This window comes from Streptomyces sp. NPDC050121, assembly GCF_044460385.1.
Classification (GTDB): Bacteria; Actinomycetota; Actinomycetes; order Streptomycetales; family Streptomycetaceae; genus Streptomyces; species Streptomyces soliscabiei.
Genome location: NZ_JBITJV010000028.1, coordinates 1 through 55,882, shown reverse-complemented (window position 1 = coordinate 55,882; position 55,882 = coordinate 1). Strand labels below are relative to the sequence as shown.

Genomic DNA, 55,882 nt, shown 5'->3' with positions numbered 1-55,882 from the left:
TGGCGAAGGGTACGGGCAAAACCCGGATCTCGTCGATCGTCCTGGACAGCGGCGGGCACAACTTCAACACGTGGCGGCGGGAGATCCCGCCGGTGCTGCAGTGGATCAGCGGGCGGCTGGGCGACCGGTGACGGCGCCCGTGACAGCGCCCTTCGGCGGCTCCGACCAGAAATGATCTTGCTTCCCGTCGAATTCGACGGCAGCGCTGTTTGCCGATGCCCTGTGAAGACTTCGGTATGGCCGTGTTTTTGCGGGGCGGGGCGCCAACATTCGCCTACGCGCGGTAAGTTTCTGGCCATGCCACGTGGACGTCACCGCCATTCCCCACCTTTGCACAGGCTGCTGCCTCCCTCGGCGATCGCAAGCGTCTCCCTTCTCTGCGCCCTAGGCCCCTGGGTGTTCACGGAGCCGACGGTGCTCCGGGGTCTGGCCGCGGCCGCCGCGGCGACGGCGATCGTCGGCGCGGTCGTGATGCGCCGCTGGGACATGCAGGCGGGCAAGCAGGTCGCCGACCTCACGCGCGCGCGTGCCGGTGACGAATGGCGCTACGAGGAACGCGTCGCCGAACTGGAGAGCGACCTCGACGAATCGCGTGAGCTGCGCGTCAAGCTGGAGCAGCGGCTGCGGTCCAAGCGCGCCGAACTGGCCGGCCTGCGCAACGAGCACGCCGCGCTGCTGCGCCGCTACGCCACCGCGGAGACCGAGCGCGCCAGCGCCCTGGAGGGCCGCCGTCTGCTCGAGATAGAAGCGGCTCCCTCGCCCGCACTGCCTGCCGCGCGCACGGCGCAGGACGCCGAGCCGACCGGTACGCCCGCCGCGCGGGACATCGAGGCCACCGAGCGCGAGGACGCCGTCGAGACGGAGACCGAGGCGCAGGAGGCCGAGAAGGCCGAGAAGGCCGAGAAGGCCGAGAAGGCCGAGAAGGCCGAGGAGACCCCGGAGGTGGTCGAGTCCGTCGAGTCGGCGGACTCCGGGGAGTCGGCAGAGGAGGAGCCGAAGGCCCCGGCGGTCTTCTCCCCCGAGGGATCGAAGCTGTTCCTGCGGGCGCAGGTGGCGCTGGCCCGGTTCGACACCGACTCCGCCAAGCCCGCGAAGAGCGAGGACCACGCCGAGGAGGAGCCCGCGCGGACAAACTCCGTGGAGGTCACCGCCGGCGGTGGCGAGGCGGAGGCCGCGCAGGAGGACGAGGCGCAGGGGAAGCCCGAGGCGGCCGACGAGCACGCGCGCGCGGTCGCCCCCCACACGGCTGACGAGGCCATCCCGGCTCCGCGGAACGAGGTCGCGGAGAGCGACGAGGCGAAGCAGGACGCCTCGGAAGAGACCTCTGCCGAGGCAGACGAGGCCCATGAGGCGACTGAGGCGACTGAGGAGAACGAGGCGCATGAGGCTAACGACGCGGCCGGTGCGGTCGGCGTGACTCGCGCGCAGGGCGTGAACGAGGCGCAGCCCGCGCGGCCCGAGCCGTCGCCGGCCCCCGCCCCGGCCGCCCCCGCGCCCGCCGCCGAGGTCGGCTCCGCGCTCGTCCGCCGTCCCGCCGCTCCCGTGCAGCGCCCCTCCGGCCACTTCGCCGTGCCGACCGCCGTGGCCGTCGTACCGGCCACGCAGCCCGTACGGCGTCCGACGGCCGAGGGCGGGTTCGACTTCTTCGGCACGAAGAGCGCGTCGTCGTCCGACACGCTGGAGTCGGTGCAGAACGAGGACCTCGCCGACGTCGTCGGCCAGGAGGCCCTCGCGTTGCACAAGGCCGAGTCCGAGGCGGAGTTCAAGCCGGTCGACGAGGCGTCGCGCGGCGTGGGCCAGGTGATCGACCTGACCGCCCACGACGAGACCGAGGTGATCGACCTCCAGGGGCTGCGCAGCGCCGTCTCCTGACGACCCGCTGTCGGGCAGTCCTAAGCCATCCACCGGTCGGGCCGGGCGTCCAGGCGCCCGGTCCGTGATCGTTCGGCCTGGCCGCGGAGCAGCTCCGCGGCCTCCTGTGCGTCTCGCAGGCGGGCTGTGACGGTCTTGCCGGCTCCCGTGTCCACATGGACGTCCGCGAGGCGCCACAGGCGCTGCCAGGGCCCTTGTGTCAGCCGCACGCTCTGTACCTTGGCGTGCGGCACGAGCGTCAGGCTGCGGCGCAGCAGTCCGTGCCGGGCGGCGAACACGCTGTCCGTGACGGCGATCCCGTAGCCCCGCCACCACACCGGCACACACCGCCCGGCCCGCCGCGGCGAGCGCGACAGCGACTCCTCGGCCGGGACGCTCACCCCGGGCAGCACGCGCGCGACGACGGCCTCCGCGGCCTCGCGCGGGGCGACCGGCACGAGCACGGAGTTGGCCGAGCCCGCCACATGCAGCTCGACGCGCACCCAGCCGAGCCGCCGCCACAGCAGCGGCCGGACGATCCGCACGCTCTGCACGCGCCCGGGCGGGACGGTCTCGTGCGTACGGTCCAGCAGCCCGTGGTCGATCCGCAGCCCGTCCGGGGACTCGCCCACGGTCCAGTCGTACTCGCCGACGAACCGTCCCACGCTGCTCGCGCCCGCCGCGCCGAGCAGCGGCACGCCGGTCGCGAGGACCGTCCACACGCTGTGGGTGGCCAGCCACAGGACCGGCGGTACGACGAGCGCGGCGGCCAGCGCGCCCCAGGTCGCGCCGGTCAGCAGCAGGGAGATCGCCAGCTTGCGCGCCGGAACGCGCAACAGCTCGCGCGCGGGCGCCTCGCCCACTTCGTGCGCCGACTCGGGGGCGAAACCGGCCGCCCGCGCGAGCAGCTCCGCCCGCAGCACGCGGGCCTCTTCCTCGCCCAGGAAGGCGAGTTCGTCCTTCTTCTCGGCGCCGACCACATCGAGCCGGAGCTTCGCGACGCCCGCGATCCGCGCCAGCAGCGGCCGGCTGACGTCGATCGCCTGGATGCGTTCCAGCCGGATGTGCGCGGTGCGCCGGAACAGCAGGCCGGTCCGTATGCGCAGTTCGCTGTCCGTCACCGCGAAGTGGGTGAACCACCAGGTCAGAAAGCCGTAGAGGGAGGCCGCCGGGACGAGGACGGCGAGCGCGATCAGCAGGGTCGTGGTGGTGAGCCGGGTCAGCTGCTCCTGCGCCTGGTTCGGATCGTGCACCGCCCATCCGACGAGGACCGCGATCGGCGCCCACGCCCGCCGGAACGGCGTGACGGGGTGCAGCCTGCGCTCGGTGACGGGCCGCTGTGGACGGGCGCCGGGTGCGGGCCCGCCCGATATGCCGTACGCGTTCGCCTCGTCGGGCGTGTGCGGGACGTCGTCCTCGACGCCCGGCGTCGTCACAGTCCCGCCGATCGGGCCTCGCCGAGCTCGGTGAGCCGGTCGCGCAGCCGCTCCGCCTCGGCCGGGTCCAGGCCCGGGATGGTCGCGTCGGTCGCGGCGGCCGCGGTGTGCAGCTGGACGCTGGCCAGCCCGAAGTGCCGCTCGACGGGACCCGAGGTGACCTCCACGAGCTGCATGCGTCCGTAGGGCACGACGGTCTCCTCACGCCACAGCACACCCCGGCTGATCAGCAGGTCGTCGGCCCGCTCGGCATACCGCCAGGAGCGCCAGTTGCGGCCGAGCAGCACCCACCCCCAGCCGATGCCGGCCAGCGGCAGCACCGCGAACGCCGCCCACGCGGGGCCGGCGAACAGGCCGAGCGGCAGCCCGATGCCGACGGCCGCCAGCCCCAGCCACACCACCAGCAACAGTCGCCGCATCCGCAGCAGCCCCGACGGCAGTCCGGTCCACACGGGTCCGGCCGATCCGCTGTCCGTCCACTCCAGGCCCCCAGGGCTCCCCGTTTCCATGCAGCCAGCGTACGTAGGGGAGACTGTGATGCATGACTCCTACGACGGAGACCACGGTCGGGATCGGCGGTGCCGCGGAGAGCACCGACATGGTGCTCAACATCGGTCCCCAGCACCCCTCCACGCACGGTGTGCTGCGGCTGCGGCTCGTGCTGGACGGCGAGCGCATCCGGCACGCGGAGCCGGTGATCGGTTACATGCACCGTGGTGCGGAGAAGCTGTTCGAGGCCCGCGACTACCGCCAGATCGTCATGCTGGCCAACCGTCACGACTGGCTGTCGGCGTTCTCCAACGAGCTGGGTGTGGTCCTCGCGGTGGAGCGGATGCTCGGCATGGAGGTGCCCCCGCGCGCGGTGTGGACCCGCACGCTGCTCGCCGAGCTGAACCGGGTGCTGAACCACCTGATGTTCCTGGGGTCGTATCCGCTGGAACTGGGCGGCATCACACCGGTCTTCTACGCCTTCCGCGAGCGCGAGGTGCTCCAGAACGTCATGGAGGAGGTCTCCGGCGGGCGCATGCACTACATGTTCAACCGCGTCGGGGGCCTCAAGGAGGACATCCCGGCCGGCTGGTCCACGCGCGCGCGTGGCGCCGTCGCCGCGGTGCGTTCCCGTATGGACGTCTTCGACGACCTCGTGCTCGGCAACGAGATCTTCCGGGGGCGCACGCGGGACGTGGGCGTCCTCGCGCCGGAGCACGTGCACGCGTACGGCGTGAGCGGGCCCATCGCGCGGGCCTCGGGCGTCGACTTCGACCTGCGCCGCGACGAGCCCTATCTCGCGTACGGGGAGCTGCAGGACACCCTGAAGGTGGTGCACCGGACCGAGGGCGACTGCCTCGCGCGCTTCGAGTGCCTCCTGGAGCAGACGCACAACGCGCTCGACCTCGCGGACGCCTGCCTCGACCGGCTCGCCGACCTGCCGCCCGGCCCGATCAACCAGCGGCTCCCGAAGGTCCTCAAGGCACCCGAGGGGCACACGTACGCGTGGACCGAGAACCCCCTCGGCATCAACGGCTACTACCTCGTCAGCAAGGGCGAGAAGACCCCGTACCGGCTGAAGCTGCGCTCGGCTTCGTACAACAACATCCAGGCGCTCACCGAACTGCTGCCGGGCACGCTGGTCGCGGACATGGTGGCGATCCTGGGGTCGATGTTCTTCGTGGTCGGAGACATCGACAAGTAGGGATCACACCGCGGTGGCGAGCGGGTCCGGAATTCCAACCGGCTGGAGGAGCCACCCGAAGTCGCCCAGGCCGCCCGCCGCGGTGAGCTCGGCGGCCTCTCCGGCGCTCGTGAGGGCGCGCACGTAGGCCGCGGGGTCGGTGGAGGCGAGCGCGAGCGGGGGGCGTGCGCCGGTCACGCCCAGGGCGTGCAGCGCCGCGCGCTGGGTGAGCAGGCGGGCGCGGGCGCCCCTTTCGCCCGCCTGCGCGCACGCGTCCAGCGCGACGTGGGCCGTGATGTCGCAGGACCCGTCCGGCACGGGCGCCGTCTCACGGCCCTCCCGGAAGCCGGTGAGCGTCCCGAACGGGGGGCGTGCGTCCGCCGAGTGCGCGTAGTCCACCGCCACCGCGAGCCCCCGTACGACGCAGCCGACGGCGGACGCCCACGCGGTGTCCCGCGGCAGCCCGATCTCCGCGCGGAGCCCTTCCTCGCGCGCCGACGGCCACGGCCACCAGCGGTCGAGCCAAGCCGCCTCCGCGCCGGACACCGGCTCCCCGAGCCGTTCGACCCCGTCGCCCCGGACGAGCACCAGCCGTGCCACCCCCGCGGCGTCGACCTCCGCGACCTCCACGGGCACGTTGTCCAGCCATTCGTTGGCGAACAACAGCCCGGTGACCTGCCGTGGAGGCTCGGGCAGCCACTCGATCCGGTGAGCCAGGCCCTCGGGGCGGCCGGCGACCTCGACGGCGTACGCGCGCGTGCGCGCCGCCACGTCGGCGGGGAGCGCGGCGAGCACCGCGGTGACCAGTTCGCCCCGGCCGGCGGCCACGTCGACGAAGTCGAGCGAGGCGGGACGGCCCAGCGCCTCGTCGACCAGGCACAGCAGCCGGGCCACGGCCCCGGCGAACAGCGGCGAGGCGTGCACGGACGTGCGGAAGTGCCCGGCCGGACCCTCGGGCCGCCGGTAGAAGCCGCCCGTCGTGTCCGTGCCGTACAGCGCGGCCTGCGTCGCCGCCCGCCAGCCGCGCCACGCGCCCGGATCGGTCACCTCGTCCACCATCCGGTCAGAGTAGGCGTACAGGTGATCACGGCATCCACCTTGCGGAGTACGCGCGCCCGGACCGGATCGGCCCTCCGGTTGACCCCTGCACGCATGGGCCTTCCCTACGCTGGGTTACGTGCAGCGCCTCTATGACTTCCTCCGCAGACACCCGACCTGGGTCGACGGCTTCTGGGCCCTCGTCGTGTTCGGGATCTCCGCGGCTGCCGGAACCGCGGGACAAGACCGCGGCGGCACCGACTCCATGGCGCTGCTGGTGCCGGTCGTGTTTCTGTTGTGCCTGGTCATCGCGTTGCGTCGACGCATGCCCGAGCAGATGCTCGTGCTTGCCGCGGTGCTCGGACTGGCTCAGCTGGTGCTGAACGTCGGCGTCACGGCGGCCGACTCCGCCCTGCTGGTGATCGTCTACACGGTTGCCGCGATCGGCGCCCGCTGGGCCTCCCGCCTCTCCCTGGTGATGGCGCTGAGCGCGGCCACCCTGGCGCAGGTGCGCTGGCCCCACGAGAACGCCAGCGTGCCGGGCCAGGTCGCGGTCATCGTCTTCCAGACGGTGCCGTTCGCCCTCGCCTGGGTGCTGGGCGACTCCATTCGCACCCGTCGCGCGTACTTCGCGCAACTGGAGGAGCGCGCCACCCGTCTGGAGAAGGAGCGCGCGGCCCAGGCGAAGGTCGCGGTAGCCGCCGAGCGCGCCCGCATCGCGCGCGAGCTGCACGACGTCGTCGCCCACAACGTGTCGGTGATGGTGGTGCAGGCCGACGGCGCCGCCTATGTCCTCGACGCGGCGCCCGACCAGGCGAAGAAGGCCCTGGAGACGATCTCCTCCACCGGCCGCCAGGCCCTCGCCGAGATGCGCCGCCTGCTGGGCGTGCTGCGCACCGGCGAGCACCAGGAGGGCGGCGAGTACGTGCCGCAGCCGGACGTCGAGCAGATCGAGGATCTCGTCGAGCAGTGCCGCGGTTCGGGTCTGCCGGTGGACTTCAAGGTCGAGGGCACCGCGCGGCCGCTGCCCAGCGGCGTAGAGCTGACGGCGTACCGCATCGTGCAGGAGGCGCTGACGAACACGCGCAAGCACGGCGGACCGAACGCGGGCGCGAGCGTGCGCCTGGTCTACTTCGACGACGGCCTCGGCCTGCTCGTCGAGGACGACGGCAAGGGCGCCCCGCACGAGCTGTACGAGGAGGGCGGCACCGACGGTGCGGGCCATGGCCTGATCGGCATGCGCGAGCGAGTCGGCATGGTGGGCGGCACCCTGGACGCGGGCCCGAGGCCCGGCGGAGGATTCCGCATCAGCGCTCTGCTCCCGCTCAAACCCGCGCATTGACGCCGATGCACGCCCCCTGTTGACACCTGTCACGCCCCCACCCTCGCGCCCATCCAGCGAAGACCCACGGAAGAGGACCTCATGACCATCCGCGTGATGCTCGTCGACGACCAGGTGCTGCTGCGCACCGGGTTCCGGATGGTGCTCGCCGCCCAGCCGGACATGGAGGTCGTGGCGGAGGCGGGCGACGGGGTCGAGGCCTTGCAGGCGGTGCGGTCCACTGAGGTGGACGTCGTGCTGATGGACGTCCGTATGCCGAAGCTGGACGGCGTGGAGGCCACCCGGCGCATCTGCGCGGAGCCCGACCCGCCGAAGGTGCTGATCCTGACCACCTTCGACCTGGACGAGTACGCGTTCTCGGGGCTGAAGGCCGGTGCCTCGGGGTTCATGCTGAAGGACGTGCCGCCGGGCGAGCTCCTCGCCGCCATCCGCTCCGTGCACAGCGGTGACGCGGTGGTCGCCCCGTCCACCACCCGTCGGCTCCTCGACCGGTTCGCGCCGATGCTGCCCAGTGCCGGCAAGGAACCCCGGCACAAGGGGCTGGAGCGGCTCACGGAGCGGGAGCGCGAGGTGATGGTGCTGGTCGCCCAGGGGCTGTCCAACGGGGAGATCGCGGCCCGGCTGGTGCTGTCCGAGGCGACCGTCAAGACCCATGTGGGCCGCATCCTCACCAAGCTGGGACTGCGCGACCGGGTCCAGGTGGTGGTCCTGGCGTATGAGACGGGGCTCGTCCGCGCGGGCGGCCACTGAGCCCACCCGGCTGAAGGCCTCGGCTGTCACAGCTCCCTCAGCTGACACGGCCCCCGGCTGCCACGAGCTGCCACGAGCCCACCTGGACAGGACTAGCGGAGTATCCCCTCCAGGAAGTCGCTGCCCAGCCGGGCCACCACGGTCACGTCGAGCTGGTGCAGCACGTACCGGCCGCGCCGGCGCGTGGTGAGCAGGCCCGCCTTCTTCAGGACACCGAGGTGCCGGGATATCTCGGGGGCCGTCACACCGTGGACCTGGGCCAGCTCGGTCGTGGTGTAGGCGCTGCGGGCCAGTTGGCGGCAGATCCGCATCCGGACCGGGTGGGACAGCGCGGTCAGCCGCAGCGTCAGCTGCTCCACCGACGGCGGTGACGCCAGCTCCGGCGAACCGACCGGGTAGTGGATCACCGGCTGCCAGCCGTACCGGTGCAGCACCGCCAGGTGCGGCCAGCCGAGACTCGTCGGCACCAGCAACAGGCCCCCGTCGCCTGTGGTGCAGCGGCCGTCGACCAGTTTGTCGACGACGATCCGGGCTGCCTGCTCATCCAGCGTCACGGCCGGGGATATCGCGGTGAGTGCTTCCGCCAGGCCCTTGCGGCGCAGCAGCTCCGTCTTGTGGCGGGCGTCCGCGGCGAGAGTGTGGCTCACGCGGGCCCAGACATCGGCGAAGAACGCCTCTTCGCAGTCCTCCAGGAACTCCCTCAGCCAGGCACGCACGCGTGGCGGGTCATCGAGCACCCGCCGGGTGAACCGCACCTGGCGCGGTCCGCGCGAGGCGGCCAGTTCGAAGGTGCGGCTCTGCAGTGCGGGGTCGGAGAGGACGCTGGGGCTCGGCAGGTCGTACCCGGGCGCGCAGGTGAACTCCAGGGCGAGGTCCACGAACTCGTCGTCCGTCAGCTTGTCCAGGAGGTCGAGTTCCTCGGCGAGCGTGGCTCCGGGGAGCGTGCCGCGGCCCGGGATGCCCGCGTAGGGCAGGAAGAGGTCCGAGAACGTCGTCCGCCACAGGAAGTCGGCCTCGCACATCCGGTCGGCCAGCCGCGGGTCGAGCCGGGCGGTGACGCCGGTGACCCAGCCCTGCAGACCGGGGTGGTGCCCCGGCTCGGACAGTGCATGCAGCGCCTGACCGAGCTCGGCCAGGGGCGAAGGAACGACGGCGATCCTCTCCGACCGCAGCCCCGCGATGTCGATGTTCACGCCCATGCCCTCATGGTGCACCCCACCACTGACAACGGGGTTCCCGATTGACGGCCGCCGTCAATCGACGCGACGCGGGGCGCGGGCCGGGCGCAGCCTGAGGACACCGGGGCCGCCGCGGAGCCTTCCGGATTCCCCTTCCACATCCCGACACGTCCTGAAGACCGGACATGTCCTGAAGACCCGACACGTCCTGAAGACCTGAAGAGGCATCGGCCATGAGCATCACGCAGCAGTACGCCCTCGACGCCTACCGCGCCCGGCAGCACGGGGAGCCTCCCGTCCCGGCGCCCGGCGCCCACGACTGGCAGGTGATGCGCGAACTGCGCGACCACCAGCAGTTCCGCGCGGTCCTCGCGGGCCGTCCCGCGCGCGGAAGGCTGCGGCGGGCCCTGGCCCGCCGACTGCGCCCGCGCCCTACCTGCTGACCCCCGCCTGACCTCCTACCTGCTGCCCCCTACCTGCTGACCCCCTGCTTGCCGGTCTCCTCGGCCACGCGTGCCACCCGGTCCATGAAGTCCGCGACCGCCGCCTTCACGTCGTCCGACGTCCACGTGAGGCCGGCGGCGCGGACGGGGACCTCGGTGAGGGACAGCCCCGGACCGCCGCGCTCCCAGGCGGTGGCGAAGAGCATCGTCTTCGTCTCCTCGGCCTGGAGCGCCGCCGCCTCGGCGAGCACGTCCGCCTCGTACGGCAGCCAGACCTGGAACTCGTGGGTGTGCGGCACCTCGGGGTGCACGCGGGCCCACGGCACACCGGCCTCGGCGAACCCCTCTCGCAGTGCGGCGGCCACCACGCGCGCGTGGGCCACGTATTCCGGCAGCCGGGGCAGCTCCCGCTCCAGGCCGATGAGGGCGGACAGGACGGTGGGGAACTGCTGGAAGATCATTCCGCCGTAGCGGTGCCGCCAGGTCTTCGCCTCCTCCACCAGCGACTTCGGGCCGGCGAGCGCGGCGCCGCCGAAGCCGTCGAGGGACTTGTAGAACGACACATAGACGCTGTCCGCCAGGTCCGCTATCTCGTGCAGAGGGCGGCCGAAGTGGTGGGTCGTCTCCCACAGGCGCGCGCCGTCGAAGTGCACCACCGCGTCGCGTTCGCGCGCCGCCTCGACGACCTCCGTCAGCTCCTCCCAGGACGGCAGTACGAAACCGGCGTCCCTGAGGGGCAGTTCCAGCATCAGCGCCCCGAAGGGCTCCTCGAAGGCGCGGACCTCCTCGGCCGTGGGCAGGCGGGGCTCGCGGGTCACCTGGACCGTGCGCAGCTCGCTGACGGTGGTGAACGCGCCCCGCTCCCATACCTCGGGATGACTCAGCGCGTGCAGCGCGACCGTGGGGTTGCCGGTGCGGCCCGCCCAGCAGCGCAGGGCGATCTGCTGAGCCATGGTGCCGGTCGGGAAGAACGCCGCGGCCTCCGTCCCCAGCAGCCCGGCGACCCGCCTCTCAAGGGCCTCCACGACTCCGTCGCCGTAGATGTCCGCGGGTTCGTCCAGGTCGTAGACGTGTTCGGCCTCCTGCAGCAGGGCCAGCCGATCCCGCAGCGGGCTCCGGAAGCCGCCGCGCGACAGGACGCGTTCCGCCTCCCGGAAGGCGACCGCCCGCCGCTCCCGCAGGCGCTGCCGCGCCGTCTTCTCGTCGTCGTGCTCTGCCGTGTTCGCCATGCCCCGGATGATGCCGTGTGGCGGTTCGCATCGGCACGCGCATTTACGGCCCCCGGCCCCGCACCGGAAAGCAGCCGGCCCCGCAGTGGGGAAGAAGCCGGGGACGCAGCGGGAAAGAGCCGGGGACACAGCGGAGAAACAGTGGGCAAGCGGGTCGGAAGCCGGTGGGAGGCGGGTCGGAGGCCGGTGGGAGGCGGGTGGGAAAGCCCACAGCCTGTGGACAACCGGACGCCCCTCGAACCGATCGCGTTAACATGACGAGAAATCGTCCGGTACCCGGAGCGGACTGGAACGGAAGGCCGTCGTCGCGTGAGTACAGCCCAACAGCCAGACCCCAGGGACCGCCCCGCGCGGCTCGCCGTGGGCGTGGTCGGTGCCGGCCGGGTGGGTCCTGCCCTGGCCGCCTCCCTCCAGCTCGCCGGGCACCGCCCGGTCGCCGTCTCCGGCGTCTCCGACGCCTCCAGGCGGCGCGCCGCGCTCCTGTTGCCCGACGTGCCCCTCGTCCCGCCCGCCGAGGTCCTCCAGCGCTCCGACCTGGTGCTGCTGACCGTCCCCGACGACACCCTGCCCGGCCTCGTGGAGGGCCTCGCCGAGACCGGCGCCGTACGGCCGGGCCAGCTGCTCGTGCACACCTCCGGGCGGTACGGCGCGAAGGTCCTCGACCCCGCCCTGCGCGCGGGCGCGCTGCCGCTCGCGCTGCACCCGGCGATGACGTTCACCGGCACACCCGTGGACGTCCAGCGCCTGGCCGGCTGCTCCTTCGGCGTCACCGCGCCCGACGAGCTGCGGCTGGCCGCGGAGGCCCTCGTGATCGAGATGGGCGGCGAGCCGGAGTGGATCGCCGAGGAACGCCGGCCGCTCTACCACGCGGCCCTCGCCCTGGGCGCCAACCACCTGGTCACCCTGGTCGCCCAGTCCATGGAGCTGCTGCGCGCGGCCGGCGTCGACGCCCCCGACCGGATGCTCGGCCCGCTCCTCGGCGCCGCCCTCGACAACGCGCTGCGCTCCGGCGACGGGGCGCTCACCGGCCCCGTCGCGCGCGGGGACGCGGGCACGGTCGCCGCGCACGTCGCGGAGCTGCGCGAGCACGCCCCGCAGACCGTCGCCGGCTACCTCGCGATGGCCCGCGCGACCGCGGACCGCGCACTCGCCCACGGCCTCCTCAAGCCCGAACTCGCCCAGGACCTCCTCGGCGTGCTCGCCGAGGGCGCCCACGGCACGCCCGGCAGCCCCGGAACTCCCGGCCCGCACGGCACCGAAGGAGACGCCGGATGACCACCACCCTGCTCCGCACCGCCGGCGAACTGCACGCACGCACGCGTGGCGGCCGCCGGGCCGTCGTGATGACCATGGGCGCCCTGCACGAGGGCCACGCCACCCTCGTGCGCACCGCCCGCGAGCTCGCCGGGCCGGACGGCGAGGTCGTCGTGACGGTCTTCGTCAACCCGCTGCAGTTCGGCGCGGGCGAAGACCTCGACCGCTACCCGCGCACCCTGGACGCCGACATCAAGATCGCCGAGCAGGCCGGAGCGGACGTCGTGTTCGCCCCCGCCGTGGACGAGGTCTACCCGGGCGGTGAGCCTCAGGTCCGCATCACCGCGGGCCCCATGGGGGAGCGCCTGGAGGGCAGTTCGCGCCCCGGGCACTTCGACGGCATGCTCACCGTCGTCGCCAAGCTGCTGCACCTCACCCGGCCCGACGTGGCCCTGTTCGGGCAGAAGGACGCCCAGCAGCTCGCCCTGATCCGCCGCATGGTGCGGGACCTGAACTTCGGTGTGGAGATCGTCGCCGTGCCCACCGTGCGCGAGGACGACGGGCTGGCCCTGTCCAGCCGCAACCGCTATCTGTCCGCCAAGGAGCGGCGCACCGCGCTCGCGCTCTCCCAGGCCCTGTTCGCGGGCGGTGACCGGCACGCCGCGCAGGAGGCGCTGCGGGCACGCGCGCGTGAGGTGCCCGCCACGCAGGCGCGTGCCGAGGCGCTCAGCGCCATAGGGGAGTCCCGCGCGGCCGCCAACGCGCACGCCGTCGCCAAGGCCACACCCGGCAACCCCGCGGCCGTCCGCGCGGCCGCCCGCATGGTCCTCGACGACGCCGCCCGGCTCGACCCGCCGCTGCAACTGGACTACCTCGCGCTCGTCGACCCGTCCGACTTCACCGAGATCGAGGACGACTTCACCGGCGAGGCAGTCCTCGCCGTCGCCGCCCGGGTCGGCACGACCCGGCTGATCGACAACCTCCCCCTCACCTTCGGAGCCGCCTCGTGACCAGCACAGGCATACGATTGCACGCGCCCGCACCCGGGTGGAGCATCGCCGCGGACGTCGTCGTCGTCGGCTCCGGCGTCGCCGGCCTGACCGCGGCCCTGCGCTGCGAGGCCGCAGGCCTGAAGACGGTCGTCGTCACCAAGGCCCGCCTCGACGACGGCTCCACCCGCTGGGCGCAGGGCGGCATAGCCGCGGCCCTCGGCGAGGGCGACACACCCGAACAGCACCTGGACGACACGTTGGTGGCGGGCGCGGGCCTGTGCGACGAGGACGCGGTACGGATCCTCGTCACCGAGGGCCCCGACGCCGTGCGCCGGCTGATCGAGACCGGCGCCCACTTCGACGAGTCCGAGGAAGGCGGCCTGGAGCTCACCCGCGAGGGCGGCCACCACCGCCGCCGTATCGCGCACGCGGGCGGCGACGCGACCGGCGCGGAGATCTCCCGCGCGCTCGTCGAAGCGGTACGCGCGCGTGGCTTGCGCACGATCGAGAACGCGCTCGTGCTGGACCTGCTCACGGACGCCGACGGCCGCACCGCGGGCGTCACCCTGCACGTCATGGGCGAGGGGCAGCACGACGGCGTGGGCGCCGTGCACGCCCCAGCGGTCGTCCTGGCGACCGGCGGCATGGGGCAGGTGTTCTCCGCCACCACCAACCCGTCGGTGTCCACCGGCGACGGCGTGGCGCTGGCCCTGCGCGCGGGCGCGGAGGTCTCCGACCTGGAGTTCGTCCAGTTCCACCCGACCGTGCTGTTCCTCGGCGCCGACGCGGAGGGCCAGCAGCCCCTCGTCTCGGAGGCCGTGCGCGGTGAGGGCGCCCACCTGGTGGACGCCGACGGCGTGCGCTTCATGGTCGGACAGCACGAACTCGCCGAACTCGCGCCCCGGGACATCGTCGCCAAGGGCATCATGCGCCGTATGCAGGAGCAGGACGCCGAGCACATGTTCCTCGACGCCCGGCACTTCGGCGCCGACATGTGGGAGCACCGCTTCCCGACGATCCTCGCCGCCTGCCGGGCGCACGGCATCGACCCGGTCACCGAGCCCGTCCCGGTCGCCCCGGCCGCCCACTACGCCTCCGGAGGCGTGCGCACCGACTCCCACGGCCGCACGACCGTGCCGGGCCTCTACGCGTGCGGGGAGGTCGCCTGCACCGGCGTGCACGGCGCGAACCGGCTCGCGTCGAACTCGCTCCTCGAGGGCCTCGTCTACGCCGAGCGCATCGTCGCCGACATCGCCGCGAGCCAGGCGGACGACGGCCTCGACGCGCGCGTGCCGGCGCCCGTCGAGCGCCCGGAGAAGCCCGCGCACCCGCTGCTGGCCCCCGAGGCCCGGTTCGCCATCCAGCGGATCATGACCGACGGCGCGGGCGTCCTGCGCTCCGCAGAGTCCCTGGAGAAGGCCGCCGACCACCTTCACAGGCTGCACAGCGAGGCCCGCGACGCCCTCGACGAGAACGGCAAGACGGCCGAGCCCGGCGTCGACACCTGGGAGGCCACCAACCTCCTGTGCGTCGCGCGCGTCCTCGTCGCCGCCGCCCGGCAGCGCGAGGAGACGCGCGGCTGCCACTGGCGTGAGGACCACGCCGATCGCGACGACGCGAACTGGCGCCGTCACATCGTCGTCCGGCTGAATCCGGACCGCACGCTCGCCGTACACACCACCGATACCGCAGACTTCCCCCCGACCCGGCAGCACCAGCCGGAGCACCGTCCCCAGGAGCAGTGACAGAAGTGAGCACCCCCGACCTTCCCCTCGCCCAGAGCGGCGGCTGCGGCGACGGCTGTGCCTGTGGCGCCGACGCCGGGTTCGCCGACGAGGAATACCTGGAGTGCGGGCTCGACCCCGCGCTCGCCCAGCTCCTGGCCGACGCCGGACTCGACCCCGTCGAGGTCGAGGACATCGCCAACGTCGCCATCCAGGAGGACCTGGACCACGGTGTCGACGTGACGACGGTCGCGACCATCCCCGAGGACGCGGTCGCCACCGCCGACTTCACCGCGCGCGAGACGGGCGTGGTCGCGGGCCTCAGGATCGCCGAGGCGGTCGTCTCGGTCGTCTGCTCGGACGAGTTCGAGGTCGAGCGGCACGTCGAGGACGGCGACCGGGTGGAGGCCGGCCAGAAGCTGCTGTCGGTCACCACGCGCACGCGTGACCTCCTCACCGCCGAGCGCAGCGCGCTCAACCTGCTGTGCCGCCTGTCCGGCATCGCGACCGCCACGCGCGCGTGGGCGGACGTCCTGGAGGGCACCAAGGCACGCGTGCGTGACACCCGGAAGACGACGCCGGGCCTGCGCGCCCTGGAGAAGTTCGCCGTCCGCTGCGGCGGAGGCGTCAACCACCGCATGTCGCTGTCGGACGCGGCCCTGGTCAAGGACAACCACGTGGTCGCCGCCGGCGGCGTGGCCCGCGCCTTCGAGGCCGTACGGGAGGCCTTCCCGGACGTGCCGATCGAGGTCGAGGTCGACACCCTGCACCAGTTGCGCGAGGTCGTCGAGGCCGGAGCGGATCTGATCCTGCTGGACAACTTCACGCCCGGCGAGTGCGCCGAGGCCGTCGGCATCGTCGGCGGACGCGCGCTGCTGGAGGCGTCGGGCCGGCTCACCCTGGAGAACGCCAAGGCGTACGCCGACACCGGCGTCGACTTCCTCGCCGTGGGCGCCCTGACGCACTCCTCGCCGATCCTGGACATCGGTCTGGATCTGCGAGCGGCGGAGTAGGAACGGGGAACGGCCATGCTGCTGACGATCGATGTGGGCAACACGCACACCGTGCTCGGCCTGTTCGACGGTGAGGACATCGTCGAGCACTGGCGGATCTCCACCGACGCCCGCCGCACCGCGGACGAGCTCGCCGTACTCCTGCAGGGCCTGATGGGCATGCACCCGCTCCTCGGGGACGATCTGGGCGACGGCATCGACGGGATCGCGATCTGCGCCACCGTGCCCTCCGTGCTGCACGAGCTGCGCGAGGTGACGCGGCGCTACTACGGCGACGTCCCCGCGGTGCTCGTCGAACCCGGCGTGAAGACGGGCGTGCCGATCCTTTTCGACAACCCCAAGGAGGTCGGCGCCGACCGCATCATCAACGCGGTCGCGGCCAACGAGCTCTACGGCGGCCCGGCGATCGTCGTCGACTTCGGAACGGCGACGACGTTCGACGCGGTCTCCGCGCGCGGGGAATACGTCGGCGGCGTCATCGCCCCGGGCATCGAGATCTCCGTCGAGGCCCTGGGCGTCAAGGCCGCACAGCTGCGCAAGATCGAGCTGGCCAGACCCCGGAGCGTGATCGGCAAGAACACGGTCGAGGCGATGCAGTCCGGCATCCTCTACGGGTTCGCCGGCCAGGTGGACGGAGTGGTGACCCGGATGGCCCGCGAGCTGGCGGACGACCCGGACGACGTGACGGTGATCGCCACGGGCGGGCTGGCGCCGACGGTGCTCGGCGAGTCCTCGGTGATCGACGAACACGAGCCGTGGCTGACGCTGATCGGGCTGCGGCTGGTGTACGAGCGCAACGTCTCGCGTATGTAAGCCACCACCAGGGCGGATTCCGTCGGATTGGGGCGCGCCACACCCGCCGTTTATGTCGAATTTGTCTGATTAGCGCGTATCGTCGCGACATGCCCACGCCCTACGGATCCCGCGGCGGCATGGCGTTTGGCGCGGAGGAGCTGCGTGTGCTCCGCCGCGCCCTCGCCCTCGCCCTCCACCCCGGCCCCGTCTCCGCCGAGGACGTCCAGGACTGCCATCGCCTCGCCGAGTCCCTCGACGAGGCGATGCGCGAGGCCGCCCGGCTGCGGGCCTTCCTGGTGGCCGACCTCGCCCGGTACCGCGCCGCCCTCCCCGGCACGGCAGCCGGCTACCTCACGCTCCTGGAGGAGGTCCTGGCCGCCGGCTACCGGCCCGACGTCGACGACCTCGCCGCGCTTCGCGCCCTGCGCGGCAATCCCGCGGCCGCCGTCCTGCTGGACCGCTGCCAGACGCTCGCCGAACAGGACGTACGCGTCCGCCTGGCCCGCCGTACGGCCCGCAGGCTCTCAGTGCCCGCTCCCGCCGTCCCGGCGTCCCGTACGCGCCTCCTGGCCCTTCCTGGGGGCCGCTCCGCCGAAGGCTGCGCCCGCCTCTCCGCGATGGCCGAGGACGCGGGCGAGCGTCCGGGAGAGGAGCCCAGGAAGAAACCCGCCGAGAAGCCGGCGCCACCCGCGCCTGCGCCCGGCCCCGGCCCCGGCCCCCGTCCCGCCGGGCCGCCCGCCCCGGAGCCCGCCCGCCGGCCCATCCCGACGCCGGGCGAGGTCTTCCCGCGCCGCAAGCCGACCCCGCCGCCCGCCACCCCTGACCAGCAGCGGCTGGCCGCAGGCTGAGACGAGTGCCGTCGCCGGGCGACCCCGCCCGGATGTCCCGTTCCTCCCTGGCTACCCTGGATCCATGGACTACGTCTCCGCGCTCGTGCCCCCCGTCGTCATGGCCGTGTTCTTCATCGGTGTGATCAGGGTGATCGTGAAGACCCAGGGCGGGGCCAACAAGGCCAAGGAGGACGCGGTCGTCGACGCCGCCCTCGCGCGCGCGGAGGGCACCCGCCAGGCCTCCGCGAGCCCCGACGCCTGACCGGGTCACGACGCTTCCGCGGCCATCCAGGGCGTGCGGCTCCTTTCGGGGCCCGCACGCCCTTTTTGTTCCTGTTTGTTGATGAAAGTGCACGTCCGACACGCGATCGGCGAGATCTCCCACTATTGTTCTGAGCTGTGCCTCGCCCATTGGGAGAACTCGAAGACGCGGTCATGACGCGGGTGTGGAAGTGGAACCGCCCGGTGACCGTTCGAGAAGTCCTGGAAGACCTTCAGCAGGAACGGTCCATCGCGTACACCACGGTGATGACCGTTTTGGACAATCTCCATCAGAAGGGCTGGGTGCGCCGTGAAGCGGAAGGCCGGGCCTATCGATATGAGGCGGTCTCCACCCGGGCCGCCTACGCCGCCGCCCTGATGAACGACGCCTGGGCGCAGAGCGACAACCCCGCAGCCGCTCTCGTCGCCTTCTTCGGGATGATGAGCGACGAACAGCGACACGCGCTGCGCGACGCCGTACGCATGGTCCAAGGTCCCGAAACCGCCGAACCCGCCACTGGGGACAGTGCCGGGAGCGCAGGGAGTACGGCGACTACGGCAAGTACCGCGACTACGGGGGAGAACCCCGCCTCGGCAACGGAGGCCGACGGGCGATAGCGTCCGGCGCATGTCCGCAGAGAGTCCCTCCGCCGAGAACCCCGAAGTCACCGCTAAAGCCATCACCGTCCGGCGGGCCCGGACCGGCGATGTCCCAGCCGTCCGCCGTCTCCTTGACGCCTACGTCCGCGGCGGCATCCTGCTCGACAAAGCGACGGTGACGCTTTACGAGGACATCCAGGAGTTCTGGGTGGCCGAACGCGACGACAACGCCGAGGTGGTCGGCTGCGGCGCCCTGCATGTCATGTGGGAAGACCTGGCGGAAGTCCGCACTCTCGCGGTGAAGCCCGGGCTCAAGGGCGCCGGCGTCGGTCACCAGTTGTTGGAGAAGTTGCTCCACACCGCACGCTGGCTCGGGGTTCGCCGCGTTTTCTGCCTGACCTTCGAAGTGGACTTCTTCGGCAAGCACGGCTTCGTGGAGATCGGCGAGACGCCGGTCGACACCGATGTCTACGCGGAGCTGTTGCGTTCCTATGACGAGGGCGTCGCGGAGTTCCTCGGACTCGAACGAGTGAAACCGAACACCTTGGGCAACAGCCGGATGCTTCTGCATCTGTGATCGTGGCCGTCCATTCCGCCCGACCCGCCTAGCCGGGGTTCCCTATGTCCGAAACGCGCACGTTTCCGGTCCGGGGTGGGCTGCCGGTCTCTGTCAGGGGTTTGTGTTTTCCCAGGAAAAGCGGTTTGCTTTCCGACGTACTGCAGTACTGCATATAACAGGGCGCGGCTAAACGGCGGACGCCGCGGACCCCCGTCCCTCACGTTTTCGATGAAAGGAAATCCGGTGGCACAGAAGGTTCAGGTCCTTCTTGTCGACGACCTCGACGGCGGCGAGGCGGACGAGACCGTGACGTTCGCGCTGGACGGCAAGACGTACGAGATCGATCTCACGACTACCAATGCGGACAAGCTGCGTGGACTTCTGGAGCCCTACGTGAAGGGTGGCCGTCGTACCGGTGGCCGTGCTTCGGGTGGGCGTGGAAAGGCGCGCGCCACTTCCGGCGGCAGCCAGGACACCGCTCAGATCCGTGCGTGGGCGAAGGAGAACGGTTACGAGGTCAATGACCGTGGCCGTGTTCCCGCGTCCATTCGCGAGGCCTACGAGAAGGCCAACGGCTGAGCGCTCGCGCGCCGCAGCCGGACACGGTGACAATGCGTCGCCAGCGTGTCCACCAGCCGTACGAGATCGGGGGCGCCCCCAACGTCCCCCATGGCCGACATCGTCGGCAGCGAGGCCTCGACCTCGCGCCCTGCCACGGGGGGCCGCAGCCACACGGCGGCCCCCTGCACCGGCCCGGGGCTGTCCAGGCCCGTGAGAGGCCCGGTGACCCGGCCCGGATCGCGGCTCACGTCCCGGCCGCCCGCATGCCGGCCCGGGTTCTGGTCGGGCGGCAACGGCGCCTCGATGCGGCCGCCCGCGCCGATCGCCGTCAGATCCAGGGGCAGCGCGCCCCACTCCAGCCATCGCAGGATCCCCGGCACCTCCTCCGCGCCGCCCGCTGCCACGAGCAGCCGCAGCCGGTCGCCCCGCGCGGCCACCGGCGAGCCCGGCGCCAGGCGCCGCAGCGCCGCGAGGCCCGCCTCGGCCGGTACGTCCAGGACGTCGAAGCGCTCGCCCACCAAAAGTCGTACCGGTTCCCCGGGCACGGTCGCCCAGCCCAATTCGTTCTCGTACCAGCCGCGGATCCGGTCCGCCTGATCGTCCGGACCGTCCGGACCGTCCGGATCATCCGAATCGAGCGGCCGTCGGGGGAGGGGAACCGTGAGGATCGCAGAGGCGGCCGAGCCGGCAGCCGGGGGGATTGAGCCAACCATGCCAAGCGCAACCGCCCAAAAGGCTCCCAAGTTACGCTGGGTGTTCCCATGGCTGCGCCGTGTGTCGACTGTCGGGGCGGGTGGGGGCGTCGGGAGGCGCAAGGTTGTTCGCCCGTAGCGGAGGGAACCGGTGCCCACGGCATGGAGTGTCAGTCCCAGCGGGTAAGACATCCCTAGTGGGAGGGGGCGACACGCAGAAAAGGCCGTCTCACGTTCGCCATCGGCGTACTGGCGAGTGGGGTAACTGCCTGGCCTGCGGGAACATCGTCTCGCACCATCGGGTTGGAGCAGATGTCGGCGTTCGGGGTCAGGAGGCCATCGACGGTGTCGGCAGTTGGAATGAGCGGTCCCCGCTTGCGGGACTAAGCTGCGGAAGGACAGGGAGGGGAAGTTCCCCCCACTGCCTGACCGCTCTGAGGAGCGATTAACGATGTTCGAGAGGTTCACCGACCGCGCGCGGCGGGTTGTCGTCCTGGCTCAGGAAGAAGCCCGGATGCTCAACCACAACTACATCGGCACCGAGCACATCCTCCTGGGCCTGATCCACGAGGGTGAGGGTGTCGCCGCCAAGGCCCTTGAGAGCCTCGGGATTTCGCTCGAGGCGGTCCGCCAGCAGGTGGAGGAGATCATCGGCCAGGGCCAGCAGGCCCCGTCCGGGCACATCCCCTTCACCCCCCGTGCCAAGAAGGTCCTGGAGCTGTCGCTCCGCGAGGCCCTTCAGCTGGGCCACAACTACATCGGCACGGAGCACATCCTGCTCGGCCTGATCCGCGAGGGCGAGGGCGTCGCCGCCCAGGTCCTCGTCAAGCTGGGCGCAGATCTCAACCGGGTGCGGCAGCAGGTCATCCAGCTGCTCTCCGGCTACCAGGGCAAGGAGACCGCCACCGCCGGCGGGCCTGCCGAGGGCACGCCCTCGACGTCCCTGGTCCTCGACCAGTTCGGCCGGAACCTCACCCAGGCCGCTCGTGAGTCCAAGCTCGACCCGGTCATCGGGCGCGAGAAGGAGATCGAGCGGGTCATGCAGGTGCTGTCCCGCCGCACCAAGAACAACCCGGTCCTGATCGGTGAGCCCGGCGTCGGCAAGACCGCCGTCGTCGAGGGCCTCGCCCAGGCCATCGTCAAGGGCGAGGTGCCCGAGACCCTCAAGGACAAGCACCTCTACACCCTGGACCTCGGCGCGCTGGTCGCCGGCTCCCGCTACCGCGGTGACTTCGAGGAGCGCCTGAAGAAGGTCCTCAAGGAGATCCGCACCCGCGGCGACATCATCCTGTTCATCGACGAGCTGCACACGCTGGTCGGTGCGGGTGCCGCCGAGGGCGCCATCGACGCCGCTTCGATCCTGAAGCCGATGCTGGCCCGCGGTGAGCTGCAGACCATCGGCGCCACCACGCTGGACGAGTACCGCAAGCACCTGGAGAAGGACGCGGCCCTCGAGCGCCGCTTCCAGCCCATCCAGGTCGCCGAGCCGTCCCTGCCGCACACGATCGAGATCCTCAAGGGTCTGCGTGACCGGTACGAGGCCCACCACCGCGTCTCCATCACCGACGAGGCGCTGGTCCAGGCCGCCACCCTGGCCGACCGCTACATCTCGGACCGCTTCCTGCCGGACAAGGCGATCGACCTGATCGACGAGGCCGGTTCCCGGATGCGCATCCGCCGGATGACCGCGCCGCCGGACCTGCGCGAGTTCGACGAGAAGATCGCGGGTGTGCGCCGCGACAAGGAGTCCGCGATCGACTCGCAGGACTTCGAGAAGGCCGCCTCCCTCCGCGACAAGGAGAAGCAGCTCCTGGCCGCCAAGGCCAAGCGGGAGAAGGAGTGGAAGGCCGGCGACATGGACGTCGTCGCCGAGGTGGACGGCGAGCTGATCGCCGAGGTCCTCGCGACCGCCACCGGCATCCCGGTCTTCAAGCTGACCGAGGAGGAGTCCTCGCGTCTGCTGCGCATGGAGGACGAGCTCCACAAGCGGGTCATCGGTCAGGTCGACGCCGTCAAGGCGCTGTCGAAGGCGATCCGTCGTACGCGTGCCGGCCTCAAGGACCCGAAGCGTCCGGGTGGTTCGTTCATCTTCGCCGGCCCGTCCGGTGTCGGTAAGACCGAACTCTCCAAGGCGCTCGCCGAGTTCCTCTTCGGCGACGAGGACGCGCTGATCTCCCTCGACATGTCGGAGTTCAGCGAGAAGCACACGGTGTCGCGTCTCTTCGGTTCCCCGCCCGGATACGTGGGTTACGAAGAGGGCGGCCAGCTGACCGAGAAGGTCCGCCGCAAGCCGTTCTCCGTCGTCCTTTTCGACGAGGTCGAGAAGGCCCACCCGGACATCTTCAACTCGCTGCTGCAGATCCTGGAGGACGGTCGTCTGACCGACTCCCAGGGCCGGGTCGTGGACTTCAAGAACACGGTCATCATCATGACGACCAACCTCGGCACCCGGGACATCTCCAAGGGCTTCAACCTGGGCTTCGCGGCCTCGGGCGACAAGAAGTCCAACTACGAGCGCATGAAGAACAAGGTCTCGGACGAGCTCAAGCAGCACTTCCGCCCCGAGTTCCTCAACCGCGTCGACGACGTGGTGGTCTTCCCGCAGCTGACGCAGGAGGACATCCTGCGGATCGTCGACCTGATGATCGGCAAGGTCGACGAGCGCCTCAAGGACCGGGACATGGGCATCGAGCTCTCCCAGTCCGCCAAGGAGCTGCTGTCCAAGAAGGGTTACGACCCGGTGCTGGGTGCGCGTCCGCTGCGTCGCACCATCCAGCGCGAGATCGAGGACACGCTCTCGGAGAAGATCCTCTTCGGTGAGCTGCGCCCCGGTCACATCGTGGTCGTGGACACGGAGGGCGAGGGTGAGACCAAGACCTTCACCTTCCGCGGCGAGGAGAAGTCGGCCCTGCCCGACGTCCCCCCGATCGAGCAGGCGGCCGGCGGCGCCGGACCGAACCTGAGCAAGGACGCGTGACCCTCCGGGGTTGAGCCTCCGGGAGCCGAGCCTCCGTCCGAGCTGACAAGAGGGGCCGGTGCTGAAAGGCACCGGCCCCTCTTGCATGTCCGCGATGGCTTACGACAGCTGCCCGTCGTAGTCCGGCAGCTTGTACGTCGTCTCGGCGTGGCCGCCGGAGAGGTCGGTGGCGCTGTTGCCGATGTTCGCGATGATCGTGTAGCCCTTGCTCTCGATGTTCACGCGCTGGGCGGTCTTGTAGGCGGCGACGTCCTTGAAGAGGTCGAGGAAGCCGCGCACGTAGAGCCCGGAGACCTGGTAGCCGACGTACTTGAGGTTGTAGTCGGTCACCCCGGAGATGATGCCCGGGCGGGCGGTGACGAAGAACAGGGAGACGCCGTGCTCCTGGGCGTACTTGGCGACGTCGAGGACCGGCTTGTTGGCCGGCTGCGGGTAGCTGAAGCCGAAGTCGGTCTCCAGGGTGGTGTTGTCGATGTCGAAGACGATCGCCTGCTTCTCGCCCGGCTTGGCGGCGGCGATGCGCTGCTTCAGCGCCGGCAGGGCCTTGTCCACCACGGCCTGGCAGTCCTGCTGCCAGGTGGCGTAGTCGACGTCCTCCGCAGCAGCCGCGGAGGCGGTGGCGACGGTGGAGGTGCCGGTGGCCGTCGCGGCCTGGGCGCCGACCGGGACGGCCATCGCGGTGACCGCGGCCGTCGCCGCGGCGGTCATGGCTATGCGGCGCGTCCAGGTGCCTCTGGTCATGTGTGGGGTCCTCTCGCGTCCTTGCGTTGCCGGTGTCGTGGGCATGCTGATCGCTGGGGGTGGCCTGAGGGGAACCAGCGGGTTACTGGACGGTAGTGGTCGATGAGAGGCTGGTCACAGACTCTTGTCTGCGATCGTGACCGGGGTCACAAGTGGCCTGCGGGGCGCGGGAGTAGTCGCCGTCACATTTCGAAGTCCCTTGAGGTGGGCGGCCGGTGACATGCCGCACAGGCGAATAGGGCCCTACTAGCCCGGTTAGTCGCCATAAATGCACAGAAAAGGGATATCGAGCCTGGATTCCTGGCCCCCACTCCCGCCCCCGCTCCGGCTTCTGACATGGACCGATGTCGAAAATGTCGTGAAAGAGCGATCTGTCAATAAGTGGGAAATTTTCAGGTGAAGTACTAGCTTCCGTCGCAGATCACACGTTTGGGCGTATGTGGGCCCTCGGGTTACCAAGGGATGGCCACTCCGGCAGAGCTTCGTGCCGGGTGGTTTCCTCTGTCCCCGTTCCCATGAGGTCTTCGATGTTCCAGCACGTCACGTTCCGTTCTTCCCGTACGTCCCTGCTCCGCACCCGCGTGGCCGTCGGGGCCGCCGCCGTCGGCGCCTCGGTCGTGTTGGGAACCGGAGTGGCGTCCGCCGCCGCCCCTGCCGCCGCGCCCGCCGCCAAGACGACCGTCTCCGCCGCCTCCTGGATCGACCCGGTGAAGAAGTACACGCTGACCGCGAGCTTCGCCCAGGCCGGCGCCATGTGGCAGTCCACCCACAGCGGTCAGGACTTCGCCGTGCCGAGCGGCACCAAGGTGATGGCCGCGCACGGCGGCACCGTGGTCAAGGCCGGCGGCAACGGCGCCGGTGACGGCCCGGCCTACGGCAACGCCATCGTGATCAAGCACGCCAACGGCGTCTACTCGCAGTACGCCCATCTCTCGCAGATCGACGTGAAGATCGGCCAGATCGTCAAGACGGGCCAGAAGATCGCGCTGTCCGGCAACACCGGCAACACCAGCGGTCCGCACCTGCACTTCGAGATCCGTACGACCGCGAACTACGGCTCGGCGATCGACCCCGTCGCCTTCCTGCACGCCAAGGGCGTGAAGGTCTGACGCTCGCGTGATCAGGCGCCCTGGTGCGCCTGCGTCACCAGATCGATGGCGACCTCGAGGACGGCTTCCCGCTTGTCCTCGGGGTCGCCTTCGAGGTCCTGCAGGAAGAACATGCCGGCGTGCAGCGTGAAGATGGCGCTCACGCAGCGGACCTGGTCGGTCAGGGGAGCGTCCGGGTCGATGATGATGTCGCGCAGGCTGCGCGTGCGGTCCTTGAACGAGTCGCCGATCTGGAGTTCCCGCACCGTCGCCTGGTTCTCCTGCATGAAGCGGAAGAGCGGGGTCGCCTCGGAGAGGGCCTGGCTGTAGCGGCGGACGAGCTCTTGCTTGGTCTCCAGGGTGTGCGGCTGGTTCCTGCCCCACTCGATCAGGTCTTCGATCGGCTTCGTCAGATCCCTGAAGATGCTGACGATGATCTCTTCCTTGGTCTTGAAGTGGTAGTACAAGGCAGCCTTGGTGACCTCCAGGCGCTCCGCGATCTCGCGGAGGGAGGTCTTCTCGTAGCCCTGCTCGGCGAAGAGTTCGAGTGCGACGTCCTGGATGCGCTGTCGGGTGTTGCCCCGGCGCTGCTGCTTGGTGCCGTCCATGATGACGTCCATCCTCGTACTCCTTGAGCTCCCGCGGACACTTACTTGCCGCCCGGCTAGTCTGAGGCGGGAACTTACTTGACGCCCGGCTAGTGACAGGTCTACCTTCCCAGTGTAGTGAACTAGCCGGGCGGCAAGTAAGTGGCCGGTCGGGGGGAGTACCCAGGGGAGTGGGGAAGATGGCGGACACAAAGACAGCGGAGACCGGGGCGGAGAAACCGCCGAGGAGCGTGCGGGTCGTCCTGCTCGCACTGATGATCACGATGATGCTCGCGATGCTCGACAACATGATCGTGGGCACGGCGATGCCGACGATCGTCGGCGACCTGGGCGGCCTCGAACACCTTTCCTGGGTGGTGACCGCGTACACCCTCGCGACCGCCGCCTCCACCCCGATCTGGGGCAAGCTCGGCGACATGTACGGCCGCAAGGGCGTCTTCATGTCGTCGATCGTGCTGTTCCTGGTCGGATCCGCGCTCAGCGGCATGGCCCAGAACATGGGCGAGCTCATCGGCTTCCGCGCGATCCAGGGCCTCGGCGCGGGTGGCCTGATGGTCGGCGTGATGGCGATCATCGGCGACCTGATCCCGCCGCGGGAGCGCGGCAAGTACCAGGGCATGATGGCCGGAGTCATGGCGCTCGCGATGATCGGCGGCCCGCTCGTCGGCGGCACCATCACCGACAACTGGGGCTGGCGCTGGTCCTTCTACATCAACCTGCCGCTCGGCGCGGTGTCGCTGGCCCTCATCAGCACCGTCCTGCACCTGCCGAAGAAGCGGTCGAAGGCGGGCATCGACTACCTCGGTGTCGCACTGCTGACCGTCGGCATCACCTCCATCGTCCTCGTCACCACCTGGGGCGGCTCGGAGTACGCCTGGACGTCCGCACGGATCATGGAGCTCATCGGCATCGGTGTCGCCTCGCTCATCGGGTTCGTGTACTGGCAGACCAAGGCGGCCGAGCCGATCGTGCCGCTGCACATCTTCCGCAGCCGCAACTTCACCCTGATGTCGATCATCGGCTTCATCACCGGTTTCGTGATGTTCGGCGCGACCCTCTTCCTGCCGCTGTACCAGCAGTCCGTGCAGGGCGCCTCCGCGACCAACTCCGGGCTGCTGCTCCTGCCGATGCTCGGCGCCATGCTGGTCACCTCGATGGTCGCGGGCCGGGTGACCACGAGCAGCGGCAAGTACAAGATCTTCCCGGTCGTCGGCAGCGTCCTCATGGTCATCGGCCTGTACCTGCTGTCCACGATGGACACCGGGACCAGCCGCTTCACCTCCGGTGTCTTCATGGCCGTCGTCGGACTCGGCATGGGCTGCCTGATGCAGATCACGATGCTGGTCGCGCAGAACAGCGTCGAGATGAAGGACATGGGCGTCGCGTCCTCGTCCACCACGCTCTTCCGTACCCTCGGCTCCTCCTTCGGCGTCGCGATCATGGGCGCGCTGTTCAACAACCGGGTCCAGGACGTCATGTCCAAGCGGGCCGGAGCACTGGGCTCGAAAATCACCGAGCGGTCCGCGCAGTTGGACGCGGCCAGCCTGGCCAAGCTGCCCGCGAAGGCCCGGGATGCCTACCAGCACGCGGTGTCGGCCGGCACCCACTCGGCGTTCCTGCTGGGGGCCGTGGTGGCGGTGGCCGCGCTGGTCGCGGCGGTGTTCGTGAAGGAGGTTCCGTTGAAGGGGGCGGGGCCGCAGAAGACGGACGAGGCGAGCGGCGGTGCGGCGCCCGCACCGCCCACCATGGTCGAGGTCTGACCTCGCCCTGAACGAAGGCCCCCCGGCGGTGTCCGCCCCGGGGGGCCTTCCTGCGCGCCTGGACGGGCACCGCTCTCGCGGACATGGTCGCCCCCCCCGTGTGCGGGCTCCTCCACCGAGGGTCGCTGCCTCAAAGGGGGCACGCCGGCTGCTCCCGCCGCCACTTCGTCCGTGCCTTCAAGGAGGCAGGCCTACGGCGGGACGCCCGGCCAGTCCCTCATGCACGGCCGTATCGAGCGGGCCGAGGAGACGCTCCGCCGTAGGAGCAGCCGTACGGCATCGAGGCACTCGGCTCGCCGCCCCGGCACTCGGCTCGCGCCCCGGCCCTCGGCTCGCCGACCAGGCGCTCCGCTCGCCGTCCCGGCCACCGGTCGCAGCTCGCGCGGGCCGCCCTCACGGCATCCTCGGATAGCTTCCCGTGTTCGTCGGCGCGTGCTCGGGCAGCCACAGGACGGCGACGGCGCCCTCGGACGGTATGTGCTCGGGTGCTCCCGCGGGCCGTACGTTGCGGAAGGTCAGCCGGGCGCCCAGGACACGGGCCTGGCCCGCCGCGATGGTCAGGCCGAGCCCGTGGCCGTGTCCGGCGCGGTCGGTGCTGCCGGTGCGGAAGCGGCTCGGCCCCTCGGCGAGCAGGTCCGCGGGGAAGCCGGGGCCGTGGTCGCGGACCCGGATGACCCGGCCCTCGACGGTGACCTGGATCGGCGACTTGCCGTGCCGGGCGGCGTTGGCGAGCAGGTTGAACAGGACCCGCTCCAGGCGGCGCGGGTCGGTCGTGACCATCGACTCGTGCACCACCCGCACCTCGATGTCCGGGTCCTTGGCCGCCACCCGCCGGGCCACGAACTCGCCCAGCACGATGTCCTGCAGCTCGGCCCGCTCCGAGGCGCCGTCGAGACGGGCCACCTCCAGCACATCCTCGACGAGGGTGCGCATGGCCTTCGCCCGGTCCAGGACCAGCTCCGTCGGCCGGCCGGGCGGCAGCAGCTCGGCGGCCGTCAGCAGTCCCGTCACCGGGGTGCGCAGTTCGTGCGCGATGTCGGCGGTGACCCTGCGCTCGGCCTCCAGCCGTTCCTGAAGGGTGTCCGCCATGGCGTCGACCGCGCTCGCCAGATCGTCGGTCTCGTCGCGCACGACCCCGCCGATGGCGTCCCGTACCCGGACGTCCGACTCTCCCTTGGCGACCTGGTTCGCCGCGGCCGCCGCCTTGCGCAGCCGGCGCGAGAGCTGCCCGCCGATGAGGACGCCGAGCGCGCTGCCGCCGAGGACGACCGCGATCGAGCCGATCACCAGAGCCTGGTCGAGGTCGTTGAGGATGTCCGTGCTGCGGTCGGTGAACCCGGTGTGCAGGGAGAGCACATGCCCGTCCTTGACCGGCACGGCCGCCCAGATGTCCGGCACACCGCCCGCGCGGTCGGAGACGAACGTGGCCCGGCGGCCGTCCCGGACCTTCTCCTCCAACGCCGGCGGCAGGTTCGAGTCGTCGATCTTGATGTTGGGGAAGTTCGGCCGCCCCGACGCCTCGTAGTTGCGCTGGGCGACATGGACGCGCTCGTCGGCGAGGTCGCGCGCGTTGTCCAGCATGGACACGCGTGCGGCGTTGTGCACGACCAGGCTCAGAGTGATCGCCACCAGCGCGCCGACCAGCGCGATCGCCGCGCTCAGCTTCCATCGCAGACCCGTACGGATGCCCATGCGCTCCGTACGGGCCGGAATCAGGTGCCGGATCATCCCCCGCATACTCCCGCCCCTGCCCCGCTCAGGCCTTCAGCTTGTAGCCGAAGCCGCGGACCGTCTCGATACGGTCCTGTCCGATCTTCGTTCGCAGCCGCTGCACATGGACGTCGACGACCCGGGTGTCGCCGCCCCAGCCGTAGTCCCACACCCGCTCCAGCAGTTTGTCGCGCGAGAGGACCGTGCCCGGAGCGGAGGAGAACTCCAGCAGCAGGCGCATCTCGGTCGGGGTCAGCGCTACCGGCTGTCCGGCCCGGCGCACCTCCATGCCGTCCGTGTCGACCTCCAGGTCGCCGAAGGTCAGCACGCCACCGGCGGCGGAGCCGGCGGGCTCGGTGCGGTCGCCGCCGCCCGCGTGGCCGAAGCGGCGCAGCACGGCGCGGATCCGGGCGACCAGCACGGCGCCGTCGAAGGGCTTGGTCACATAGTCGTCGGCGCCGGCCTCCAGGCCGAGGACGACGTCGATGGAGTCGGCGCGCGCCGACAGCATGATCACCGGCACGGTGGACTCGTCCCGGATGCGCCGGCACAGGCTCACGCCGTCCAGGCCGGGCACCATGACGTCCAAGAGCGCGATGTCGGGGCGGTCGGCACGGAACGCCTCCAGACCCGACAGGCCGTCGGGCATCGCGGTGACCGCGAAGCCGTCCCGCTCCAGGGCGAGCTGGGTGGCTTCGCGGATGACGTCGTCGTCCTCGACGAACAGGACGTGTGTCTGGTCTGCCATCCCGGTGCTCTCAGTTCTCGTATGAGTATGCGATGCGTATGCGTTGTGGTGCGCGGGTCGGCCGTCAGTCTGAGGCCCGTCAGTCCGTGTGCTGCCAGTCTGCGGTCCGTCAAGCTGTCGGTGTCCTGTCGAGGGTGCCCCTTGAATGGACGCCCGTAGCGCGACGAGCGTTCATTTTTCGTGCGGCCCGCCTCGCCCGACATCCATTGATCGGAACGAGCGGCCCGATCGGTTCACGCTGCCGGAAGATTTTTTCGGCCGGCCCCTCCCGGGCAGGTCAGCCGGCCTTCGACGCCATCACCGTCGGTTCTCCGTCGCCGACGCCGCTGTAGTCGTTGTGCCAGCTGAACTCCTTCATGAAGCGGCCCGCGGCCCAGTGGTAGGTGATCACGTTCTCGCCGGACGGGCTGGAGACCGGGTCGCCTTTCTCGTACACCTGCTTGCTCACCACCAGGTCGCCCCGGTCGATCTCCGCGTAGACCGGAGGATCCTCGGCCTTGAACACGTTCTCATAGCCGTCGGCGTTCTCCCGGTACACATACGAGCCGACGCCGACGGCGTCGCCGCAGGTGACGACGTTGATGATGAGGTCGTCGCCGGAGCCGCCGGTGAGGTTGCCGTAGGAGACGTCGACCGGGTACTCGTCGCCGACGCAGGGCTTCAACTCGCGCTTGACCTCCGCCGAGACCGCGGGGTCGTCCTTGATGAGCTGAATCGCGTCCGCCTGGTCGAGGGTGGCGGTGGGGGCGGCGGAGGGCGAGGCGGTCACACCCGCCGCGGCGTCGGGGTGGGCCGGGCCCTCGTCACGGGCACCGGTGCCGCCGGTGGCGCAGGCGGAGACGAAAAGGGCGAGGGCGGCGAGCACGGACATCGCCGTGATCGCCGCCTGGATGGTGCCTCGGGCCGGTGTGGGCCCGGCCTTGGTCAGGCCGCCGCGCAACGCTCCCGCTCCTCACGCTCCAGCGCGCGTGCGTCCAGATCGCGGGCTTCCAGCTCCTCGCGGAGCCGGGCGAGCGCTCGGTGCAGCGTGCTCTTGACCGTTCCCGCCGACATGCCGAGGGCGGCGGCTGTCTCCTCCGTGGACATCTGCTCCCAGTGTCGCAGCACGACGACGCTGCGCTGCTTCGGAGCGAGCACCTTCATCGCGTCCATCAGCAGGGCGCGGTCCGCGTGCTGCTGGGTGGAGTCGTCCACACAGGCGTCCGGGAGCTGCTCGGTGGGGACCTCCTCGAGTTTGCGGGCCCGCCACCACTCGGTCCGCGTGTTGATCATGACCCGGCGCAGGTAGGCGTCCGCGAGCCGCTTGTCCGCGATGCCGTCCCAGCGGCCGTACGTCCGGGCGAGGGCGGTCTGCAGGAGGTCCTGAGCGTCAACCGGGTCCGGGACCAGCCGGCGGGCGCTGCGCAGCAGCGCGTCCTGCCGGGTGCGGACATACTCCTCGAACTCGAGCACCTCGCCCTGCGTCATGGTCAACCGCCTCCGATTCCCCGTTCCGACGGACTGTCCGCCGCCGGTTCACTGCTTCTGGTCTGTAGCCCGCTGTGTCCCTGCCGACTACGCAACTGAAGCTACGGAGGTGTTGTCACGGCGCTGTGCGGAGCAGCCTTCGGCTAGCACTCAGCTGTCCGTCGGTTGTGTAACGGCGAGAGGTTCGGGGTAAAGGGGCGGGGTGAATGATGTGGATATGGGTCGATTTATCCGGCGGTTGGGTGTGACAAAGGCTTGTCATCGGTCGTAACGAAGCCGCTTGTCTGTGAAATGACCGTGTGTCAGACCAGTGTGCGAGGCCCGTGTCAGGTCAGCGGCAGGCGGTACAGCCCGCCCGGGAGCGGCTCCACCAGTCCGTCCGCGACGAGGCCGTCGAGAGCACGCGCGCGTTGCACCGGCTCGTGCCACACCCGGTCGAGCGCCGACTGCGGCACGGGCACGTGCGCGGCGCGCAGCACGGCGAGCAGCTTGCCCCTGACCTGACGGTCGGTGCCCGCGTACGTCTGGCCGCGGCGCGGCGGGCCGTCGTGCTCCGGCTTGCCCGCGAGCCGCCAGGCGCACTGCGCGGCGATCGGGCAGCGCACGCAGGTCTCGTTCTTTGCCGTGCAGAGGAGCGCCCCGAGCTCCATGGACGCGGCGGCCCAGCGCGCGGCGGTCGGCTCGTCGTCGGGCAGCAGGGCGCGGGCCAGCTTGCGCTCGGCGGCCGTGGTGGCGTTGGGCGGGTACTGCACGCCCGTGACGGCCCGTGCGAAGACCCGGCGGACGTTGGTGTCCAGGACGGCATGCCGCTGCCCGTACGCGAAGGAGGCGACGGCCGCGGCCGTGTACTCGCCGATGCCGGGCAGCGCGAGCAGTTGTGCGTGGTCCGACGGTACGTCGCCGCCGTGCCGTTCCGTTATCGCCACCGCGGCGCCGTGCAGCCGCAGGGCGCGGCGCGGGTAGCCGAGCCGCCCCCACGCGCGTACCGCCTCGCCGGGCGCGTCCGCGGCCAGGTCGGCGGGGCGCGGCCAGCGGGCGAGCCACTGCTCGTAGACCGGCAGGACGCGGCTGACCGGCGTCTGCTGGAGCATGAACTCGCTGACCATCACACCCCACGCACCGGCCTCGGGGCGCCGCCAGGGCAGGTCGCGGGCGTTGTCGTCGAACCAGTCGATCACCGGGGAGTGCAGGTCCGCTCCAGGGGCGTCGGCGTCGGCGCGGGCGGGGCTGCTGTGCGGGGGCTTCGTGGGCGCAGTCATGGCCCTTCCGATCCTGCCATGCGTAGCGGGGCACGCGCGCGTACCGCCACTCGCCCGGGCCGGGCGCCGGGAGGGCGGCACGCGCGCGTGCCGTAGCCATGGCCAGAGGTGTGACGGGTGCGATCGCCAAGGGGAGCCGGGCGCGCGGGCCGAAGTCGGGTGCGGGGGCCGTGGTTTCCGGGATGATGATCCGGAAAAGTTGTCGTCGCGGCGGCGGGTGGGGCCAGCGAACGCGTCGATCTCTCGTACAGTTTGCGCCGTGGGATCTCTGCGCAATCCGGTCGGGCCGCTTCCCTCCTCCATCTACTGGCGTCGGAGGGTCGTACTGCTGTCCGTGTTCGCCCTGTTGGCGCTGCTGATCCTGTGGGTGGTCACGTCGGGCGGTGGCGGCGGCAAGAACGGCGCCGACGGGGGCGGCGGCAAGAATCCCGCGTCCTCCATCACGCCGGGGCCCTCCGGATCCGGGCCTGCGATCAGCCAAAACCCGGGCGGGCGCGACGAGTCGAGCGAAGGCACCACCAGCGGGACCGGCTCGGGATCGGATGCGGGCTCGGGGGGCGGCGCCGGCTCCGGTGGCTCGGACGGCGGCTCGGCGGGCTCCGGCGCCAACGACGACGGCGCCAACGGCGACGGCTCCAACGGCAGCGGCGGGGCCGGCGGCGGCAGCGGTACGGCGACGACGCTGCCGGCCGGGACGACCCTGCCCAACTGCACCGCCGGCGTGGTCACGGTGAGCCTGCGCAGCGTCCAGAACGTGTACTCGCCGGACCGGACGCCCACGTTCCAGCTGATCGCGAAGAACAGCTCGGGAAGCGACTGCAAGGTCGATCTCGGTCCGAAGACCGCGGTGTTGACGATCACCAAGGCGGGCGCCGACGACGACTACTGGTCGTCCGCGGACTGCCCCAAGGCGTCCGGGAGCCTGCTGTACCGGGTGCCGGCCGGGGACAGCTTCACGTACACCCTGAAGTGGGACCGCAAGCCGAGCGCCCCGGAGTGCGCGACGCCTCCGGCGGGCACGGCCGGAGCGGGGACGTACCTGGTGGAGGCCAAGGCTCCGGGGTTCGCGAAGGCACAGACGTCGTTCGTGCTGAAGGACGACTAGAGCAGACAGCCAGGACATACGGCTACGGCTACAGCAGGCGGCTGGAGTGTCTGGTCGGCTGGACCGACCTAGACGTACCGCTCCAGGATCGACGACTCCGCCAGGCGTGACAGGCCCTCGCGGACGCTGCGCGCCCTCGCCTCGCCCACGCCGTCCACCGTCTGGAGGTCGTCGACGCTGGCGGCGAGGAGCTTCTGCAGGCCGCCGAAGTGCTCCACCAGGCGGTCGATGATCGCGCCGGGCAGGCGCGGCACCTTCGCCAGGAGCCGGAAACCGCGCGGGGAGACCGCCGAGTCGAGGGCCTCGGGGGAGCCGGTGTAGCCCAACGCGCGGGCCACCGTGGACAGTTCGAGGAGCTCGGCGTGGGTGAGCGCGTCCAGCTCGTACAGCGCCTCGTCGACCGTGCGGGAGCGCTTGGCGGTGGGCTCGGGCACGTAGTCCCGGACCACCAGCTCGCGCTCCGGCTCCACGCCCGCGATCAACTCGTCGAGCTGGAGGGCGAGCAGACGCCCGTCCGTGCCCAGTTCGACCACGTATTCGGCGATTTCGGTGGCGATGCGACGGACCATCTCCAGGCGCTGGGCCACCGCGGAGACGTCCCGGACCGTCACCAGGTCCTCGATCTCCAGCGCTGACAACGTTCCCGCGACCTCGTCCAGCCGGAGCTTGTAGCGCTCCAGGGTCGCCAGGGCCTGGTTCGCGCGGGACAGGATCGCCGCGGAGTCCTCCAGGACGCGGCGCTGTCCGTCGACGTACAGGGCGATCAGGCGCATGGACTGGGAGACCGAGACGACCGGGAAGCCGACCTGCTTGCTGACCCGGTCCGCCGTGCGGTGCCGGGTGCCCGTCTCCTCCGTGGGGATGGTGGGGTCCGGCACCAGTTGGACGCCGGCCCGGAGGATCTTCGACAGGTCGGAGGAGACCACGATGCCGCCGTCGAGCTTGCACAGCTCACGCAGGCGCGTCGCCGCGAACTCCACGTCCAGGACGAAGCCGCCGGTGCACATCGCCTCGACCGTCTTGTCGGAGCCCAGCACGATGAGTCCGCCGGTGTTGCCGCGCAGCACCCGTTCCAGGCCGTCGCGCAGGGCTGTGCCGGGGGCGACCGCGCTCAGCGCGGCGCGCATCAGGCCGTCGGCACCGGAACTCCCACCGGACTTTCCGGGAGCTGCCGCCCGGTCGTTGGCTGCCACTGCACTCCTCCGGTCACAGGTCTGGGGGTTCCCGTTTGGCGCACTCGTTTCGTACGGACGGGCGAGACCAGGGCAAAGTCTACCGGCGGTCCTCCGCCTCCCGTGGGGCCTCTCGGCGACGCGAGCGCGGCAGGACCCGCAGAGCGTCCCCCATGTCGGCGACTTCCAGGACCTTCATGCCCGCCGGGATCTTGCCGGGATCGCTCGGCACGAGCGCGTGCGTGAAGCCCAGACGGTGGGCCTCCGCGAGTCTGCGCTGCACGCCCGTGACCCGTCTGACCTCGCCCGCGAGGCCCACTTCACCGATCGCGACGAGGTTCTTGGGCAGCGGGGTGTCGCTCGCGGCGGAGGCCAGGGCGAGGGCGATCGCGAGGTCGGCCGCGGGCTCCGAGAGCTTCACTCCGCCGACCGTCGCCGAGTAGATGTCCCGCTTGCCGAGCGCGCTGATCCGGCCCCGCTGCTCCAGGACGGCCAGCATCATCGAGACCCGGGACGTCTCCAGACCGGACGTCGTACGGCGGGGCGAGGGGATCTGGGAGTCGACGGTGAGGGCCTGCACTTCGGCGACCAGGGGACGACGGCCCTCCAGGGTGACCGTCAGACATGTCCCCGGGACCGGTTCGTCACGCCGGGTCAGGAAGAGCCCACTGGGGTCGGCGAGGCCCGTGATGCCCTCGTCGTGCAGTTCGAAGCAGCCGACCTCGTCGGTGGCGCCGTAGCGGTTCTTGACGCCCCGCACCAGACGCAGGCGCGCGTGCCGGTCGCCCTCGAAGCTCAGCACGACGTCCACGAGGTGTTCGAGGAGGCGGGGACCGGCGATCGAGCCGTCCTTCGTGACATGGCCCACCAGGAGGGTGGACATGCCGCGTTCCTTGGAGGCGCGGATCAGGGCGCCCGCGACCTCGCGGACCTGGGCCATGCCACCGGGCGCCCCGTCGATCTCCGGGGAGGCCACGGTCTGCACGGAGTCCATGACCAGCAGGGACGGCTTCACCGCGTCCAGGTGGCCCAGGACCGCCGCCAGGTCCGTCTCGGCGGCGAGGTAGAGGTGGTCGTCGATGGCGCCGATGCGGTCGGCGCGCAGGCGGACCTGGGAGGCCGACTCCTCACCGGTCACATACAGGGTGCGGTGTTCGTCGCTCGCCGACTTGGCCGCCACGTCCAGCAGGAGGGTCGACTTGCCGACGCCCGGCTCGCCGGCCAGCAGCACGACCGCGCCGGGCACGAGACCGCCGCCGAGGACGCGGTCCAGCTCGGGCACGCCGGTGGGGCGGGCGGTGGCCTGACGGCCGTCGACCTCGCCGATGGGCACGGCGGAGGTGGTGACGCGGCCCGGTGCCGTCGTACGGACCGCGGGCGCGCCGTACTCCTCGACCGTCCCCCAGGCCTGGCACTCGGGGCAGCGGCCGAGCCACTTGGCCGTCTGCCAGCCGCATTCGGTGCAGCGGTAGGACGGACGGTCCTTGGTGGTCTTCGTACGGGCAGCCATGGGGAAACCGTAGCCGCCGCCACTGACAGCCGGACGCGCCTGTGGACAACCGGGCCTCCCGGAGGCCCGCAACCTGCTGAATCGGCCACGACCTGTCACGAACGGGCCACGGTACCTCTCTTCGCTGTCCCCGTATGAGGGATCGTTTCACCCATACGGATTAAAAGGACTCAAGGGACAAGAAGACCTAGTTCCGCGCCGCCTACGGTCGCACGGGTGATGAGCAGCAGCCCGGAAATCTCGACCAGCACGACCGGCGCGCACCGGGCGCACCGCGAGGCGCGCGACGCCGCTGCGGCGCGCACGCTCGCGCAGCGGCCGCCCGCGCGCTACGAGCCATACCTGGACGGCCTGTTCACCTACTGCCTGTCCGTTCTGTGCGACCACGACGCGGCCACCGCCGCCCTCGGTGATGTCCTCACGTTCGCCGAGCGACGCGGCCAGCGTGGTCCGACCGCCGCGGGCGACCGCCGGGCCTGGCTGTACGCGCTGGCCCGCTGGGCCTGCCTGTGCAAGCTCACCGAGGCCAAGCAGAAACGTCAGGGCACGCACGCGGCGGCCCGCAACGGCACCCGACGGCCGCCGGGCGCCAAGCCCGCCGCAGCCCCGGCTTCCGCCTCCGCCGCCGCCCCCGCCGATCCTGCCGACTCCGCCGATCCCGACGAGGACCAGGAGCGACAGCGGCGGGAACTCGCCCTGCTGGCCTGGCCGGAAGCGGCCGGCACCACCCCCGAGCAGCGTGAGGCGCTCGAACTCGCGGTACGCCACCACCTGGCCGCCCACGAGATCGCCGCCGTCCTCGGCAAGGACCTCGCCGCCACCCGCGAACTACTCTCTGCAGCCGCCTGCGAGGTCGAGCGCACGCGCGCGGCGCTCGCCGTCGTCGAGACCGGCAACTGTCCCGGTGTGGCCCACCTCACAGGCGAGAACCAGGTCGTGCTCAGCGCCGCCCTGCGCCGTGAACTCGTTCGGCACGTCGACGACTGCCCGCGCTGCCGTCGCGTCGCCGAACGCGCCGTCCCCGGCCGTTGGCCCGGCGCCGGTGTCACCCCCGCCGAGCTGCCCGTCCTGGAGGCGCCGCGCGCACGGCTGCACGTCGCCCTGGCGCACCTCCCGCGCGCGCGGGGCACCGCCGCGCCGCGCTACGACCGGCGCGGGTTCCCGATGGACCCCAAGGACCGCGCCGCCCGTCGGGAGCGCCTACGCGCGTGTGCCGTCACGACGACCGTGGTCGCCACCGTCGTCGCCGCGCCCGTGCTCGCCCTGTGGGCGGCCTACCGGAGCACGCCGACGGGGGACGCCGAGGGCCGCTCAGTCAGCGCCGGGGAGGCGCACGGCCCCGAGGGCCTCGCCGGTGAGACGGCCGGCGGCTACGAGAACGCCGGAAACGCCAGCACGCGCCCCGGCACCGGCTCCCTCAAGGGCGACGGACCGGACGTCTCCGTGGAGGTCATCAGCGTCACGGGACTCGGCCGGAGCGCCTCCGGCCGGCTCTCCGTGACGGCGGCCACCAGCGGCGACATCACCCTCGTCACCCTCACCGCACCCCCGGACGGCGACCGGCCGGTCCGCTGGTCGGCGGCCACACCGGCCCCCTGGCTCTATCTGAGCCGCTCCACGGGCGCCCTGAGGCCCGGCGAGTCGGTGACGATCAAGGTGTACGTCGACCCCCTGCGGGAGCCCTCCGGGCGCTGGCACGCGCGCGTGGCGATCGCCCCGGCGGGCGCCGTCGTCTCCATTGAGGGCTACGGCACGGCCCCCGGCCCCCCGGCTCCCGGCGGCGGCCCGGACCCGCGTCCCGGCGACCCGCCCGCGTCGTCGGACCCGCAACCGACCCCCACACCCCCGCCTTCCCCGGATCCCACGCCCACCGACCCGCCCTCGTCCTCAACCCCGACCCCCACCCCGACCCCCACCGCCCCGACCCCGTCCGCCCCGGAATCCTCGCCGGCGCCGCCCGCCGACCCCAGCACCCCGGCCCCGTCGACGTCGTAGCCGCAGGCGTCCCGGGCCGTGGGCCGTGCCGAGCCGGGTGGTCCCTCGAAGCGATCCGCAAGGACCTCAGGCGGTCGGGTCCGCCGGATGCGGGGCCAGGAGCGGCAGCTGCGAGGCCAGGCGCTCCTCGCACAGCTCGGCCAGGCGGTCGTAGCCGGCCTTGCCCATCAGTTCGGTCAGCTCCGGGCGGTAGGAGACGTACACCGGGTCGCCCGCGCCGTGCGCCGAGGTCGCCGACGTGCACCACCAGTGCAGGTCGTGGCCGCCCGGCCCCCAGCCCCGCCGGTCGTACTCGCCGATCGACACCTGCAGCACGCGTGTGTCGTCGGGCCGGTCGATCCAGTCGTAGGTGCGCCGCACCGGAAGCTGCCAGCAGACGTCCGGCTTGGTCTCCAGCGGCTCGCGGCCCTCCTTGACGGCCAGGATGTGCAGCGAGCAGCCCGCGCCGCCCGCGAAGCCCGGACGGTTCTGGAAGATGCACGAGCCGTTGAACGGACGGGTCTGGCGGGAGCCCTCGTCGTCCTCCGAGATCCAGCCGCCCCGGGCGCCCTCGTCGTGGTGCTGCCAGATCTCGGGCGTGAGCCTCGCCACATGCCCGGCGACGCGCTTCTCGTCGTCCTCGTCGGAGAAGTGGGCGCCCAGCGTGCAGCACCCGTCGTCCGCGCGGCCCGCCTGGATGCCCTGACAGCCGCTGCCGAAGATGCAGTTCCAGCGAGAGGTCAGCCATGTCAGATCGCAGCGGAAGACCTGCTCGTCGTCCGCCGGGTCAGGGAACTCCACCCACGCCCGCGCGAAGTCGAGGCCCTTCTCGTCCGCTGCCAGGGCCTTCTTGGACTTCTTCGGTGACTTCAGCGGCTTCGCCTGCGAAGAGCCGCCGGTGGATTTGTCGGCCTTCGCCTTGTTCGTCTTTGGCACTCGTCCAGGGTAAGTCGCCAGGAGCCGCTTCGGGGACGGTCCACGGCCTCGTGGGCAGTAGCGTTCCCTACATGAGACTCGGTGTCCTCGACGTGGGATCGAACACGGTGCATCTGCTGGTGGTGGACGCACACCCGGGCGCGTGCCCCCTGCCCGCGCACTCGCACAAGGCGGAACTGCGCCTTGCCCAACTACTCGACGGGGACGGCGCGATCGGCCCCGAGGGCGTCGACAAACTGATCACGGTCGTCCACGAGTCGCTCCAGGCCGCCGAGGACAAGGGCGTCGAGGACCTGCTGCCGTTCGCGACCTCCGCCGTGCGCGAGGCCAGCAACGCCGACGACGTCCTCGCGCGCGTGCAGGCCGAGACGGGCGTCGAGCTGCAGGTTCTCTCCGGCGCCGAGGAGGCCCGGCTCACCTTCCTCGCCGCCCGCCGCTGGTTCGGCTGGTCGGCCGGAAAACTGCTGGTCCTGGACATCGGCGGCGGCTCCCTGGAGATCGCCTACGGCATCGACGAGGAGCCCGACGCGGCCGTCTCGCTGCCGCTCGGCGCCGGCCGGCTCACCGCCGGCTGGCTGCCCGGCGATCCGCCCGACCCCGAGGACATCCGGTCCCTGCGCCGACACGCCCGCGCGCAGATCGCCCGCACCGTGGGGGAGTTCAGCCGGTTCGGCACCCCCGACCACGTCGTCGCCACGTCGAAGACGTTCCGGCAGCTCGCCCGCATCGCCGGCGCCGCCCGCTCGGCCGACGGCCCGTACACCCAGCGCCAGCTCAAGCGCGAGTCCCTGGAGGCCTGGGTGCCCCGCCTGGCCGCGATGACCACGGCCCAGCGCGCAGCCCTCCCGGGCGTCTCGGAAGGCCGCGCCAACCAGCTCCTCGCCGGCGCCCTGGTCGCCGAAGGCGCGATGGATCTCTTCGGCGTCGAGACGCTGGAGATATGCCCGTGGGCGCTCAGGGAGGGCGTCATTCTGCGCAGACTCGATCACATGGGTTCGCTTTAGTCGCGTATAGGGGCACGAGCGGGTGCGCGAGCCATCACCCTTCACGCGTACCTGCCCGTGGCGTACCCCACAACGGCGAGCAGGCACCCCGCACCGGGGCAACGGCACCCCGTAACCTGTCCCCCATGGCAGAGCCAGTCGTGCGGATCCCGGATGCGAAGATCGCCCTGTCGACTGCCTCGGTCTATCCGGAGTCGACGGCGACGGCCTTCGAGATCGCCGCCCGCCTCGGGTACGACGGCGTCGAGGTCATGGTCTGGAACGACCCCGTCAGCCAGGACATCGACGCGCTGCGCAGGCTCAGCGACTACCACCGGATCCCGATCCTCGCCGTCCACGCCCCCTGCCTGCTCATCACGCAGCGGGTGTGGTCGACGGACCCGTGGACCAAGCTCCAGCGGGCCCGCGCGGCGGCGGAGAAACTCGGCGCGAGCACGGTCGTCGTCCATCCGCCGTTCCGTTGGCAGCGTCAGTACGCGCGCGACTTCGTCACGGGCATCTGGCGGATGGCCGACGAGACGGACGTACGGTTCGCCGTCGAGAACATGTACCCGTGGCGCTACCGCGACCGCGAGATGCTCGCGTACGCGCCGGACTGGGACGTCACGAAGGACGACTACCGGCACTTCACGATCGACCTCAGCCACGCCTCGACGGCCCGCGCGGACGCGATGCAGATGATCGACCGCATGGCCGACCGCCTGGGCCACGTCCACCTCGCCGACGGAAACGGGTCGGCGAAGGACGAGCACCTCGTCCCCGGCCGCGGCTCCCAGCCCTGCGCCGAGCTGCTGGAGCGGCTCGCGCTGACCGGCTTCGACGGCCACGTCGTCATCGAGGTCAACACCCGGCGCGCGATGTCCGGCGCCGAACGTGAGGCCGACCTCGCGGAGGCCCTGGCCTTCACCCGCCTGCACCTGGCCTCGGCCACGTCCACCCCCTCGGCGCCCCGCCGATGACCGGCGTCGGCGCCCGCAGACGCGGCCGCCCCCCTCGTACGGAGTCGGCGGACACCCGCGACCGCATCCTGACGGCCGCCCGCGAGGAATTCTCCGAGCGGGGCTACGAGAAGACCTCCGTCCGCGGCATCGCGAAGGCGGCCGGTGTGGACCCGGCGCTGGTGCACCACTACTTCGGCACCAAGGAGCAGGTCTTCGAGGCGGCCGTAGAGGTCGCCTTCGCACCCGCGCTGAGCGCGCCGGAAGCAGTCGCCGACGGCCCGTTGGACCAGGTCGGGGAGCGGTTCGCCCGCTTCGTCTTCGGCGTGTGGGAGAACCCCACCACCCGCAAGCCCCTGCTGGCGATCCTCCGCTCCGCCGTGAACAACGACACCGCGGCCGCCGTCTTCCGCCGTCTGGTCACCTCGCAGCTGCTGCGCCGGATCGCCGCCCAGCTCGACCTGCCGGACGCCGAACTGCGCGCCGAACTGGCGGCGGCACAGGTGGTGGGCTGCGCCATGATGCGGTACGTGGTCAAGCTGGAGCCGCTGGCCTCGGCGGACCTGGAACAGATCATCGCGCGCGTGGCACCCGTCGTACAGGGACACCTCACGGCCCCCTGAGCGCGCCGGGTCATACCTGAGGACGAGACATGCGTCCCGCATTCCGGACACCTTGTCCCGCCCCCTGGATGACCGGCGTACGCTCATTAGCAGCCCTATCTGTCTGATAGCAGCCCTAGCAGTCACAAGGAGCGAGCGACGATGCCCGAGCTGAGGTCCCGCACAGTCACCCACGGTCGCAACATGGCGGGCGCACGCGCCCTTATGCGCGCCTCCGGTGTACCCGGTGCGGACATCGGCCGGAAGCCGATCATCGCGGTGGCGAACAGCTTCACCGAGTTCGTGCCCGGGCACACGCACCTCCAGCCGGTCGGCCGGATCGTCAGCGAGGCGATCACCGAGGCCGGCGGCATCCCGCGTGAGTTCAACACCATCGCTGTCGACGACGGCATCGCGATGGGCCACGGCGGCATGCTGTACAGCCTCCCCTCCCGCGACCTGATCGCGGACTCGGTCGAGTACATGGTCGAGGCGCACTGCGCGGACGCGCTGATCTGCATCTCCAACTGCGACAAGATCACCCCGGGGATGCTGAACGCGGCCCTGCGGCTGAACATCCCGACCGTCTTCGTCTCCGGCGGCCCGATGGAGTCCGGCCGCGCCACGCTCGTCGACGGCACGGTCCGTACGCTCGACCTGGTCGACGCGATCTCCGACGCCGTCAACGACAAGATCTCCGACGAGGACATCCTCCGTATCGAGGAGAACGCCTGTCCGACCTGCGGCAGCTGTTCCGGCATGTTCACCGCCAACTCGATGAACTGCCTGACCGAGGCCATCGGCCTCTCCCTCCCCGGCAACGGCTCGGTCCTGGCCACCCACACGGCCCGCAAGCAGCTGTACGTCGACGCCGCGCGCACGGTCATGGACATCACCCGCCGCTACTACGAGCAGGACGACGAGACGGTCCTGCCGCGCAACGTGGCGACCTTCGCGGCCTTCCAGAACGCGATGGCCCTCGACATCGCGATGGGCGGCTCCACCAACACGATCCTGCACCTCCTGGCCGCCGCCCAGGAGGCGGGCGTCCCGTTCGGCCTGGAGGAGATCAACGAGGTCTCGCGCCGCGTGCCCTGCCTCGCGAAGGTCGCGCCGAACGTCGCGAAGGACCGCACGTACTACATGGAGGACGTGCACCGCGCCGGCGGCATCCCCGCCCTCCTCGGCGAACTGCACCGCGCGGGTCTGCTCAACGAGGACGTGCACGCCGTCCACAGCCCGTCCCTGGGGGACTGGCTGAAGACGTGGGACGTCCGCGCCGGCTCGCCGTCCCCCGAGGCCCTGGAACTCTGGCACGCGGCCCCCGGCTGCGTCCGCTCCGCCGAGGCCTTCTCCCAGTCCGAGCGCTGGCAGGCGCTGGACGAGGACGCCGAGGGCGGCTGCATCCGCTCCGCCGAGCACGCCTACAGCAAGGACGGCGGCCTCGCCGTCCTGCGCGGCAACCTCGCCGTCGACGGCTGCGTCGTCAAGACGGCCGGCGTGGACGAGTCGATCTGGACCTTCGAGGGCCCGGCCGTCGTCTGCGAGTCGCAGGAGGAGGCCGTTGAGAAGATCCTCAACAAGCAGGTGACACACGGCGACGTCGTCGTCATCCGCTACGAGGGCCCCAAGGGCGGCCCGGGCATGCAGGAGATGCTCTACCCGACGTCCTTCCTGAAGGGCCGCGGACTGGGCAAGACCTGCGCCCTGATCACCGACGGCCGCTTCTCCGGCGGCACCTCGGGCCTGTCGATCGGCCACGCCTCCCCCGAGGCGGCCTCCGGCGGCACCATCGCCCTCGTCGAGGACGGCGACCGCATCCGCATCGACATCCCGAACCGCACCATCGAGCTCCTCGTCGACGACGCCGAGCTGGCGCGCCGCGAGGCCGCCCTCGACGGCGTGTACGCCCCGAAGAACCGCGAGCGCAAGGTGTCCGCCGCCCTGCGCGCCTACGCCGCGATGGCGACGAGCGCCGACAAGGGCGCGGTGCGGGACGTGTCGAAGCTGGGCTGACGCCCATCAGCGCGTGACCGGGGGCCGCTTCCCAGGGAGGCGGCCCCCGGCGCGTCTCACCAGCCCGCCGGATCCCGCCCGTCGACCGCGAACACGGTCCCGTCGGGAGCGCCGGCGTAGACGCGGCCGCCGACCGCCGCGGGCGCGGGCAGCGCCGTCACCACTTCGTCGGAGTTCGCGCCGAGCCGCAGCTCCGTCTGCCCGACGAGCTTCCCCCGGTCGGAGTCCACGGCGAGGAGACGTCCGTCGGGGGCGCTGAAGTACACATGCTCGCCGTCGGCGGACGGCACCGAACCGCGGCTCACGGCCGTCTGCAGGGACCACACCTGCTTCCCCGCCACCGTGTCGACGGCCACCAGCGTCCCGTCGAAGCCCAGCAGGTAGACCCGGTCGCCCTGCACCGCCGCGCGCGCCTGCTGCAACTGCAGCGGCACACCCAGCCTCACCCGCAGCGACACCTTGTCCGCCGGGTAGTAGCGGACCACGGCGTCGACCGACCCGTACGCGTCGCCCTGGGACAGCAGCACCAGGCTGTCGCCCGCGGTGCCCACGAGCGTCAGCGCGCCGCTGAGCCGCTCCTCCCACTTCACCCGCCCGGTCGCGGGATCCACGGCCGTGATCCGGGTGCGCCCGCCGCCGGAGCCCGACGTGCTGGACACGTACGCCAGCGGATCCTTGGGGAACGACAGGAAGTACGGCTCGCCCAGCCCCGGGATCCGCCGGCTCCACGCCGTCTTCCCCGTCGCCGCGTCCACGCCGGTCACCTTGCCGTCGGCGGCAGTCAGCAGCAGCGTGCCGCCGACGGTGCGGACACCCCGGTACGCCGACACGTTCCGCTGCCAGCGCGTGGCGCCCGACGCCGGATCGAGCGCCTCCACCCGCTTGCCCGAGTGCGTGACCACCAGCGCAAGCCCACCCGCGAGCACCGGCGCCTCACCCGGCCGGTCGTCCTCGGCGAGCGCGTGCCGCCACAGCACCCGACCGTCGGACGCGTCCAGCGCGGACACCAGCCCCGACTGCGCGCACAGCAGCCGCTTCGCGTCGTACGCGCATTGCGGCATGCCGCCCGTGCCGGTCCCGGTGCCCGTCTCCCCGCCCGCGCCGCCGTGCGCCGGGCGCGCGCTCCAGGGAGCGAAGGCGGCCGACGCGGCCCCCGACGTGCCCCGCGCGTCCCGGCCCGCGCCGTCGTCGCCGAGCAGCTGCGCGGCGGCCAGCCCACCACCCGAGAGGACGACGACCAGGGCGCCGGCCGCCAGAGCGACCCGCCTGCGCCGACGCCTCACGCCCGCCGGCCCCGCCTTTGACCCGGGCTGCGGATCCGCCTGCTCCGCCTGATCCGCCTGATCCGCGTGGTCCGCCGAACCCGCCGGGCCCGTCCGGGGCTCGTCCAGCACCCGCTGCGACGGTATGAACGCCTGCGTGTCCCAGGAGGCCGCCTCCGACCGCAGTGCCCGCATCAACTCGTCCGGCGTGGGCCGGTCCTCGGGCTCCTTGGCGAGACACCGCGTCACCAGCGGCGCGAGATTCGCCGGTACGCCGGTCAGGTCCGGCTCGTCGTGGACGACCTGGTAGGCGACGACATACGGGCTGTCGGAGTCGAACGGCCCGCGCCCCGTCGCCGCGTGCACCATCACGGAGCCGAGCGCGAAGATGTCGGCGGCCGGCCCGACCTCCCGCGGCCGCCGGAACTGCTCCGGCGCCATGAACGGCGGAGTGCCGATCAACTTGCCCGTCTCGGTCCGCAGTTCGCTGTCCTTCGGCCGCGAGATCCCGAAGTCGATGACTTTCGGACCGTCCTCGGCGAGCAGCACGTTGCTCGGCTTCAGATCCCGGTGCACCACCCCGACCCGGTGGATGTCGCGCAGCGCCTCCGCGAGCCCCGCCATCAGCCGCCGCAACTCGCCCGGATTCATGGGCCCGTTCCGCTTCACCTGCTCGGCGAGCGTCGAGCCGGGAATGAACAAAGTGGCCATCCAGGGCCGTTCGGCCTCCGGGTCGGCGTCGACGACGGGCGCGGTGAACGCCCCGCTGACCCGCCGGGCGGCCGCCACCTCCTGACGAAAACGCCCCCTGAACTCGGGATCCCGGGCGAACTGGGCATGGACGACCTTCACCGCGACCTTCATCCCGGAAGTGCTCCGGGCCAGGTGCACCACGCCCATGCCGCCGGAGCCCAGGCGCTCCTCAAGGCGGTAGTGACCGGCGTACTGCGGAAGTTCCGCTTCCGCGCCCGCCCCGGTGTTGCGCTGTGGCGTCATGGACCACCCCCGTGCTGTTCGTCCGCGCGCGCGACGCACGGAGCCTAGTCGATGACTCGTACGGGACAGAGGCGGCTTGCTAGCCTTCGCGTACGAATTGCGCACATGTGTTTCATGGCGTGTTTTAGGGGAATCAACGTGGCCCCATGGCAGTCATGGGGTCCGACGGGGGAGGTTTTTCATGTCTGTTGACCGCGTGGAAGAGGTGGACGAGGCCCAGAGCGCCGATGCGGCGGCGGCCGTTACCACGGCGGCTCTCACCTACTACCCGATCGCCCCGGGCGTCCGGCTGAACGTGCGCAGCGGCCCCGGCACCAGCTACCCGGTCGTCAAGGTCCTGAACGAGGGCACGAAGGTGCCGATCTTCTGCCAGACCCCGGGCACCACGGTGAGCGGCCCGTACGGCACGACGAACATCTGGGACAACATCGCCGACAGCCAGTTCGTCTCGGACGCGTACGTCAGGACGGGCAGCGACGGCTACATAGCCCCGCGCTGCGCCTGATCCCGGCCTCCGGGCAACCCGCCCGGGGAGCCCGCCCCCGTCCGGAGCCATAATCGTCCCGTGAGCGACGAAAACGGCACCCCGGACACGGCGGCGGGCACCCCGGGCACCCCGGGCAGTCCCGCCGAGCAGGCAGGTCAGGCCGGCGCGGGCCCCCGTCCGGAGCCGCTGCGCTTCTTCGGCACCACGTGGGTGGACCACGACCCCGGGTTCCAGGGATACGCGGCCCGCCGCATCGCCGTGGCCATCGGCACTCTCGTCGCCGTGACCGTCTCCTGCCTCGTCCTCCGCTTCGCCTACGAGGGCATCGCGATCGCCGACCTCGGCGGCTTCGTGACGCTCCTGATCGTCGTGATGTTCGCGGTCTGCAGCGCGCTCGCCTTCCGTCATACCTGGGACGGCTTCTCCCGGCGCCCCGACCCCGACCGCCAGGCCTCCCTGCGCGGCCTGCTGGCCATCGGCTTCGTCGGCTCGCTGCTCGGCTACTTCTTCCGCACCCTCACCGAGGCACCCGGCGAGAAACTCCACCGCGAGGAGTACGACACAGCCCGCCAACAGCACGAACGCCGCACCTCCCGCCGCACAGGCAACCCATCGAAGAAGCGCCGCCACCCCTGACGCCAAACCGCCCCGGGAGGCGGCTGTTTTCTCCCGGCCATGCCACCCCGGCACGCCACTGTTTTCTCTTGGCCCTGCCACCCCGCCGCTCCCCCCGGGCCCTGCCACCCCGCCGCTCCCCCCGGGCCCTGCCACCCCGCCGCTTCCCCCTCCCTCCCGCCACGCCGCCATGCCCTGCCACCACCGCGTCCGGGTCTTCCCCGACCACCTCCCACCGGCCACCATGACCCCATGACGTCGTCCTCCCCGGCCCCCGCCCCCACCCCCTCCCACGTCACCCGAGCCCGCTCCTTCAACTCGGCCGCGGCCCTGTACGCCGCCAACCGCCCCTCCTACCCGACCGCCCTCCTGGACGCGATCGAGGACCTCGCAGGCCACCCCCTGAGCGGCGCGCGGGTCGCGGACATCGGCGCCGGCACCGGCATAGCGACGGCCCTCCTGCACGCCCGCGGCGCGGACGTCATCGCCGTCGAACCCGGGGACGGCATGGCCGCGCAGTTCCGCCGCGCTCTCCCCGACGTGCCGATCGTCCGGGGCGACGGCAACCACCTTCCGCTGGCCGACGCCTCCGTCGACTTCCTGACCTACGCCCAGTCCTGGCACTGGACCGACCCGGCCCACTCGGTCCCGGAGGCCCTGCGCGCCTTGCGCCCGGGCGGCGCGCTGGCGCTGTGGTGGAACACCAGCGCCGTGGACGTACCGTGGATCGACGCGCAGGCCCACCGCATGGAGCGCCGTTTCGGCGTCGACCACGTCGTGCAGAGGAACGGCGACGGCAGCCGCGCCGCCCGCGCCGACCCGACCGGCAGGCTCGACTTCGCCCACCGCACGGTCCGCTGGAGCCGCCGCGTCCCCCTCGATCTTCACCTGGCCAACATCGGCAGCCACTCGATCTTCCTGGTCCACGGCGAGGAGAGCACCGCCGCCTTCCTCGCCGAGGAACGCCGCCACCTCCTCGCCGCGTTCCCGGCCGGCACCGTAGAGGAGACCTACGACGTCGAACTGCTGCTCGCGACGAGACCCTGACCGCGCGCGGCGGCCCACCCCTCCAGGGCCGCCGCACACGCGTGGTCCACATGCCGCAGCCCGCCCAACTCCAGCCGCACCTCACGGTCGTGCGGCAGCGCCTCCAACGCGTCCAGCAGCTTCGGCAGCCGCAGAAACGTCGCATGCCCCAGCACCCGTACGACGAGCCCGGCGTCGCCCCGGTCCTCCGTCTCAACGTGCACATGGCTGATCTCCCAGGCCGTCTTCGCCACGGCCAGCGCCAGCCCGACCAGCACCCCCTCGAACAGGTTCCCCATGACGATCGTCCCCGCCGTGACCCCGAGCACGACGACCTCCCCCCGATGCCCGCGCCACAGCTTCCGCACCTCCCGCACGGGCACGAGCTTGCAGCCGGCGTGCACCAGCAGCCCCGCCAGCGCCGCGACCGGAATCAGCCCCAGCACCCCGGGCACGACGGCCGCGAACAGCAGCAGCCACACCCCGTGCAGCACCCGCGACGCCTTCGTCCGCGCACCCGCCCGCAGGTTCGCCGCACTGCGCACGATGACCGCCGTCAGCGGCAGCGCGCCCAGCACCCCGCACACGGCGTTGCCCGCGCCCTGCGCCATCAACTCCCGGTCGTAGTCCGTCCGCCGTCCGTCGTGCAGCCGGTCCACCGCCGCCGCGCTGAACAACGACTCCGCCGACGCGATCAGCGCGAACGCCACGACCGTCCCGATCACCCCCACTTCCGTCAGCCGTCCGAAATCCGCCGCCTCCGGCACCCGTACGGCGTCCAGCAGACCCTGCACCCGGACCCGCCGCACATCCAGGTCGAACACCCACGTGCCGCCCGCCGCCAACACCACCGCGACCAACGGCGCGGGAACCAGCCGCGCACCGCTGCGCCACCGCCCCCACACCACCAGCACGACCATGGTGGCACCCCCCACTGACAACGCCACCGGATCCACCCGCCCGGGCAGCGACACCAGCCCGGCGAGCTTCCCGAGCCCGCCCTCCGGCGCGCCCGCGTCCCCGAGGGCGTACACCTGCCCGGAGACCAGCACCAGCCCGATCCCGGCGAGCATCCCGTGCACGACGGCCACGGACACGGCCCGGAACCACCGCCCGAGCCGCAGCGCGCCCAGCCCCAGCTGCACCAGCCCGGCGGCCAGCACGAGCACCCCGAGCGCCTGAACGCCGTACCGCTGCACGGCTTCGTGGACGAGCACGGTGAGCCCCGCCGCCGGCCCGCTCACCTGCAGACTGCTGCCGGGCAGCACCCCGACGACCAGCCCGCCGACGATGCCGGTGACCAGCCCCAGCTCGGCGGGCACGCCGGAGGCCATGGCGACGCCCACACACAGGGGGAGCGCGACGAGAAAGACGACGAGGGAAGCGAACAGATCGGCCTTGCGAACACCACGGCGCAACACGGCGGCACCTCCGGTAGGGAACGGGAGATGCGTGGGCGCGCCGCACCGGGGGAGGGCGCGACGACGACCATGCGCGGACGCGGACGGGGCCGTGACCGAAGCCCCGCCCGCGCAACGCGCATGAATTCCATTATCGGTTGACCCGCCCGCCAGGACGACGGGTTCCTGTGCCGACCCGGTGAACACGGAAGCGGACGAACAGGAACCTCCGCTTCCAATCCCACCGCCACGCGCCTGCGCCACCGCGCGCCCCCCACCACCGCGCGCCCCCCACCACTGCGCGCCCCCACCGCCTACCCCACCACCGCGCGCCCGCCATCGCACGCGCACCCCACCCACCGGACCACTTGACGACTCACGGCGCCGCGAGGATTATTCATCACATGATGAATTCTAGGATCGAGTCACCTGGCCCACCCGAGCCGCCGGACCTGCCCGACACGCCCCCTGCCGTCGTCGCCGAACACCTCACCGTGGTCCGCGGCCCGCGCACGGTCCTCCACTCCCTCGACTTCACCGTCCCCCGCGGCCAGATCACCGGCCTGCTGGGCCCCTCCGGCTGCGGCAAGTCGACCCTCATGCGCGCGATCGTCGGAACCCAGGCCAAGGTCACCGGCACCCTCGACGTCCTGGGCCGCCCCGCAGGCCACCCCACCCTCCGCACCCGCATCGGTTACGTCGCCCAGGCCCCCTCCGTCTACGACGACCTGACGATCCGCCAGAACCTGGACTACTTCGCCGCGATCCTCGACCCCGGCCGGGGCGCGGCGGACCGACGCCACGAGAACGTCACCCGAGCCATCGCCGACGTGGACCTCACCACCCACGCCCACGCCCTCGCCCGCAACCTCTCCGGCGGCCAGCGCAGCCGTGTCTCCCTGGCCGTCGCTCTCCTGGGCGCCCCCGAACTCCTCGTCCTCGACGAACCGACGGTCGGACTCGACCCCGTCCTGCGCCGCGACCTGTGGAACCTCTTCCACGACATCGCGGCGACCCGGGGCGCCACCCTCCTCATCTCCTCCCACGTCATGGACGAGGCCGAGCGCTGCCACCGCCTGCTCCTCATGCGTGAGGGCGAGATCCTCGCCGACGCCGCCCCCGACGCCCTGCGCACCCGCACCGGCACGGACACGGTCGAGTCGGCCTTCCTGCACCTGGTGGACGAAGCGGCCGCGGCCGGCCGCGCCAAGGAGTCAGCACGATGACCACAACGACCACGACAACCACGACGGCCGCCCCCACGCCGACCGGCATCCTGAACGCCTCCCGCACCACCGCCACCGCGGCCCGCGTCCTGCGCCAACTGCGTCACGACCCCCGTACGATCGCGCTGCTGATCCTCATCCCCTGCATGATGCTGTTCCTGCTCCGCTACGTCTTCGACGGCAGCCCGCGCACCTTCGACAACATCGGCGCGTCCCTCCTCGGGATCTTCCCCCTGATCACGATGTTCCTGGTGACCTCCATCGCCACCCTGCGCGAACGCACCTCGGGCACCCTCGAACGCCTCCTCGCCATGCCCCTCGGCAAAGGAGACCTGATCGCCGGCTACGCCCTCGCCTTCGGTGCTCTGGCGATCGTCCAGTCGGCCCTGGCCACCGGCCTGGCGGTCTGGTTCCTCGACCTGGACGTCACCGGCAGCCCCTGGCTCCTCCTCCTGGTCGCCCTCCTCGACGCCCTGCTCGGCACAGCCCTCGGCCTCTTCGTCTCGGCCTTCGCGGCCACCGAGTTCCAGGCGGTTCAGTTCATGCCGGCGGTGATCTTCCCGCAACTCCTCCTCTGCGGCCTCTTCACCCCCAGGGACGCCATGCACCCCGCCCTGGAAGCCGTCTCCGACGCCCTCCCCATGTCCTACGCCGTGGACGGCATGAACGAGGTCCTCACTCACACCGACATGACAGCGACCTTCGTACGAGACGTCCTGATCGTGGCGGGCTGCGCCCTGCTGGTCCTGGGCCTCGGCGCGGCAACGCTACGACGCCGGACAGCGTGACCTCCGAAGGGGCGGCGGGGCCGAAAACCGAAGTCCGCCCACCGGACACCAGCCCCCCACCCCCACCCCCGATGCGAGGATTGATCCCGGACGACGCAACCCCCGGAGGACCCTCAGCCATGACCCAGAAAGTCGCAGTCCTCGGCACCGGCAAAATCGGCGAAGCTCTGCTCAGCGGCATGATCCGAGGCGGCTGGCTCCCCGCCGACCTCCTCGTCACCGCCCGCCGCCCGGAACGAGCCGAAGAACTCCGTACCCGCTACGGAGTCACCCCGGTCACCAACGCCGAGGCCGCCAAGACCGCAGACACCCTGATCCTCACGGTCAAACCGCAGGACATGGGCGCCCTCCTCGACGAACTCGCCCCGCACGTTCCCGCCGACCGCTTGGTCATCAGCGGAGCCGCCGGCATTACCACCGCCTCCATCGAGGAGCGCCTCGCCACCGGCACCCCGGTCGTCCGCGTCATGACGAACACCCCCGCCCTGGTCGACGAGGCCATGTCCGTCATCTCCGCCGGCACCCACGCCACCGTCGACCACCTCGCCCACGCCGAGGAGATCTTCGGCTCCGTCGGCAAGACCCTCCGCGTCCCGGAGTCCCAGCAGGACGCCTGCACGGCCCTCTCCGGCTCCGGCCCCGCGTACTTCTTCTATTTGGTCGAAGCCATGACGGACGCCGGCATCCTCCTCGGCCTGCCCCGCGACAAGGCCCATGACCTGATCGTCCAGTCCGCGATCGGCGCCGCCACGATGCTCCGCGACAGCGGCGAACACCCGGTCAAGCTCCGCGAGAACGTCACATCTCCCGCGGGCACGACCATCAGCGCCATCCGCGAACTCGAGAACCACGGCGTACGAGCCGCCCTCATCGCCGCCCTCGAAGCCGCCCGCGACCGCAGCCGCGAACTGGCCTCAGGCAAGAAGGACTGACGGAAGACCGAACGAACAAGCGGGGGTGGTCACCTGTCCGAAGCGCTCCCCACGATCTCCTTCGTGGTCACCACGCGCGCGAACCCGCCCCCGTGCAGCGACACCGCCGACGCCTGCGCGAGCTCCTCCGCGGTCCGCCGCCACCCGAACGGCCCCTCCAGGTCGAACGTGTGCGTCGCGTCGTACGCGACCACGACCTCGTACCCCAGGTTCCCGCCCATCCGCGCGGTCGTCTCCACGCACATGTTGGTCTGGATCCCCGCCACCACGAGCTGCGAGATCCCCTCCGCCCTCAGCCACGAGCCCAGATCCGGCGTCCCGAGGAAGGCCGAGTTCACGGTCTTCGTGATGAACAGCTCCGGCCCCGCCCCCTTCCCGCGCCGCTCCTGCACGTACTGCTTGAGATCGTTCCCCTCGTACCCCGGCCGCAGCGGCGACTGCGGATTCGGGGAGTCATGCCGCACGAAGACGACCGGCCGCCCCGTCTCCTGCCACAGCTCGATGAGCACGGCGATGTTGTCATCGGCCCCTGGGGTGTTCCGCGGCCCCCAGTAGTCCAGCTCCTCGAAGCCCTTCTGTACGTCGATGACCACCAGCGCTGCGTTCTCTGCGATGTCCATGCCCCCGATCCTGCCGCCGCGAGCACCCCCGCTCCAGAAGCACCAAAGTCATCGATCGATGGTTTACTGCCACCCATGCAGAACGCCGTGAAGACCACCGAAGCCGCAGATGCCGCAGATGCCGCAGAAGCTACGGACGCCATGGAAGCCACACACGCCACGGGGCACGCAGAGGCCACGGGCGGCACCTACCGCGTCGCCCTGGTCGCCTTCCCCGGCATCCGCGCCTTCGACGTATCCGTCGTCACCGAGGTGTGGGGCAACGACCGCACCGACCGCGGCGTTCCCGCTTTCGACCTGCACCGCGTCGCCGCCGACACCACCACCCCCATCCCCATGCGCGGCGGCCTGGCCCTCCTCCCCGACCGCGCCCTCACCTGGCTCTCCCGAGCCGACCTGATCCTCGTCCCCGGTCTGGACGACTACCTCACCCCCGCGCCCGCCCCCGTCCTGGAGGCACTGCGCCGCGCCCACGCCCGCGGCACCACCCTCGCCGCCCTCTGCGGCGGAGCCTTCACCCTCGCCCAGGCCGGCCTCCTCGACGGCCGCCGAGCGATCACCCACTGGAACCTGATCGACCTCCTGCGCACGCACCACCCCCGGATCACCGTCGTCCCCGACGCCCTCTTCATCGAGGACGACAACATCTGGACCGCTGCCGGCACGGCAGCCGGCATCGACCTCTGCCTCCACCTGGTCCGCCGCTCCCATGGAGCCGAAACGGCCGCGACCATCGCCCGCGCCATGGTCACCGCCCCTTTCCGCACCGGCACCCAGGCCCAGTTCATCGAACACCCCACTCCCCGCGCGGACCGGGACGCCGACACCCTCGCCGCCGTACGCGAACACGCTCTTCGACATCTGCACGAACCACTCACCGTCGCCGAGCTGGCGGGGCACGCCGGCATGTCCTCGCGCAGCTTCGCCCGTCACTTCACGGCGGCGACCGGTGTCACCCCTCTCCGCTGGCTTCTCGACCAGCGCATCGCCGCAGCCCAGAAACTTCTCGAACGCACCGACCTCCCCATGCCCGAGGTCGCCCGGCGCGCAGGCTTCGGCAGCGAGGTCACCATGCGCCAGCACTTCGCATCACGCCTCGCCACCAGCCCCCGCGCCTACCGGGCCGCGTTCAGCACCCCGCCCGCCACCGACGCCCCGGCGGGCTCGGTCACGGGCGGAAGCAACCCGATCGCGCGATAAGCGGTATCCACGACCGGCCGGGCCATCCCGCGAGCCTTCTCCGCACCATCCCGCAGCACCCCCTCGACGTAGACGGGATCAGCGCACAACTCCTTGTGCCTGACCTGCACGGGCTTCAGCACCTCGACGACCGCGTCCGCGGTGTCCTTCTTCAAAGCGCCGTACGACTCGTAAACGCCTGCCAGGATCTCCGGGTTCCCACCCGTGCAAGCGGCGAGGATCTCCAGCAGGTTCGCGACCCCGGGCCGCCCCTCCCGGTCGTACACGACCTCCCGCCCACTGTCGGTGACAGCCCGCATGACCTTCTTACGCACCACCTCGGGCTCATCCAGCAGATAGACGATCCCGGGCCCGAAGTCGTCGCTCTTGCCCATCTTCGACGCCGGCTCCTGCAGGTTCATCACCCGTGCCGCGATCGCCGGATGCGTGGCCTTCGGGACGACGAACGTGTGCCCGTACCGCTGGTTGAACCGCACCGCCAGATCCCGCGCCAGCTCCACATGCTGCGTCTGGTCGTCTCCCACCGGCACCTCGTCGGTGCCGTAGGCCAGGATGTCGGCCGCCATCAACACGGGATACGTCAGCAACGACAGCCGCACACTCCCGCCGCGCTCCCGCTCCCGCGCCGACTTCTCCTTGTACTGGATCATCCGCCGCATCTCGCCGTCCGTGGCCACGCACTCCAGCAGATACGAGAGCCGCGCGTGCTCGTCCACATGACTCTGTACGAACACGGTGCACAGCTGTGGATCCAGTCCCGCCGCCAGCAGCAGCGTTGCCGCCTGCCTGCTCAGCCGACGTACCCGCGCCGGGTCGTGCTCCACGGTCAGCGCGTGCAGATCCACGACGCAGAACAACGAGTCCGCCCGGTGCTGGTCGACCTCGGCCCACTGCCGCAGTGCTCCCAGGTAGTTCCCCAGCGTCAGGTGCCCGGTCGGCTTGATCCCGCTGAAGACCCGCTTCATCTCTCCACCTCCTGGTCGAGGCCGCCTTCCCGGTCGGCCGTCCCCCTGGAACCTGGTGGGAGAAACAAGAACGGCCGCCGAAGCGGCGGCCGTTGAGCGCATACGTGAACACGGCCGCCGTCAGGCGGCCCACCACAGCTGGGTGCACGTACGCGTAGTCATGTCCGTCAGCGTACGCCTCAGGGGGTGCCTCCAGGACATGAGTTGACACACCCACGTACGGATACGTAGTGTTCTCCGAGTTGTCCGACGTGAGCTCCGACTCCGGTCGGTCCCCGGACAGCCATTCCGCAGGTACCAACCACTTCTCGACGCGCAGTCGATCCGGCTGCCGTCGCGTCATTGGCGTGCGTATTCGCGAAATGAGGAATCCGCGTTCGAAAGGACGCAGCCCCCGATTGGCTTCGGGAGCAGGGAATCCGCTAAAGTCTCACTCGTCGGAACGGCCCAAACAGCCGCGAAGACAAGCCCCCTCTGACTGGGAATCAGGGCCGAAAGGATCTGATAGAGTCGGAACCGCCGGAAAGGGA

52 protein-coding genes (1 of these 52 cut by a window edge) are annotated in these 55,882 nt (G+C 71.4%); 32 read left to right on the top strand and 20 right to left on the bottom strand.

All coding sequences use genetic code 11. The features are described from left to right. Positions 1-131, top strand: partial view of an alpha/beta hydrolase gene (locus ACIBTS_RS33740; protein WP_399324483.1) — the end only. 997 nt of this gene lie to the left of the window's left edge; 131 of the gene's 1,128 nt are visible here — the last part of the coding sequence; its start codon lies off the left edge, out of view; its stop codon occupies positions 129-131. Between the two features lie 166 nt (positions 132-297). After that, positions 298-1,872 carry a hypothetical protein gene (locus ACIBTS_RS33735; RefSeq protein ID WP_399324481.1) on the top strand — a complete coding sequence of 525 codons (1,575 nt, stop codon included), beginning with the start codon at positions 298-300 and terminating at the stop codon, positions 1,870-1,872. 20 nt (positions 1,873-1,892) lie between these two features. Here the strand turns inward: ACIBTS_RS33735 and ACIBTS_RS33730 are convergent, their stop codons facing one another. Next, positions 1,893-3,287, bottom strand: coding sequence for a PH domain-containing protein (locus ACIBTS_RS33730; RefSeq protein ID WP_399324479.1), 1,395 nt, complete (start codon positions 3,285-3,287; stop codon positions 1,893-1,895). Continuing rightward, positions 3,284-3,796 carry a PH domain-containing protein gene (locus ACIBTS_RS33725; RefSeq protein ID WP_399324477.1) on the bottom strand — a complete coding sequence of 171 codons (513 nt, stop codon included), beginning with the start codon at positions 3,794-3,796 and terminating at the stop codon, positions 3,284-3,286. Before ACIBTS_RS33725 ends, ACIBTS_RS33730 begins: the two co-directional genes overlap by 4 nt. A gap of 32 nt (positions 3,797-3,828) precedes the next feature. Between ACIBTS_RS33725 and ACIBTS_RS33720 the strand changes: the two genes are divergently transcribed. Further along, positions 3,829-4,980: an NADH-quinone oxidoreductase subunit D gene (locus ACIBTS_RS33720; RefSeq protein WP_079660690.1), complete on the top strand. Its 1,152-nt coding sequence runs from the start codon at positions 3,829-3,831 to the stop codon at positions 4,978-4,980. Between the two features lie 3 nt (positions 4,981-4,983). Here the strand turns inward: ACIBTS_RS33720 and ACIBTS_RS33715 are convergent, their stop codons facing one another. Further along, positions 4,984-6,018 (bottom strand): SAM-dependent methyltransferase, encoded by a 1,035-nt coding sequence (locus ACIBTS_RS33715; protein ID WP_399324476.1) that lies wholly within the window; start codon positions 6,016-6,018, stop codon positions 4,984-4,986. 118 nt (positions 6,019-6,136) lie between these two features. Here ACIBTS_RS33715 and ACIBTS_RS33710 point away from each other — a divergent pair, with 118 nt between their 5' ends. Continuing rightward, on the top strand, positions 6,137-7,339 hold the full coding sequence (locus ACIBTS_RS33710) for a sensor histidine kinase (protein ID WP_399324474.1): 1,203 nt from the start codon (positions 6,137-6,139) through the stop codon (positions 7,337-7,339). Between the two features lie 81 nt (positions 7,340-7,420). Next, positions 7,421-8,089, top strand: a complete 669-nt coding sequence (locus tag ACIBTS_RS33705) for a response regulator (protein ID WP_399324473.1) — start codon at positions 7,421-7,423, stop codon at positions 8,087-8,089. A gap of 92 nt (positions 8,090-8,181) precedes the next feature. Here the strand turns inward: ACIBTS_RS33705 and ACIBTS_RS33700 are convergent, their stop codons facing one another. Next, positions 8,182-9,288: a DUF5937 family protein gene (locus ACIBTS_RS33700; RefSeq protein WP_399324471.1), complete on the bottom strand. Its 1,107-nt coding sequence runs from the start codon at positions 9,286-9,288 to the stop codon at positions 8,182-8,184. Positions 9,289-9,500: 212 nt separating this feature from the next. Here ACIBTS_RS33700 and ACIBTS_RS33695 point away from each other — a divergent pair, with 212 nt between their 5' ends. Beyond that, positions 9,501-9,710, top strand: a complete 210-nt coding sequence (locus ACIBTS_RS33695) for a hypothetical protein (RefSeq protein WP_099936209.1) — start codon at positions 9,501-9,503, stop codon at positions 9,708-9,710. Between the two features lie 29 nt (positions 9,711-9,739). Here ACIBTS_RS33695 and ACIBTS_RS33690 read toward each other — a convergent pair whose 3' ends face one another. Then, the gene (locus ACIBTS_RS33690) at positions 9,740-10,939 is read right to left on the bottom strand and encodes a threonine aldolase family protein (protein WP_399324469.1); all 1,200 of its coding nucleotides are present in this window, start codon (positions 10,937-10,939) and stop codon (positions 9,740-9,742) included. Positions 10,940-11,248: 309 nt separating this feature from the next. Between ACIBTS_RS33690 and ACIBTS_RS33685 the strand changes: the two genes are divergently transcribed. From ACIBTS_RS33685 to ACIBTS_RS33640, 10 genes are all read left to right on the top strand, one after another. After that, positions 11,249-12,214 carry a DUF2520 domain-containing protein gene (locus tag ACIBTS_RS33685; RefSeq protein WP_319675424.1) on the top strand — a complete coding sequence of 322 codons (966 nt, stop codon included), beginning with the start codon at positions 11,249-11,251 and terminating at the stop codon, positions 12,212-12,214. Continuing rightward, the gene (gene panC, locus ACIBTS_RS33680) at positions 12,211-13,203 is read left to right on the top strand and encodes a pantoate--beta-alanine ligase (protein WP_399324467.1); all 993 of its coding nucleotides are present in this window, start codon (positions 12,211-12,213) and stop codon (positions 13,201-13,203) included. The genes ACIBTS_RS33685 and panC overlap by 4 nt, the downstream gene beginning before the upstream one ends. Further along, positions 13,200-14,930: an L-aspartate oxidase gene (locus ACIBTS_RS33675; protein ID WP_399324465.1), complete on the top strand. Its 1,731-nt coding sequence runs from the start codon at positions 13,200-13,202 to the stop codon at positions 14,928-14,930. The genes panC and ACIBTS_RS33675 overlap by 4 nt, the downstream gene beginning before the upstream one ends. Before the next feature lie 5 nt (positions 14,931-14,935). Continuing rightward, complete coding sequence (gene nadC / locus ACIBTS_RS33670; protein ID WP_319675427.1) at positions 14,936-15,922, top strand: carboxylating nicotinate-nucleotide diphosphorylase; 987 nt, start codon at positions 14,936-14,938, stop codon at positions 15,920-15,922. A gap of 15 nt (positions 15,923-15,937) precedes the next feature. Then, positions 15,938-16,735, top strand: coding sequence for a type III pantothenate kinase (locus ACIBTS_RS33665; protein ID WP_319675428.1), 798 nt, complete (start codon positions 15,938-15,940; stop codon positions 16,733-16,735). A gap of 119 nt (positions 16,736-16,854) precedes the next feature. Beyond that, positions 16,855-17,565, top strand: coding sequence for a hypothetical protein (locus tag ACIBTS_RS33660; protein ID WP_399324586.1), 711 nt, complete (start codon positions 16,855-16,857; stop codon positions 17,563-17,565). A gap of 64 nt (positions 17,566-17,629) precedes the next feature. Then, positions 17,630-17,809, top strand: coding sequence for a hypothetical protein (locus ACIBTS_RS33655; protein WP_319675990.1), 180 nt, complete (start codon positions 17,630-17,632; stop codon positions 17,807-17,809). 173 nt (positions 17,810-17,982) lie between these two features. Then, complete coding sequence (locus ACIBTS_RS33650) at positions 17,983-18,426, top strand: BlaI/MecI/CopY family transcriptional regulator (RefSeq protein ID WP_231976453.1); 444 nt, start codon at positions 17,983-17,985, stop codon at positions 18,424-18,426. 10 nt (positions 18,427-18,436) lie between these two features. Then, positions 18,437-18,985 (top strand): amino-acid N-acetyltransferase, encoded by a 549-nt coding sequence (locus ACIBTS_RS33645; RefSeq protein ID WP_319675991.1) that lies wholly within the window; start codon positions 18,437-18,439, stop codon positions 18,983-18,985. A gap of 225 nt (positions 18,986-19,210) precedes the next feature. Next, positions 19,211-19,546, top strand: a complete 336-nt coding sequence (locus tag ACIBTS_RS33640) for an Lsr2 family protein (protein ID WP_079660675.1) — start codon at positions 19,211-19,213, stop codon at positions 19,544-19,546. Here ACIBTS_RS33640 and ACIBTS_RS33635 read toward each other — a convergent pair. After that, positions 19,525-20,241 (bottom strand): SCO3374 family protein, encoded by a 717-nt coding sequence (locus ACIBTS_RS33635; protein ID WP_399324462.1) that lies wholly within the window; start codon positions 20,239-20,241, stop codon positions 19,525-19,527. The genes ACIBTS_RS33640 and ACIBTS_RS33635 overlap by 22 nt on opposite strands. 430 nt (positions 20,242-20,671) lie before the next feature. Here ACIBTS_RS33635 and ACIBTS_RS33630 point away from each other — a divergent pair, with 430 nt between their 5' ends. After that, entirely contained in the window at positions 20,672-23,197 is a 2,526-nt protein-coding gene (locus ACIBTS_RS33630; RefSeq protein WP_079660672.1) for an ATP-dependent Clp protease ATP-binding subunit, read from the top strand. A 99-nt stretch (positions 23,198-23,296) separates the two neighbouring features. Here the strand turns inward: ACIBTS_RS33630 and ACIBTS_RS33625 are convergent, their stop codons facing one another. Then, positions 23,297-23,938 carry an HAD family acid phosphatase gene (locus ACIBTS_RS33625; RefSeq protein ID WP_399324461.1) on the bottom strand — a complete coding sequence of 214 codons (642 nt, stop codon included), beginning with the start codon at positions 23,936-23,938 and terminating at the stop codon, positions 23,297-23,299. A gap of 527 nt (positions 23,939-24,465) precedes the next feature. On the opposite strand from ACIBTS_RS33625, the gene ACIBTS_RS33620 reads away from it, so the two are divergent. After that, a complete protein-coding gene (locus tag ACIBTS_RS33620) occupies positions 24,466-25,047 on the top strand; it encodes a M23 family metallopeptidase (protein WP_319675994.1) in 582 nt (193 codons plus the stop codon). 11 nt (positions 25,048-25,058) lie between these two features. On the opposite strand, the gene ACIBTS_RS33615 is transcribed toward ACIBTS_RS33620, so the two are convergent. Then, a complete protein-coding gene (locus ACIBTS_RS33615; RefSeq protein ID WP_399324459.1) occupies positions 25,059-25,646 on the bottom strand; it encodes a TetR/AcrR family transcriptional regulator in 588 nt (195 codons plus the stop codon). 167 nt (positions 25,647-25,813) lie between these two features. Between ACIBTS_RS33615 and ACIBTS_RS33610 the strand changes: the two genes are divergently transcribed. Further along, positions 25,814-27,394, top strand: coding sequence for an MDR family MFS transporter (locus ACIBTS_RS33610; protein WP_399324457.1), 1,581 nt, complete (start codon positions 25,814-25,816; stop codon positions 27,392-27,394). A gap of 393 nt (positions 27,395-27,787) precedes the next feature. Here the strand turns inward: ACIBTS_RS33610 and cseC are convergent, their stop codons facing one another. From cseC to ACIBTS_RS33585, 5 genes are all read right to left on the bottom strand, one after another. Further along, the gene (cseC, locus tag ACIBTS_RS33605) at positions 27,788-29,122 is read right to left on the bottom strand and encodes a two-component system sensor histidine kinase CseC (protein ID WP_399324455.1); all 1,335 of its coding nucleotides are present in this window, start codon (positions 29,120-29,122) and stop codon (positions 27,788-27,790) included. Positions 29,123-29,150: 28 nt separating this feature from the next. After that, a complete protein-coding gene (gene cseB / locus ACIBTS_RS33600; RefSeq protein ID WP_319675998.1) occupies positions 29,151-29,852 on the bottom strand; it encodes a two-component system response regulator CseB in 702 nt (233 codons plus the stop codon). A gap of 277 nt (positions 29,853-30,129) precedes the next feature. Continuing rightward, positions 30,130-30,792: a hypothetical protein gene (locus ACIBTS_RS33595; protein ID WP_399324453.1), complete on the bottom strand. Its 663-nt coding sequence runs from the start codon at positions 30,790-30,792 to the stop codon at positions 30,130-30,132. Beyond that, positions 30,777-31,319 carry a SigE family RNA polymerase sigma factor gene (locus tag ACIBTS_RS33590; RefSeq protein ID WP_079660664.1) on the bottom strand — a complete coding sequence of 181 codons (543 nt, stop codon included), beginning with the start codon at positions 31,317-31,319 and terminating at the stop codon, positions 30,777-30,779. Before ACIBTS_RS33590 ends, ACIBTS_RS33595 begins: the two co-directional genes overlap by 16 nt. Before the next feature lie 326 nt (positions 31,320-31,645). Beyond that, positions 31,646-32,578, bottom strand: coding sequence for an A/G-specific adenine glycosylase (locus ACIBTS_RS33585; RefSeq protein WP_319676968.1), 933 nt, complete (start codon positions 32,576-32,578; stop codon positions 31,646-31,648). 259 nt (positions 32,579-32,837) lie between these two features. On the opposite strand from ACIBTS_RS33585, the gene ACIBTS_RS33580 reads away from it, so the two are divergent. Next, positions 32,838-33,683: a hypothetical protein gene (locus ACIBTS_RS33580; RefSeq protein WP_399324450.1), complete on the top strand. Its 846-nt coding sequence runs from the start codon at positions 32,838-32,840 to the stop codon at positions 33,681-33,683. A 68-nt stretch (positions 33,684-33,751) separates the two neighbouring features. On the opposite strand, the gene disA is transcribed toward ACIBTS_RS33580, so the two are convergent. Next, complete coding sequence (disA, locus tag ACIBTS_RS33575) at positions 33,752-34,876, bottom strand: DNA integrity scanning diadenylate cyclase DisA (protein WP_319348177.1); 1,125 nt, start codon at positions 34,874-34,876, stop codon at positions 33,752-33,754. Between the two features lie 79 nt (positions 34,877-34,955). After that, entirely contained in the window at positions 34,956-36,365 is a 1,410-nt protein-coding gene (gene radA / locus ACIBTS_RS33570) for a DNA repair protein RadA (RefSeq protein WP_099936203.1), read from the bottom strand. Between the two features lie 219 nt (positions 36,366-36,584). On the opposite strand from radA, the gene ACIBTS_RS33565 reads away from it, so the two are divergent. Beyond that, the gene (locus tag ACIBTS_RS33565; protein WP_399324447.1) at positions 36,585-38,360 is read left to right on the top strand and encodes a hypothetical protein; all 1,776 of its coding nucleotides are present in this window, start codon (positions 36,585-36,587) and stop codon (positions 38,358-38,360) included. Positions 38,361-38,426: 66 nt separating this feature from the next. Here ACIBTS_RS33565 and ACIBTS_RS33560 read toward each other — a convergent pair whose 3' ends face one another. Next, positions 38,427-39,275 (bottom strand): hypothetical protein, encoded by an 849-nt coding sequence (locus ACIBTS_RS33560; RefSeq protein WP_399324445.1) that lies wholly within the window; start codon positions 39,273-39,275, stop codon positions 38,427-38,429. A 71-nt stretch (positions 39,276-39,346) separates the two neighbouring features. On the opposite strand from ACIBTS_RS33560, the gene ACIBTS_RS33555 reads away from it, so the two are divergent. The 4 genes from ACIBTS_RS33555 (at position 39,347) to ilvD (ending at position 43,835) form a co-directional block, all read left to right on the top strand. Next, entirely contained in the window at positions 39,347-40,279 is a 933-nt protein-coding gene (locus ACIBTS_RS33555; RefSeq protein ID WP_079660657.1) for a Ppx/GppA phosphatase family protein, read from the top strand. A gap of 125 nt (positions 40,280-40,404) precedes the next feature. After that, positions 40,405-41,238, top strand: a complete 834-nt coding sequence (locus ACIBTS_RS33550) for a sugar phosphate isomerase/epimerase (RefSeq protein WP_079660656.1) — start codon at positions 40,405-40,407, stop codon at positions 41,236-41,238. Continuing rightward, entirely contained in the window at positions 41,235-41,840 is a 606-nt protein-coding gene (locus ACIBTS_RS33545; protein ID WP_399324442.1) for a TetR family transcriptional regulator, read from the top strand. Before ACIBTS_RS33550 ends, ACIBTS_RS33545 begins: the two co-directional genes overlap by 4 nt. A 141-nt stretch (positions 41,841-41,981) precedes the next feature. Continuing rightward, positions 41,982-43,835, top strand: a complete 1,854-nt coding sequence (gene ilvD / locus ACIBTS_RS33540; protein ID WP_319676654.1) for a dihydroxy-acid dehydratase — start codon at positions 41,982-41,984, stop codon at positions 43,833-43,835. Positions 43,836-43,891: 56 nt separating this feature from the next. Here the strand turns inward: ilvD and ACIBTS_RS33535 are convergent, their stop codons facing one another. After that, positions 43,892-46,093, bottom strand: a complete 2,202-nt coding sequence (locus ACIBTS_RS33535) for a serine/threonine-protein kinase (RefSeq protein ID WP_399324440.1) — start codon at positions 46,091-46,093, stop codon at positions 43,892-43,894. Between the two features lie 181 nt (positions 46,094-46,274). On the opposite strand from ACIBTS_RS33535, the gene ACIBTS_RS33530 reads away from it, so the two are divergent. From ACIBTS_RS33530 to ACIBTS_RS33520, 3 genes are all read left to right on the top strand, one after another. Beyond that, positions 46,275-46,598, top strand: a complete 324-nt coding sequence (locus ACIBTS_RS33530; RefSeq protein WP_319676652.1) for an SH3 domain-containing protein — start codon at positions 46,275-46,277, stop codon at positions 46,596-46,598. 60 nt (positions 46,599-46,658) lie between these two features. Continuing rightward, positions 46,659-47,216 carry an EamA/RhaT family transporter gene (locus ACIBTS_RS33525; protein ID WP_399324438.1) on the top strand — a complete coding sequence of 186 codons (558 nt, stop codon included), beginning with the start codon at positions 46,659-46,661 and terminating at the stop codon, positions 47,214-47,216. A 231-nt stretch (positions 47,217-47,447) separates the two neighbouring features. Continuing rightward, positions 47,448-48,242 carry a class I SAM-dependent methyltransferase gene (locus ACIBTS_RS33520; RefSeq protein ID WP_399324436.1) on the top strand — a complete coding sequence of 265 codons (795 nt, stop codon included), beginning with the start codon at positions 47,448-47,450 and terminating at the stop codon, positions 48,240-48,242. Here ACIBTS_RS33520 and ACIBTS_RS33515 read toward each other — a convergent pair. Next, on the bottom strand, positions 48,206-49,639 hold the full coding sequence (locus ACIBTS_RS33515) for a SulP family inorganic anion transporter (RefSeq protein ID WP_399324434.1): 1,434 nt from the start codon (positions 49,637-49,639) through the stop codon (positions 48,206-48,208). The two genes, ACIBTS_RS33520 and ACIBTS_RS33515, sit on opposite strands and share 37 nt — an antisense overlap. A 386-nt stretch (positions 49,640-50,025) precedes the next feature. Between ACIBTS_RS33515 and ACIBTS_RS33510 the strand changes: the two genes are divergently transcribed. From ACIBTS_RS33510 to proC, 3 genes are all read left to right on the top strand, one after another. Next, entirely contained in the window at positions 50,026-50,847 is an 822-nt protein-coding gene (locus ACIBTS_RS33510) for an ABC transporter ATP-binding protein (RefSeq protein WP_399324432.1), read from the top strand. Next, complete coding sequence (locus ACIBTS_RS33505) at positions 50,844-51,635, top strand: ABC transporter permease (RefSeq protein ID WP_399324430.1); 792 nt, start codon at positions 50,844-50,846, stop codon at positions 51,633-51,635. Before ACIBTS_RS33510 ends, ACIBTS_RS33505 begins: the two co-directional genes overlap by 4 nt. Before the next feature lie 119 nt (positions 51,636-51,754). Beyond that, positions 51,755-52,567, top strand: coding sequence for a pyrroline-5-carboxylate reductase (gene proC / locus ACIBTS_RS33500; protein ID WP_319677286.1), 813 nt, complete (start codon positions 51,755-51,757; stop codon positions 52,565-52,567). Positions 52,568-52,596: 29 nt separating this feature from the next. Here proC and ACIBTS_RS33495 read toward each other — a convergent pair whose 3' ends face one another. Next, a complete protein-coding gene (locus ACIBTS_RS33495; RefSeq protein WP_399324428.1) occupies positions 52,597-53,187 on the bottom strand; it encodes a cysteine hydrolase family protein in 591 nt (196 codons plus the stop codon). A 141-nt stretch (positions 53,188-53,328) separates the two neighbouring features. On the opposite strand from ACIBTS_RS33495, the gene ACIBTS_RS33490 reads away from it, so the two are divergent. Continuing rightward, positions 53,329-54,387 carry a GlxA family transcriptional regulator gene (locus ACIBTS_RS33490; protein WP_399324585.1) on the top strand — a complete coding sequence of 353 codons (1,059 nt, stop codon included), beginning with the start codon at positions 53,329-53,331 and terminating at the stop codon, positions 54,385-54,387. Here ACIBTS_RS33490 and trpS read toward each other — a convergent pair. After that, entirely contained in the window at positions 54,303-55,352 is a 1,050-nt protein-coding gene (gene trpS / locus ACIBTS_RS33485) for a tryptophan--tRNA ligase (protein WP_399324427.1), read from the bottom strand. The genes ACIBTS_RS33490 and trpS overlap by 85 nt on opposite strands. Positions 55,353-55,882 lie beyond the last annotated feature (530 nt).

Bases quoted from the DNA above. Each gene is read 5' to 3' on its own strand.
- ACIBTS_RS33735 (WP_399324481.1), top strand. From the start codon at position 298: ATGCCACGTGGACGTCACCGCCATTCCCCACCTTTGCACAGGCTGCTG.
- ACIBTS_RS33725 (WP_399324477.1), bottom strand. From the start codon at position 3,796: ATGGAAACGGGGAGCCCTGGGGGCCTGGAGTGGACGGACAGCGGATCG.
- ACIBTS_RS33720 (WP_079660690.1), top strand. From the start codon at position 3,829: ATGACTCCTACGACGGAGACCACGGTCGGGATCGGCGGTGCCGCGGAG.
- ACIBTS_RS33715 (WP_399324476.1), bottom strand. From the start codon at position 6,018: ATGGTGGACGAGGTGACCGATCCGGGCGCGTGGCGCGGCTGGCGGGCG.
- ACIBTS_RS33705 (WP_399324473.1), top strand. From the start codon at position 7,421: ATGACCATCCGCGTGATGCTCGTCGACGACCAGGTGCTGCTGCGCACC.
- ACIBTS_RS33700 (WP_399324471.1), bottom strand. From the start codon at position 9,288: ATGGGCGTGAACATCGACATCGCGGGGCTGCGGTCGGAGAGGATCGCC.
- ACIBTS_RS33695 (WP_099936209.1), top strand. From the start codon at position 9,501: ATGAGCATCACGCAGCAGTACGCCCTCGACGCCTACCGCGCCCGGCAG.
- ACIBTS_RS33690 (WP_399324469.1), bottom strand. From the start codon at position 10,939: ATGGCGAACACGGCAGAGCACGACGACGAGAAGACGGCGCGGCAGCGC.
- panC (WP_399324467.1), top strand. From the start codon at position 12,211: ATGACCACCACCCTGCTCCGCACCGCCGGCGAACTGCACGCACGCACG.
- ACIBTS_RS33665 (WP_319675428.1), top strand. From the start codon at position 15,938: ATGCTGCTGACGATCGATGTGGGCAACACGCACACCGTGCTCGGCCTG.
- ACIBTS_RS33660 (WP_399324586.1), top strand. From the start codon at position 16,855: ATGGCGTTTGGCGCGGAGGAGCTGCGTGTGCTCCGCCGCGCCCTCGCC.
- ACIBTS_RS33655 (WP_319675990.1), top strand. From the start codon at position 17,630: ATGGACTACGTCTCCGCGCTCGTGCCCCCCGTCGTCATGGCCGTGTTC.
- ACIBTS_RS33650 (WP_231976453.1), top strand. From the start codon at position 17,983: ATGACGCGGGTGTGGAAGTGGAACCGCCCGGTGACCGTTCGAGAAGTC.
- ACIBTS_RS33645 (WP_319675991.1), top strand. From the start codon at position 18,437: ATGTCCGCAGAGAGTCCCTCCGCCGAGAACCCCGAAGTCACCGCTAAA.
- ACIBTS_RS33635 (WP_399324462.1), bottom strand. From the start codon at position 20,241: ATGGTTGGCTCAATCCCCCCGGCTGCCGGCTCGGCCGCCTCTGCGATC.
- ACIBTS_RS33630 (WP_079660672.1), top strand. From the start codon at position 20,672: ATGTTCGAGAGGTTCACCGACCGCGCGCGGCGGGTTGTCGTCCTGGCT.
- ACIBTS_RS33625 (WP_399324461.1), bottom strand. From the start codon at position 23,938: ATGACCAGAGGCACCTGGACGCGCCGCATAGCCATGACCGCCGCGGCG.
- ACIBTS_RS33620 (WP_319675994.1), top strand. From the start codon at position 24,466: ATGTTCCAGCACGTCACGTTCCGTTCTTCCCGTACGTCCCTGCTCCGC.
- ACIBTS_RS33615 (WP_399324459.1), bottom strand. From the start codon at position 25,646: ATGGACGTCATCATGGACGGCACCAAGCAGCAGCGCCGGGGCAACACC.
- ACIBTS_RS33610 (WP_399324457.1), top strand. From the start codon at position 25,814: ATGGCGGACACAAAGACAGCGGAGACCGGGGCGGAGAAACCGCCGAGG.
- cseC (WP_399324455.1), bottom strand. From the start codon at position 29,122: ATGATCCGGCACCTGATTCCGGCCCGTACGGAGCGCATGGGCATCCGT.
- cseB (WP_319675998.1), bottom strand. From the start codon at position 29,852: ATGGCAGACCAGACACACGTCCTGTTCGTCGAGGACGACGACGTCATC.
- ACIBTS_RS33590 (WP_079660664.1), bottom strand. From the start codon at position 31,319: ATGACGCAGGGCGAGGTGCTCGAGTTCGAGGAGTATGTCCGCACCCGG.
- ACIBTS_RS33585 (WP_319676968.1), bottom strand. From the start codon at position 32,578: ATGACTGCGCCCACGAAGCCCCCGCACAGCAGCCCCGCCCGCGCCGAC.
- radA (WP_099936203.1), bottom strand. From the start codon at position 36,365: ATGGCTGCCCGTACGAAGACCACCAAGGACCGTCCGTCCTACCGCTGC.
- ACIBTS_RS33565 (WP_399324447.1), top strand. From the start codon at position 36,585: ATGAGCAGCAGCCCGGAAATCTCGACCAGCACGACCGGCGCGCACCGG.
- ACIBTS_RS33555 (WP_079660657.1), top strand. From the start codon at position 39,347: ATGAGACTCGGTGTCCTCGACGTGGGATCGAACACGGTGCATCTGCTG.
- ACIBTS_RS33550 (WP_079660656.1), top strand. From the start codon at position 40,405: ATGGCAGAGCCAGTCGTGCGGATCCCGGATGCGAAGATCGCCCTGTCG.
- ACIBTS_RS33545 (WP_399324442.1), top strand. From the start codon at position 41,235: ATGACCGGCGTCGGCGCCCGCAGACGCGGCCGCCCCCCTCGTACGGAG.
- ilvD (WP_319676654.1), top strand. From the start codon at position 41,982: ATGCCCGAGCTGAGGTCCCGCACAGTCACCCACGGTCGCAACATGGCG.
- ACIBTS_RS33535 (WP_399324440.1), bottom strand. From the start codon at position 46,093: ATGACGCCACAGCGCAACACCGGGGCGGGCGCGGAAGCGGAACTTCCG.
- ACIBTS_RS33530 (WP_319676652.1), top strand. From the start codon at position 46,275: ATGTCTGTTGACCGCGTGGAAGAGGTGGACGAGGCCCAGAGCGCCGAT.
- ACIBTS_RS33520 (WP_399324436.1), top strand. From the start codon at position 47,448: ATGACGTCGTCCTCCCCGGCCCCCGCCCCCACCCCCTCCCACGTCACC.
- ACIBTS_RS33510 (WP_399324432.1), top strand. From the start codon at position 50,026: ATGATGAATTCTAGGATCGAGTCACCTGGCCCACCCGAGCCGCCGGAC.
- ACIBTS_RS33505 (WP_399324430.1), top strand. From the start codon at position 50,844: ATGACCACAACGACCACGACAACCACGACGGCCGCCCCCACGCCGACC.
- proC (WP_319677286.1), top strand. From the start codon at position 51,755: ATGACCCAGAAAGTCGCAGTCCTCGGCACCGGCAAAATCGGCGAAGCT.
- ACIBTS_RS33495 (WP_399324428.1), bottom strand. From the start codon at position 53,187: ATGGACATCGCAGAGAACGCAGCGCTGGTGGTCATCGACGTACAGAAG.
- ACIBTS_RS33490 (WP_399324585.1), top strand. From the start codon at position 53,329: ATGGAAGCCACACACGCCACGGGGCACGCAGAGGCCACGGGCGGCACC.
- trpS (WP_399324427.1), bottom strand. From the start codon at position 55,352: ATGAAGCGGGTCTTCAGCGGGATCAAGCCGACCGGGCACCTGACGCTG.